The sequence below is a fragment of the Nocardioides pakistanensis genome (genome assembly GCF_054781215.1).
The window spans coordinates 1-56,549 of sequence record NZ_BAAGUV010000004.1; the positions used below are offsets into that span (position 1 = coordinate 1).

A 56,549-nucleotide genomic window follows, 5' to 3' on the forward strand; every position below is an offset into this window, starting at 1 on the left:
CGGATGGGGCCATGGGGTGGGGAAATTCAGTGAGCAGAACTGGGGAGATTCACCTGAGCGTCATCAGCACATCGAAACCCTCGCCGGCCAGATCAACCAACTCTTGGATGACCTGGCGGCCCTGCAGCGGACCTCCAAGCCGCTCGGCGAGGCCGCCCCCAAGATCGCGGCCCTCTCCGGGCAGCTCGAGGGCCTCCAGACCTCGCTACGTCGGCTCGATCGCGACCTCGTCGAGCCACTGACGGAGGTGAGGAGGCCGATGCGGAGGCTCGCAGACACCGCGGGGCCACTCCCCGAGAGCCTGGAACGTCTCAACCGGAGCACCGCCGTGCTCGAGCAGCTACCCGGGTACTTCGACCGACTGCAGCGAATCCTCATACGTGTCGCGCGGCATGTGCGAAATCTCGATGAGAAGACAGGCCCGAACCTCTGGTGATCCGGGTGGCCGAGCGCTACCCACTCGTGACGGACTTACGTGCATGCACGACGGCATGTAGCGTGCTGCCATCCGGACGCTTCTCTCTTCCCGTTCGCGTCCGTTGGGGGTGACCCAATGAACCGCGGGCCTGTCTGGCAGCCAATGGCGGACCTGCTCTCCGACGTGGTGTGGCATGCGGCGTGGTGGCTCTATGGCGGAATGGTGGCCTTCGGGAGTTGCTGGTGGTTCGGATGTGGCGGCTACCGCGAGTGGCAGCAATGGGAGCGTGACTGGCTTGAGCGGCGCGAGCAGCGACGAAGGAGCCGTATCGACAGAGACATCGCGCGCGGCCTGCGCGAGATCGAGGAATTCCTCCGGCTTCGGTGCTCCCCGCCGGTGAATGAGCCTCACGGCGGGACGCGGCCAAGGGTACGCCGCGGCCACGGCCGACCGAGGCCGCTTCGATAGTCGCGCGAGCGGGCGGATCCCTTCATCCCGTACGGGCCGAGCCAGGCTCGCTACATGTGCCGGTGACGCAGACCAGCACGCGCCCCGGCCACACCGCCCCCTCCTTCGCACGCGGCCGTGAGGGCGGGCCACTACTTGCCGATGACCTCAGGACGACGCGCCACCTCCGTGTCCTGACGTTCCGTGAGCATGCGCAGGAGCCTGTCGCCCTCGACATCGAGGTCGGGCAGCATCCGGTCCAGCCAACGCGGCAACCACCAGGCCTTGTCGCCGAACAGCGACATCAGCGCCGGAGTCAAGGTCATGCGGACCAAGAAGGCGTCGATGAGGATGCCGATCGCAAGCGCGAAGCCGATCTGCTTGATCATCACGTCATGGCTGAAGATGAAGCCGGCGAACACCGAGACCATGATCACCGCGGCGGCGACCACGACACGGCTGGCCTGATCGAAACCGTGAACCACGCCGGCCTCGCCGTGGTGGCCGTGGACGTGGGACTCGCGCATCGAGGAGACCAGGAAGACCTGGTAGTCCATCGCTAGCCCATAGAGGATTCCGGTGACGATGACCGGGATGAAGCTGAACAATGGCCCGCCGGTGTCGACCCCCACCATCCAGCCAAGCCATCCCCAAGAGAACACCGCAGTGGTCACCCCGAAGGTCGCCAAGATGCTGAGCAGGAACCCGAGCGTGGCCTGGATCGGTACGACGAGTGACCGGAACACCACCAGCAGAATCAGGAGCGACAGCCCCACAATGATGATCAGGTACAGCGGGACGATCTCGGCGAGCCGGTCGGACATGTCGATGCCGATAGCGGTGAAGCCAGTGACGCCGATCACGACGTCATGATCCTGGGCGACAGCCGAGCTGGGTGAACGGAGCGCCTGAACGAGGTCGGCCGTGGCATCGTCGTCTGGGCCCGAGGTGGGGATGACACTGAGGACTGCCATCTCCCCGTCCTGACTGGTGCCCACTGGCACCGCAGCGACGATCTCCTTGCGCTGCTGGAGCTGTTGGGTCACCGCGCCGAGGGTCCGAGGCGTGACGGCGGCGCCATCGGCGGACTCCACGGTCACCAGCAACGGACCGTTGTACCCCTCACCGAACCCGCGGGTGACCGCCTCGTAGCTCTGCCGCGCGGCGGTGTCGGTGTTTGCGCTGGCACCCGTCGGCAAGCCGAGGTCCATGCTCGCCGCGGGAACGGCACCCACCCCCAAGACCGCCACTACACCGAGGATCACCGGCCAACGGAACCGCACCACCGCCTTGACCCAGTGGTCGGCCACGCTGTGGCTGTCCTCCTCCCGGCGGGTATGCCCCTTCTTGCGGGCTTTGGCCGACACGATCCGCTCCCCGATCAGTCCGAGCAGAGCCGGCAGCAGGGTCAGCGCGATGAGGACAGCGAGCAGCACCGTGGCCGCGGCGACCAGAGCCATGGTGGTGAGCATGGAGATGCCAATGACGGTGAGCGCGACCAAGGCCACGATCACGGTGAGACCGGCGAAGAGCACGGCGCTGCCTGCCGTTCCAACCGCCCGGCCAGCCGCCTCGCGGGCGTCGAGGTCGCGATCGATGATCAGTCGCCGCTGCCGGTTGACCACGAACAACGCGTAGTCGATTCCCACCGCGAGGCCGATCATCAACGCCAGGACAGGGGTTGCGGTGTTCATCTCCACCGTCGTCGACAGGGCAAACGCCGTTCCCACGCCCACCCCGACCCCGACGAGGGCGGTGATCAATGGAAGGCCAGCGGCGACGAGCGAGCCAAGCGTAAGAACGAGGACCACGGCCGCGACCGCGAGACCGACCACCTCGGCGGCGCCGACCGGGATCTCGATCGCCTTCAGCGAGTCACTCGGCAGGACCCGCAGACCGGTGCCCCGCTCCGCATCCTCGACGACCGACAAGACCGCGGAGACCTGATCGTCGGTCAGCGACGTGGACGGCACGGTGAACTGGAACTGGAACAGCGCCACTGGCGCCTGAGTCGAGACCAGCACCCCCGGCACCGGGGTCCCGTCGAGGACCAGCGGCTGGTACGGCGGCGCCGTCCCCGGCCCGCTTTCCGGCTGGTCAGCCCCAGGCCCTCCCGGCGGCTGCCCCTGACCCTGGCTCAAGTCAGCCGGGTTGATGACCTGGTCCAGCTCGTAGACGTCCTGGACCGTCTCAGCGATCGCGGCCATCCGCGCGGGGGTATCCAGCCGGTCGCCGTCTGGAACGGTGAACACCACACTGGCCTGGCCTCCCGATGCCTCCGGCAGCTCCCGAGAGACCCGATCGAGAACCTGCTGGGCCTCGGTGTTGTCGATCTTCATCTCCGAGGTCACCTTCACCCCGTTGACCACCAGTGCAGCCACGACGGCAGCCAGCACCAACACCCACCCGACGATGATGGGCCAGGGCTTGCCGAAGCAACCGCGCCCGAGGCGGTACAAGAACGTGGACATGGGCTGCTCCTCAGCGAGTGATGTGCGGGTCAGAACCCGGTACGGAGGTGATTGAAGACCTCAGTCAGGAACTCGTCGAACTCCACGGCGTCGCGACTCGGCGGATCGCCAGGAAGGCGGACGTCGACGAGCCCCTCCAGCGCGGTGGAGACCATGCCGTAGACGGCGCCGACCAACAGGGTGAGGTAGGAAGCCGGATAGCGTCCGGCCGCCACGGCGGCCACCCGCTCCTCGACCTCCAACCGCATCCGGTGCTGGACGTGATAGACGTGAGGCTCCAACGATGGATGCGCGCGCGCCAACGCCAGGACCTCCCGCATCCGGGAAAGCCCCGCTGTCGCCAACTGCAGCCGCAGCACGACCTCGACCGCGTCCAGTAACGGGCGCCCATCCGACACGTCCTCGAGTGCGTCGGCGGCAGCCTCAATACCGGCGTAGGCGACCGATGCCACCGCCGCTTCCTTGCAGGGGTAGTGGTTCGCGAACGTACGACGCGAGTAGCCGGCCAACTCTGCGACCTCGTCGATCACGAACCCGTCCAGGCCGCGCTCCTTCGCCAGGCCAAAGGCAGCCTCGGCAAGCGCCTGTGCCGTCGCCGCACGCTTCCTCTCCCTCAGGCCTTGGGTCACGGCCATAGCCTCCCAGGCACTTGCCCAACAGGCAAAATTGCCTGATCTGCACATCACATTCTGGTCGCGGCCCCCCGGACCGGCCGCTGCGCAGTCGCCGGCCGCGCGACCCCTCCTCGGAGCGGCTGGTCACCGGCGCGGCACTGCTGCCGATCGCCCTGCTGGGCGGCGCCGTTCAACCTGACCCGGTTCATACCCGGCAGCTCGCCCTACGACCAGCACAGCATCCCCCAGCGGATCCTCGGAATGCCGACCGCCCTGCTGAGCCAAGACCTGATCGTCATCACCGCTGCTCTGGGCCTCGCCATGAGGCGAGCGGCGCGGCGTGGGTGAGTCCTCCGTCTGGGGTGCGCTGAGTCGGCACCGGACGACACTTTGGCGCCGCCAGGAGTCTCGACTTGAGTGACGGGGTGTGCTGTACTCAGAGTACAAACTCATTGTTGAAACTGAGAGGGTTGTCTGATAGTCCACGGCCCCAGGCCGATCGCCGCCTCCTGCCGTTGCGCCCCTCGCGGCACTGCACAGGCGAACCACACGCCACACCAGATCCGGCCGTTCGAAGGTGGAGCGGCGTCGAGGGCGCCTGGGAACGAAGCAGACGATGAAGCCACCTGGAGATACCGATGAGCAACCAGCAGCTGACCTACAGCCCGTTCGATCCCGACATCATCGCTGACCCTTACCCGGTCTACCGGCAGCTGCGCAGTGAAGTCCCCGCCTACTGGTCGGAGCAGGCAAACACCTGGGTGCTCAGCCGATACGTCGACGTCTGCGCGGCCCTCGCCGACCCGGCGACCTACTCCTCGGCGTCCGGGATCTTCCCGACCCCTCCCGGGGTGGACATGACCCAGTTGTTCTTGCCCATGCTCATCATGACCGACCCACCGCGGCATACCGCGCTGCGCAAGATCGTCAGCAAGGCGTTCACCCCCCGGCGAATCGCCGCACTCGAACCCCACATCCACTCCATCGTGAACGGCCTTCTCGATGATTCACCAAAGTCGGGCGGGTGGGACTTCGTCTCCGGGTTCTCCGGACCCCTGCCGGCCATCGTGATCGCCGACATGCTGGGCGTGCCGCGGGCAGACCGTGACCGTTTCCGCACCTGGTCCACCACCCTCATCCAGTCCAACCCCACCCGTGGCGAGTTCGGCCCCGGTCTGGAGGCCGCCACATCCCTCTACGACTACTTCTCAGAGTTTCTTGCTGAACGACGCGCGCACCCTCAGGACGACCTCATGAGCGCGCTGGTCCAGGCCGACGCCGACGGCGAACGCCTCAGCGAGGATGAGCTCCTCGGCTTCTGTCTGCTGCTGCTCGTGGCCGGACACGAGACCACCACGAACCTGCTCTCCAACAGCGCGGTCGTGCTCGCTCAGCAGCCCGATAGCCGCCGGCAACTGGCGGACCGCCCAGAACTCGTTCCCGGCGCCGTCGAAGAGCTGCTCCGCTACGACTCCCCCGTCCAGGGCCTGTCGCGCACCCTTACCCGGCCGGTCGACGTGCACGGACAACACATGGCGACTGGCGAAACCGTGCTGCTGCTCTTCGGCTCCGCCAACCGAGACGACCAGGCATTCTCAGACGCCGACCACTTCGACCTCCATCGCGCTCCCGAACGGCAGGTCGCGTTTGGACGTGGGATCCACTTCTGTCTCGGCGCGGCGCTGGCGCGGCTCGAAGCGCGCATCGCGCTGCAGGCACTCCTCGCCCGCCAACCGGACTGGGAAGTCGACCTGGATTCGGCCGTTCGACTCCGCTCTGGCCCCATCCGCGGCTACCTGTCCCTGCCCCTGGAGTAGCGCAGGTCGGAGGAAGGTCCGGCGCGGGCGACAGCCACACGCAGTTCCTCTTCAGCTGCCGACCGAGGCTCGGCGTGCCACTGCTCGTGCCCGTCGCTCCATCACCGCTGAACCGCGCTTGTGCAGCAGCCACCCACTGATGACCAGTGGCACGCCGAACGCTAGGAACCCGAGATCCCACGACAGTGGGGCGCCGATGTCGTCGCGCACATAGTGAACACCGAGCAGGTGATGATTGACGATGCCCTCCACCAGGTTGAAGATCCCCCACCCCGCGAGAACCAGGCCGAAATGGAAGGACCAACTCGGAGCGAAACGGCCTCCACGCCAAGCCTTGATTGCGGTGACGGACCCAGCCAGAGATCGCCGCGCTCCCGAGCCCATCCATCTCGCGGTCACGACCGGGTTCGCCGAGGCGCTGCAGACCACGATCCTCGCCGCTGTACCGTTCGCGATCCTCGGCTTCGTCATCCCGCTGTTCCTGCGCGAGACCCCGTTGCGACAGCCCCGGGGACACACCTCGGGCGAGGACCTCGCCGCCGCGTTCGAGACCTCCGTCGACCCCGACGCACATCTCACCGACGACGAAGACGCCCCACGGCCCGAGAACCCCCCGCCCCGGGGGGCCACCCCACCGTCGCTGCTAGCCAAGCCATCCCCCCCAGGACGCCCGCTGACCGTCGAGCGCGACCACACCGCCCCCGAGAGCGATCATCCGGTCAACAACCATCTAGAGGACACCAGAAGAAGCTCCCTGTTCTTGCCAGCGCGTAGTTGGCGGGAAGCCGAGATGCGCACCGCGGCAAGGACGTCGTCACGCTGACCGTCGTCGGGCATCGTCGACGCCGAGAATCTCGTCCACAAACCTTCGTCGCAGCCGCGTTTCGACGACCTCACCACAGTCGGCACGCATGCTACGAACGACGTAGATGGGTCGCCCGGGTTCGGGCGGCCCACGATCCGTTTCAGGGCCGATCGTTGGTTGTGGTTGGGCATGCAGGGTGGCGTCAAGGTCTACCGCGGAGCGGCTTCCGCGGCGCGCGCCTACGTCGAGGCCGACCGGTCCCGGGTCGACGACTACTACCTGGCCGAGGGCACCGGGCTAGCTCGCCGCTTCTCCGCCAGGTCAGAGGGGAGCGGCCCTCACGGGTCAGTGGTCGATCTCGGAGACCTGGACGGTGACGCCTACGAGCGCTGGGTCGCCGGCCACGACCCGGTCACCGGTACGCCGCGGGGTCGGCTGCGGGCGGACGCGAAGGCGGTGCGGTTCGTGGAGGTGACCGTGAACGGACCGAAGACGTGGTCGCTGGCGGCGGCGCTGCACCCGGAGGTCGCCGCGGCGTACGACGCGGCGCAGGACCGTGCGGCGGAGCAGATCATCGGTTGGGTCGCCGCCCACGCGACCACCCGGGTCGGGCCACGCGGCCGCCAGGTGCAGGTCCCGGTCGAGCGAATCGAGGCGGTCACTGTCCGGCACTACACGTCGCGTGCCGGCGACCCGCACCGACACCTGCATCTGCAGTTCAACGCCCGGGTGTTCGCCGCCGGGCAGTGGCGTGGTCTGCACACGGTCGGGTTCCGGGACTCGATCGAGGCGCTGAACGGCATCGGCCACGCAGCCATGGCCACCGACCCCGAGCTCCGGGCGACTCTCGCCCGGGTCGGCCTCAGCTTGGACCCGGTGTCCGGGGAGGTCGCGGAGCTGGCGCCGTACACCGGGCGGTTCAGTGCCCGGGCGGCGCAGATCAGCCGTCACATCGACCGCTACGAGGCCGACTGGCGGGCGGCGCATCCCGGTGAGGAGCCCGGCCCGACGCTCCGGCAGGCCTGGGACCGCCGCGCCTGGAAGCAGGCCCGTCCCGACAAGGTGGTCCCCGCCGACGGCGCGGAGCTCGTCGCACGGTGGACCGAGGAACTGCACGCACTCGGCTACCGACCTTCTGAGCGCCCAGCGGATACGCCAGCTGCTGGCCTCCGACCGGGGACGCTGGATCGCGACCAGGCGGTCGCCACGGTCCTGACCCGGCTCGCCGCTCGCCGCTCGGCGTGGAACCATGCCGATGTGCGGGGTGAGGTGGAGCGGTGGGTGGCCGCCACTGGTCTGGTCGCCGCTGCGGAGGTGCGGTTCGACCTCACCGAGGACCTCACCCACCGCGCGCTGGAGAGGTCCCAGCCGTTGCTGCCGGGCGATGACGTGCCCGAGCACGTCCGGGCGTGGACCTCGCCTCGGGTGCTCGAGGTCGAGGCCGACCTGGTGTCCAGGATGAGCGCCAGGACGAATCGCCCGTCCGGTCTCGCCGCCCTTCGCCGCGAGGACGCTCCGGGGTTGGACGAGGCCCAGCGGACCGCGGTCGCCGCCCTCGCCGGATACGCCGAGCTGCTCGTGCTCGAGGGACCGGCCGGCGCCGGCAAGACCACCACTCTCCGTGCCGCCGCACAGGCGGTGTCAGAGCGCGGACATCGGCTGTGTGTGGTGGCACCCAGCTTGAAGGCGGCCGAGGTCGCCGGTCGTGAGCTCGGCGCGTTCGCGACCACCGCGGCGTGGTTGGTGCACCAGCACGGGTTCCGTTGGGACGACCGCGGCCACTGGAGCCGCGTCGACGCACCCGAACCGGTGCCTGAGGCGAGGTTGCGGCGGGGTGACCTGCTGCTGGTCGACGAGGCTGGGATGCTCGACCAGGACATCGCCCATGCCCTGTTCACGGTTGCGGACGAGGCTGGCGCCAGGGTCGCCCTGGTCGGGGACCGGCACCAGCTCCCTGCCGTCGGCCGCGGTGGCGTCCTCGACCTCGCCGTGCGCTGGTCCGACCCACGGTGGGTGCTGCGGCTGGAGACCGTGCACCGGTTCGCCGACCCCGAGTACGCCGAGCTCAGCCTCGCGATGCGCACCGGCAATCCCGTGCGTAGCACTGCCTCAGGCGGCTCTGGTGAGGTGCGTGGTGAGGGTCCTGGTGAGGTGTTCGACGTGCTCCTCGCCCGTGGCCAGATCCGTCTGCACGCAAGCGAGGCCGAACGCTGCCAGGCACTCGCCGAGGCGGCCGCCGCCGCCGTGCTCTCCGGCCGCACCGGTGTTCTGGTGATGGCCGACACCCACGACCAGGTCGCCGCTCTGAACGGCGCCGTCCGGGACCGTCTCGTCGCGGCCGGGCGGGTCGACGACCAGCGCGTGGTGGTCACCGATGCTGGGGAGCGGATCGGGGTGGGAGACCGGGTGGCCACCCGCCGCAACGACCGCGACCTCGGCGTGGCCAACCGCGACACCTGGACCGTCACCGCCGTCGCCGACGACGGCGCCCTGACCCTGCGCCGAGGCCACCGCGAATCCCGCGTCGTGCCGGCCGCATATGCGTGGGAGCAGGTCGAGCTCGCCTACGCCACCACCGTGTACGGCGCCCAGGGCGAGACCAGCCACACCGGCCACGTCGTCCTGGGTGAGCACACCAGCGCCGCCTCGGCGTACGTCGGGATGACCCGCGGCCGCCACGACAACGTCGCCCACCTGGTCGCCGACGACGTCGACGACGCTCGCCGTCAGTGGCAGGAGGTCTTCTCCCGCGACCGAACCGACCTCGGCCCCGCGCACGCCGCCCGGCTCGCCGCCGACGACATCGCCCGGTACGGCCCCAACCGGCGCCTCCACCCCACTCTGGCGCGGCTGCGTGACGCCTGGACCGAAGAGGCCGATGTGCTCGACTCGCTCGACCGCTGGAACCGCTATCGCGACCTGTACAGCCGTCCAGAGATGGCCGCTCCCGACCGTGTCGCGGCGATCGAGGCCTCCATCGCCCGAGAGCGCGCGCGGCTCGAGGTGACCAGGACGCGGGTGCAGGATCTGCTTCAGGATCCCGCCCTCCACGGCTTCCCGCCCGAGCGGATCCACCGGCACCGCGAAGCCTGGCAGCGGCAGCGTGAGGACACCCAGCGAGCGCGGCGCGAGGCCCGCCTCCGAGCGCAGCAGACGCCTCGCCGTCCCGAGGCGCACCTTCAGCCGCGGAGCAGGAGCGACCCGGGCGTCGGGTTGTGACCGGCGTTGCGCACCAGGTTGAGCGTCTTGGATGGCAGCGGGTTGTCCACGAGCGCGGTCGTAGTTCGCCTATGGACGGTGTAACCGTTCATCGAGGAGACCGCCATGGACCGACCCAACCCGACCGCCCCGAACCCCAACGACGAGCTGCTCTCGATCGACGAGGTCTCGCAGATGCTCCGCGTGCCCGTGGGCACCCTGCGCTACTGGCGCCACCTGGGAGCCGGCCCACACAGCTTCAAGGTCGGTCGCTGGGTCCGCTACCGCCGAGGCGACGTCCGCGCCTGGCTCAACGCCAAGCACCGCGGCGCCGCCTCGAGCTGACAGGAACCACGACAGAAGGCAGCCATGTCCGACCCCGTGCCCTACAGGCCGCTACTGAACATCGACGAAGCGGCCGAGTACCTCAACGTCCCCTCCCGCTGGATCGCCGACGCGGTCCGTCAGCGCAAGGTCCGCTGCACCCGCATCGGCAAGCACGTCCGCTTCCGCCTCGAGCACCTCGACGAGCTCATCAACGCCGGCGAGCAGCCCGTCACCGCGACCTGCATCCCCACGCAGCGCGACCGGCGCCGCTCGAAGCTCTGAGCGAGCGTCCTTGGATGACCCGTCTGCCACGCTGGGGGCGTGGAGTCCTACAGCGGGTCGTTCGATGTCGTGCCTTCGAGCGAGAGCCCCCCTGATGACGCGCCTGACCGGTGCGCCTTGTGCACCGACGGTCCCCCTGCCTGGTGGTACGTCGTGGAGCCGGACGGTGACTCGGGTCGGCTCGTGGAGTCCACGGCCCCGGCTCGGTGGTGGGCGCTGTGCGCTGAGTGTGACGGACTGATCGCCCTCGGCGCTGTGGACAAGGTTCGTGATCGAGCCGCCGCTCCCGATACAACATCAGCGCTGTTGGGTCGAGGGGTCCGGAGCGGCCACACCATCTCCTGATGCACGGGTGAGCTGCGTTAGGCGACCTCCGTCTCCGAGTCCGCACCGCGCGTGCCGTGACCGAGTTGTCGTGCTCGATTTAATAGTTCGAAGGCGCGACAAATTCCTGTACCGTCGTACCCGAGAAGTTGTCTTGTTCCATTTAGTTCAGTCAAACCTCGACAACTCCAGTCGTCGATGTTCGGGAAAGGCATCACATGCCCCGCGGACGCCCCTCACGCCAGAGCATCTATGACCGCATGGAAGAGGCCATCGACGACCTCCGTACGCGCATGGGCGGGCTTCCCAGCCCCACCGAGGCCGAGGAGATCTGGGCAGAGCTGTGGCACCAGGAGGCCCACCATTCCACCGCGCTCGAGGGCAACACGCTGATCCTCAACGAGGTCCGCAAGCTTCTCGACGAGGGCCGCGCCGTCGGCTCCAAGGAACTCAAGGAGTACATGGAGGTCGTCGGCTACGGCAATGCGGCCAAGTGGGTCTACGGCCAGGCGTTGGAACCGGGCGACTGGACCACCGGGGATCTCCTCAGCATCCAGGAGGTCCGCACAGTTCATTTCGAGGCCATGGAGCCGGTCTGGGGAGTCGCGCCCCATCCCCACGCGACTTCGGCAGAGACTCCCGGCAACTGGCGACAGCACGACATCCAACCCTTTCCCGAGGGCATGACCCCACCGCCCTTTCCTGAAGTCGACCACCGGATGACCGACTGGGTCGAGCAGGTCAACCATCTGCGCCACGAGAGCGACGTCCCGTTTCCCGAGCGGCTGGCGAGGCTGCACAACGAGTTCGAGAGGATCCACCCGTTCCTCGACGGCAACGGCCGCGCGGGACGACTGCTGCTCAACCTTCTCCTGGTCCGGCTCGGCTACCCGCCGGCGATCGTCTTCAAGAACGAGCGCGCCAAGTACCTCGCCGCGATGCGCAAGGCAGACGCAGGAGACTACGGACCCTTGGGTGAGCTCATCGCCCGCGCGGTGACCAACAACCTCTACCGGTTCGTCGTACCAGCCGTTGCCGGCCCCGCACGCCTCGTGCCGCTGGCCAGTCTGGCCGACGAGAAGGCCGGCACTACCGTCGGCGCGCTTCGAGCCGCCGCCGAGCGAGGTCGCCTTCGAGCTCAGAAGTCGCCCAACGGCACCTGGCTCAGCTCGAGGAACTGGCTCGAGGACTACCAGGCGAACAAGCACAAGCGCCTACCGAAGCCCGAGAAGCGGAGCTGACGAACACGAGCCGTCGCCGCCGGGCGCTGCCCGATGCATGCGCACTCATTCCACCACCACGGTGACCCTCCCGAGGTCGACCACGTCGCCGTCGGCCTCGATGCTCAGCGCGATGACCGCTCGTCCCGGTGTGGTGGCGATCCAGGCGTGGGGGTAGTTGGGGCCGTCGGTCCAGTCGTCGACCGTCAGTGCCTGGCCCTGTAGGTCTCCGGCGAGGGTGTTGGCGCGCTTGCCGTGGGCGTAGGCCCAGATGCGTTCGCCCACCCGTAGGTGCAGCGTGGTGTCGCCGGCGCGGATCTGCTCGTCGGTGGCGAACTGTTCGCGGTCGTCGTCGCTGTCGGTGCCGACCCCGACGGACACCTCGTCGGCCGGACCAGCCGGTTCGGCGATGACGGTGATGGTGACCGTCGACCCCGGGGGGAGCATGGTGCCCGGGGCGGGAGAGGCGTCCAGCACGTAGCCCGGCTTACCTGCCGAGATCGTGCGCGTCTGCACCTCGACATCGAACCCCTGCTCGGTCAGCCGCGCGACGTACCGCTCACCCGAGCGGCCTTGCGCGTTGACGGCGAGCGGCTGGAAGGCCGGGACGCCGACCTCGTCGGGGACCAGCCGAATCTGATCGAGGGTGCGGTCGACCTCGCCGGGCCCGGTGGAGGACTCGGCGCGGAACCACGTCTCGTGATCCGGGAAGTACACGGTTCCCGAGCAGACCCGGACCTCCCCGATGGTCTCGCGGGTGCAGGTGGTGCGCTGGCGCTGTGCTTCCTCACCGTCGACCGTGATCGTGCTGTCGACCTCGAAGTCGAAGCGGGGCTCGCCCTGGACGAGCTCGACGCTCTCCACACCTGCCGGGCGCGCGATCGCGCACGACTCGACGACGCCGACGTTGATCACGACAGTGTCCTTCATCGGCGTGCCGCACCGAGTCCGGTTGGTGCCCCACTCCTCGGGCACTGCGATCGCGAGGTTGCCCAGACCGACCAGGCGGGTGCCGTCCGGGATCGGCGCGGGGCCATCGGTGGTGGCTGGAGGTCGAGGGGACTGCGGTGCCACCGCCGGTGTCAGGACCGCAGTCGCGCCGATGACGGCGACCACGGCGGCGGCGCTCGCCCCCGCCACCGCCAGCGCCCGACGCCGACGTCGCCGAGCCACTCCGGCCCGGATCGACGCGAGCGGTGCGGGTCCGACGGCGGTTCGGTCCGCCGTTCGCTCGAGCAGCTCTCCCCAGTTCGGTTCGCTCATCGGGTGCCTCGCAGTTCGGTCAGGCTAGGATCCTCGGCGAGCGACCTCAGCGCCCGAGACAGGCGGCTCTTGACGGTCCCGGGAGCGACGCCGAGCACGGCTGCTGTCTGCAGTTCACTCAGGTGGGCGTAGTAGCGAAGGACCACCACGCTGCGTTGGTCGGCCGTGAGCCGCTGGAGGGCCCGGCCGATCGCGTCCGCGTCGTCGACGCGGACCGTTCCATCTTCGTGGAGACGGTCGGGCAGCTGCGCTGTCGGCCGCTCACCCGTCCACCGGCGCCGGCGCGACGAGGTGAGGGTGTTGATGAGGATCCGGTGGACGTAGGCGTCTCGGTCCTCAGCCCGCTGCACCCTCGCCCAGCTCAGCAAGCAGCGCTCCAGGGTGGTCTGGGCGATGTCCTCTGCCTCGACCCGGTTGCATCCCAGGAGCACGGCGGACCTGACCAGGCGTGGCCACCGTGCCGCCACGTACTGGCTGAAGTCGTCGTCCTCGCTCACGCCCCACCGGTCCTGTCGTTGCCTTCACTCGGTAGACGCGCTGAGCAGTGGATCCGGTTCCCAGGGCCGCGTCACGAGCCGTCATTCCTGGCGGCTCGGCGGTCGGATCGTGCCGCCGGTCAACGCGAGCTCGATGATCTCCGAGATCAGCTCGTCGCCGGCGGGCAGCAGGTGGCCGTAGGTGTCGATGGTGGTGGTGATCGACTCGTGGCCGAGCCGGGCCTGGATGTGCGGCAGCGGCGCCCCGCCGGCGATCAGCCAGGCCACGTGGGTGTGGCGCAGGTCGTGGAACCGGAACGGCGCGATCCCCTCGGCCGCCAGCGCCTTCATCAGCTTGCGCCAGATGTGGGTGTAGAAGTCACCGTTGTGCACAGGCAGCCCCGAGCGGGTCAGGAACACGAAGTCGTCCGGAGCCTTGCCCTCGACCTTCCGGGCCAGCACCTCGGCCACCACCGGGGCGACCCTGATCGTCCGCCGCGACTTCGGCGTCTTCGGGTAGCCGAGGTGGTGGTCGCGCATCCGGTGCTTGGGCCGCAGCTGCCTGGCCAGCCAGCCCGGGGTCTCGGTCTGGTCGTCCTCACCGTTGCGCTTCCACGCCTTGTTCACCCGGATCGTCCGCCGGTCCAGGTCCACGTCACCGACCCACAAGGCGCTCACCTCGCCGAAGCGCAGACCCGTACCGACGCTGACCCTGATCAGGTCGCCATGCACCCCGGCGAGCTCGACCGCCCGGTCCACGTCCCGCTCGGAGAGGAACCGCAGCTCGGGCCGGGACTGCTTCACCCGCGACTGCTTCGGCGCCGTCCCCACCGCGGGATTGGTGCTCAGGTAGCCCCGCTTCACGGCGTAGGTGAAGACCCCGTGGATCAGGCCGTGGTAGTTCGCCTTGGTCTTCAGCGACCGGTCCCAGTCGATCAGCCACTCCTTGAGGTCGGCCTCGGTGAGAGCGGTGACCGGCTTGGTGAACACCAGCGAGCCGCGCACCCGGGTCCCGGCGAGCACCCTGAGCTGGCCCAGGTAGCGCTTGCGCTGCCCCGGGGAGAGGTCGACGATCTGGCGCACGTACTCCTCACCGAGGTCGACGAACCGCGGCGGCGCCTTCAGCGGGTCCGCCTCACCCGGCGGACGGACGAATCCCTCGCCCTTGACCCAACCGTCAGGCCACCGCTGGCCGGCGGCGTCGACCATCTTCTTGAAGCCGTCCGCGCGGGCCAGGTTCTGCGCGTCCGTCCCGGCGCTGAACGTCTCCGCCTGGTAGGCCCCGTCCCGAGCGCCGCCCAGCCGCCACACCACCCGTGCCGACACGCCTCCGTCGCTGCGCCGACGCTTGTCGATCCACGCCATCTCCACACCTCCGCCAGGGCGCCGGTGCTACCACCGTGCTACCCCGTAGGCGATCGAGAGGCCCACTCATGGACAAAGCCCCAGGTCAGAAGACCTGGGGCTGTTGTGCGCGAGGGGGGAGTTGAACCCCCACGCCCTTTCGGGCACACGGACCTGAACCGTGCGCGTCTGCCTATTCCGCCACTCGCGCTTGAAGCCCGCCAAGGGTATCCCACCAGCCATGCACCGCCCAAACCGGGGCGCCGGTGCCGCACCGGGCGCCCGCTACGATGCCGGGGCGCCGGCGTCGTGACGCGGGGGGTATGGCAACGTCACGGGTTATCCCGGCGCCTGCTGGGCATAACGAGTGGGCGACACGTGGAGGCATAACGACACGGTGGGCTCGTCGTTGGCGTCGATGAGCCTGCTGTTGGTGCCTGCGCGCAAGACTGGGTCGAGACGGAATACTGCACAACGGCTGCGAGTGGCAGGAGAGGAGGCGGGAATGGGAGTCCTTCAGCGCTTCGAGAACAGACTGGAGCAGTTCGTCTCCGGCACGTTCGCCCGCGCCTTCCGCAGTGCCGTGCAGCCGGTGGAGGTGGCCGCGGCCCTGCAGCGCGAGGTCGACAACTCCGCACAGATCCTCTCCCGCGACCGCCGGCTGGTGCCCAACGACTTCCACATCGAGCTCTCCCCGGCCGACCACGCGCGGCTGGCGCCGTACGGCTCGACGCTGGCCCAGGAGCTCACCGAGATGCTGCGCGAGCACGCCGAGGAGCAGTCCTACGTCTTCACCGGGCCGATCTCGATCAGCTTCGAGCAGGACGAGGAGCTCGGCACCGGCCGGTTCCGGGTGCGCAGCGCCGCGCTGGCCCGGGTCACCCCGGTGTCGGGCAGCGTCACCGACACGGCGGTACGACGAGCGGCGATCGTGCTCGAGGTGAACGGCGTCCGCCACCCGCTCGAGCCGCCCGGCCTGGTGCTCGGGCGCGGCACCGACGCCGACCTGCGGATCAACGACCCCGGTGTCTCGCGCCGCCACGCCGAGATCCGGGTGATGCCCGGCGTCGGCGCACCCACGGTGAGCGTCATCGACCTCGGCTCGACCAACGGCACGGTCGTCAACGGCGAGCGGGTGCAGCAGGCGGTCCTCGGCGACGGCGCGGTCGTGAAGATCGGCAACACGAGCATGACCGTGCATCTCGTGGGAGAGCGGGAGGAAGGGCCGGATGTCTGAGCTCACCTTGATGCTGATCCGGTTCGCCTACCTGGCGATCCTGTGGATCTTCGTGCTCTCCGCGCTCTCGGTGATCCGCTCGGACATGTTCGGCGCCCGCATCGACCAGACCCCGCGTGCCGAACGCCGCGAGCAGCGCCGGGCCGCCAAGAGCCGGCCCAAGCCCGCCAAGCGGCCCCGCGGCGCACCGACCCACGTGCTGGTCGTGGACGGCGCCAACGCCGGTGAGACTGCCTCCCTCGACGACGCCCCGCTGCTGATCGGGCGCGGCAGCGATGCCGCGATCCTCCTCGACGACGACTACGTCTCCACGCGCCACGCCCGGATCGCGGCCTCCGGGGACCAGTGGTTCATCGAGGACCTCGGCTCCACCAACGGGACCTACCTGGGCTCGCAGCGGCTCACCCAGCCCACGACGCTCACCCTCGGCTCCCAGGTGCGGATCGGCAAGACCACCCTCGAGCTCAGGAAGTAGCCCGCGGTGACCTCGACTGAGCCCACCTTGCGCCTGCGCTATGCCGCCCTGTCCGACGTCGGACGGGTCCGCAAGGACAACCAGGACTCCGGCTTCGCCAGCGAGAACCTCCTCGTCGTCGCCGACGGCGTGGGCGGCGCGGCGCGGGGTGACGTGGCCTCGTCGACCGCCGTACAGATCATGCGCCGGCTCGACGCACCCGCGCCACCGGACCTGCTCGAGGCGCTCGCCGGCGCGATCCACCGCGCGCACGACCGGATCGCCGAGCTCGTCGACGAGGACCCCGCCCTCGAGGGCACGAGTACGACGGTCACCGCGGCGCTGTTCGACGGCCGCAAGGTCGGCATCGGCCACGTCGGCGACAGCCGCGGCTACCTGCTGCGCAGCGGCGAGCTCTCCCAGCTGACCAAGGACCACACGTTCGTCCAGGGCCTGATCGACGAGGGCCGGATCACCGAGGACGAGGCGCGCACGCACCCGCACCGCAACCTGATCCTCCGCGCGGTGGACGGCGTGCACGAGACCGACCCGGACCTGTTCACCCTCGACGTCGCCCCCGGCGACCGGCTGCTGCTGTGCAGCGACGGCTGCTCCGGCGTGCTCGACGACGCCCGGATCGCCGACATCCTCGGCACCGGCACCGTCGACTACGCAGCTGTGGAACTGGTCCGTGCCTCGCTCGAGGCCGGCAGCTCCGACAACGTGACCTGCGTGGTCGCCGACGTGGTCGACGCCGACGCGCCGATGGACGCCGAGTCGATGGCCTCGAGCAGCACCGGCCCGATGCTGGTCGGCGCCGCGGCCGAGCAGCCGCGGAAGCCCGGCGCGGTCGCGAAGAGCTTCTTCCGGGGGCACCGCAGCGGCGACACCGGCGAGCTCGAGCCGGTGCCCGGCGAGGACGAGCCGGTCGACCCGGAGGAGCTGCGCTACGCCCCGCGACCGCCCCGCCGGTTCCTGTGGCTGCGCCGCGCCGCGCTGGTGCTCGCGCTGGTCGTGCTGCTCGCGCTCGCCGCGGCCGGTGCCTACTCCTGGAGCCAGGACCAGTACTACGTCGCCGCCCGCGGGGAGAACGTCGCGATCTACCAGGGCGTCCAGGCCGACCTGCCCGGGCTCAGCCTCTCGGAGCTGCACGAGACCTCCGACGTCACCTTGTCCTCGCTGCCGGACTACCACGCGGAGAAGGTCAAGGCCGGGATCAGCGCCAGCAGCCTGGCCGACGCCCGCAAGATCGTGGAGAACATCGGCGAGATGGCCCGGCCCTGCCCGACCCCCGAGCCGACCCCCACCCCGTCGCCGTCGCCGACGACGAAGGGCGGCAAGCGCACCCCGTCACCCACGCCCACCCCGACGCCGAGCCCCTCTCCGACCCTGGCTCCTCCGGACTGTGTCGAGGTGAGCCCCTGATGCCGAGCAACCCCCTCACCGGGTTCACCCATCGCCGTCGCCGCGGCGCGGAGCTGTTCCTGATCGTGCTGGCCCTGATCGTCGGGGTCGGCGCGTACGCCGCGGTGGGGCTCGGCGTGGAGGGCACGGTCCCGGCCGACATCATCGGCTACGGCGGCTGGCTGGCCCTGCTGATCGTCGCCAGCCACGTCGTGGTGCGGGTGGCGGCGCCGTACGCCGACCCGGTGCTGCTGCCGGTCGTCGCCGCGCTCAACGGGATCGGCCTGGCGATGATCTACCGGATCGACCTGGCCAAGCTCGCCGAGAACGAGGACGCCAACACCCTCGCCCGGACCCAGCTGGTGTGGATGACGATCGGTGTCCTCCTGTTCGTCGCGGTGCTCCTGCTGCTCCGCGACCACCGCCGGCTGCAGGCGTTCACCTACACCTCCGGCTTCGGCGCGATCGTGCTGCTGGTGATGCCGCTGCTTCCGGTGCTCGGCACCGAGATCCGCGGCGCCCGGATCTGGATCAACCTCGGCCCGCTGAGCTTCCAGCCCGGCGAGATCGCCAAGGTGCTCCTGGTCGTCTTCTTCGCCGGCTACCTCGTGCTGCACCGCGACGCCCTGGCTCTGGCCGGCCGCCGGGTGGTCGGCATCGACCTGCCGCGCGGCCGCGACCTCGGCCCGATCCTCACCATGTGGCTGGTCAGCCTGGGGATCCTGGTCCTCCAGCGCGACCTCGGCTCCTCGCTGCTGTTCTTCGGGCTGTTCCTGGTGATGCTCTACATCGCCACAGAGCGGCCGGGCTGGCTGGTCGTCGGCGGCTCGCTGTTCGCCGCCGGTGCCTACATGGCCTTCCTGCTGTTCCCGCACGTGCAGTCGCGGGTGAACTCCTGGCTCGACCCGTTCGACCCCGACCACAACGGCTACCAGATCGTCGAGGGGATGTACGGCATGGCCTGGGGCGGCCTGGTGGGGCGCGGTCTGGGCCAGGGCAACCCGATCCAGATCCCGATCGCGGAGTCGGACTTCATCTTCGCCGCGCTCGGCGAGGAGCTCGGGCTCACCGGCACGATGGCGATCATCCTGCTGTACGGCCTGATCGTGGAGCGCGGCCTGCGCACCGCGCTGGTGTGCCGCGACGGCTTCGGCAAGCTGATCGCCGCCGGGCTCGCGGTGGTGTTCGCGCTGCAGGTCTTCGTCGTGATCGGCGGCGTCACCAAGCTGATCCCGCTGACCGGACTCACGACGCCGTTCCTGTCCTACGGCGGCTCCTCGCTGGTCGCCAACTGGGCGATCATCGCGCTGCTGCTCCGGATCTCCGACCAGGCCAGGCGCCCGCTGCCGAGCCTGTCCGCGCCGATGGACGACGACGCGACCCAGGTGGTGCCGCTTCGATGAACAAGCCGATCCGGACCATGGCCATCTTCTGCATGGCGCTGTTCATGGCGCTGCTGGTGAACAGCACCTACCTGCAGTACCTCCAGGCCGACGAGCTGAACTCCCGCAACGGCAACAAGCGGGTCCGCGACGCGGAGTTCTCCCGGGAGCGCGGGGCGATCCTGGTCCGGGGAGCCTCGGTCGCGCAGAGCGTCCCCGTCGACGACGAGTTCGAGTTCCAGCGGCGCTATCCGCACCCGCTGAAGTACGCCCACCTGACCGGCTTCTACTCCTACATCTACGGCCGTAGCGGCGTCGAGCTCACCCAGAACGACATCCTCTCCGGCAACGACCCCCGGCTGTTCGTGAAGCGCGTGGTCGACATGTTCGGCAACACCCAGCCCAAGGGCGGCGACGTCAGCCTCACGATCAACCCCGACGCGCAGACGGCGGCGTACGACGGCCTCCGGGCGCTCGGCGGTGCCGACATCAAGGGCAGCGTCGTGGCGCTCGACCCCTCCACGGGGGCGATCCTGGCGATGGTGTCCTCGCCGACGTACGACCCCAACGAGCTCGCCTCCCACCGGCTCTCGGCCGTGCAGCAGGCCTACAAGCGGCTCGACGGCGCCGGCGACCGGCCGATGCTCAACCGCGGCATCCAGGAGGTGTTCCCACCGGGCTCGACCTTCAAGCTGGTCACCGCGGCTGCGGCCCTGTCCAGCGGGCAGTACACCCCCGAGTCGATGGTCCCCGGCGGCGCCACCCTCGACCTGCCGCAGACGACGACGAACCTGCCCAACGACAGCGGCACCGACTGCGGCGGCAACCGGGTCACCCTGACCCAGGCGCTCAACGTCTCCTGCAACGTCGCCTTCGGCTGGCTCGGCATGGAGCTCGGCGACGACGCGCTGCGGGAGCAGGCGGAGAAGTTCGGCTTCGGCGACACCTACCTCACCGACCTGCCGGGGCAGGCCGAGAGCCGGTTCCCCGCGGACCCGGACAAGCCGCAGACCGCCCTGTCGGCGATCGGCCAGTTCGACGTCGCGGCGACCCCGCTGCAGATGGCGATGGTGACCGCCGGGATCGCCAACGGCGGCACCGTGATGAAGCCCTACCTCGTCGACGAGGTCCGCTCCCCGGACCTCGACGTCCTCGACAAGGCCAGCCCCGAGCCGTACCGCAGCGCGGTGAGCTCCTCGGTGGCCCGCGACCTGACCCAGATGATGATCTCGGTGGTCGACACCGGCACCGGCACCACCGCGCAGATCCCGGGGATCAAGGTGGCCGGCAAGACCGGCACCGCGCAGACCTCGGCGGACCGCAACCCCTACGCCTGGTTCGTCTCGTTCGCACCGGCCGACGACCCGCAGGTCGCGGTGGCCGTGCTGATCGAGGACGCCGGCGTCGCCCGGGACGCGATCTCCGGCAGCGGACTGGCCGCCCCGATCGCCAAGCGGGTGATGGAGGCGGTGATCAAGCGGTGACCTCGCAGCCGAACGGCGAGCGCTACCAGCTGGTCCGCCGGATCGCCACGGGCGGCATGGGGGAGGTCTGGCTCGCCGAGGACACCGTCCTCGACCGCGAGGTCGCGGTGAAGGTCCTCAAGCAGGAGTTCGCCGACGACCCGGTCTTCCGGGCCCGGTTCGAGGCGGAGGCCCGACACGCCGCGTCGCTGCATCACCCCAACGTCGCCTCGGTCTTCGACTTCGGGCAGCTCGCCGACCGGGACGGCTCCGGGGTGACCCGGCCGTTCCTGGTGATGGAGCTGGTCCCCGGGGAGCCGCTCTCGGCGCTGCTCCGCGACGGCGCCCCGATGCCCACCGACAGAGCGGTCGCCGTGGTGACGCAGGCGGCCGACGCGATCGCGGCCGCGCACGCTCTCGGCATCGTTCACCGCGATGTGAAGCCGGGCAACCTGCTGGTCACGCCGGACGGCACGGTGAAGATCACCGACTTCGGGATCGCCCGGGCCGCGGACGGCGCCTCGGTGACCCAGACCGGGCAGATCCTGGGCACCCCGCACTACATCTCTCCCGAGCAGGCCGAGGGCCACAGCGCCACCGAGGCCAGCGACGTCTACGCGCTCGGGGTCGTGCTCTACGAGTGCCTCGCCGGGCGGCGGCCCTTCGAGCGCGACACCCCGATCCAGATCGCGCTCGCCCACGTTCGCGACGAGGTCCCACCGCTGGACGAAGACGTTCCCGTCTGGTTGCGGGCGGTGGTGGCCCGGGCACTCGCGAAGGACCCGGCGGACCGGTTCGCCGGCGCCGGTGCGTTCGCAGCCGCCTTGCGCGACGGTCAGGCAGTGCCCGACCCCGACGCCACCCAGCTGATCACCCCGGTGGGGATGTCCGTGCCCGGCGGCCGGGACGAGCCCCGGTCCCGGCGTACGGCGCCGCCCTGGTGGCCCTGGGCCGCCGCCGCGGCCGCGGTGCTCATGGTCGTGCTGACCACCGCCTCCTTCGCGGGCGGCGACGCGCCGGCCACGTCGGCCAGCGCCACCGAGGAGAGCGCCGGCCCCGAGCCGGTCGCCGACGAGCGGGTCCGGGTGCGGGAGGCTGCCTACCTCGGGCAGCACTTCAAGGACGTCAGGCAAGACCTCGAGGGCCTGGGTCTGAAGGTCCGCGAGGAGAAGGTCGCCGCGACCTCGCCCGAGCAGGCCAAGGACACCGTCGCGCGGGTGCGCCCCCGCGGCCTGGTCGACCCCGGTACGACGGTCACGGTCTCGGTGTTCGAGGAGTACGTCCCGCCGCCGTCCGACGACGAGGACGACGAGGACGACGAGGACGACCACGCGAAACCTGACCGGGGGAAGCCGGAGAAGCCGGACAAGCCGGCGAAGAAGGCGAAGAAACCCAAGGGCAAGGCGAAGGGCAAGGACTGATGAGCACCGGAGCAGAACCCCACCGGATCGGTGGCCGCTACGAGCTCGGTGAGATGCTCGGCCGCGGCGGGATGGCCGAGGTCCGCAAGGGCAACGACGTCCGCCTCGGCCGGATCGTGGCGGTCAAGCGGCTGCGCACCGATCTCGCCGCCGACCCCACCTTCCAGGCCCGCTTCCGCCGCGAGGCACAGTCCGCGGCGTCGCTGAACCATCCGGCAATCGTCGCGGTCTACGACACCGGCGAGGAGATGTCGACCGACGGCACCGACGTGCCGCAGCCCTACATCGTGATGGAGTACGTCGCCGGCCGCACCCTGCGCGAGATCCTGCGCGAAGGCCGCAAGATCCTCCCCGAGCGCGCGCTCGAGATCACCTCGGGCGTGCTGTCGGCCCTCGACTACAGCCACCGCGCGGGGATCGTGCACCGCGACATCAAGCCCGCCAACGTCATGCTCACCCCGTCGGGCGACGTGAAGGTGATGGACTTCGGGATCGCCCGGGCCGTCGCCGACGCCTCGTCGGCGATGACGCAGACCGCGGCCGTCGTGGGAACCGCGCAGTACCTCTCGCCCGAGCAGGCCCGCGGCGAGACCGTCGACTCCCGCAGCGACGTCTACTCCGCGGGCTGCCTGCTCTACGAGCTGCTCACCGGCCGGCCGCCCTTCGTGGGCGAGAGCCCGGTGTCGGTGGCCTACCAGCACGTCCGCGAGCCTGCCGCGCCGCCGTCGTCGATCGACCCCGACCTCCCGCCGGAGATCGACGCGATCGTGATGAAGGCGCTCGCCAAGCCGGTCGAGGACCGCTACCAGAGCGCCGCGGCGATGCGCGCGGACATCGAGCGGTACCTGGCCGGCAAGCCCGTGGTGGCGCCCGTCGTACCCGCGGCCGCCGCGGCGACAGGGGTGCTCCCGCAGGACCAGGCCACCGAGTCCACCTCGATCTTCGCGGGCGGCACGCTGCCCGAGGCCGAGGAGAAGAAGAAGCGCTGGCCGTTGGTCGCGCTCGTGGTCGGCGTGCTCGCGCTGCTGGTGGGCGGGGCGATCCTCGGCTCGTCGCTGTTCAGCTCCGCGCCCGACGAGAAGTCCGTCCCGCGGCTGCTGAACATGACCCCGGCCCAGGCCGAGCGTGCGCTCGAGGAGGCCGGGCTGGTGCTCGGCGACGTCGAGGAGCAGGCCTCGGAAGACGTCCCGCGGAACCGGGTGATCTCCCAGGACCCCGAGCCCGGCGACTTCCTGGAGGAGGGCGGCGCGGTCGACATCATGGTCTCCAGCGGCAAGCCCGAGGTGGTCGTCCCCGACGTGCTCGACGCGGACAAGGAGGATGCCCGGGCCGAGCTCGAGGATGCCGGGCTCCGGGTGAAGATGGTGCGCCGCGACTCCGACGAGGAGGAGGGCACGGTCATCGACCAGGACCCGCGGCCGGCGGCCACCGTGCCGGTCGACACGCTGGTCACCGTCTACTGGTCCGACGGGCCCGAGGAGGTGCCCAGCGTCGTCGGCATGCAAGAGGACCGGGCGGTGAAGACGCTGGAGGACGCAGGCTTCACCGTCGACGTGGAGCTCGACTCCGAGACCCGCGCCGAGAAGGGGATCGTGCTGGAGCAGGACCCGCCCGCCGGCAGCGAGCTCGAGAACGGCGCGACGGTCACGATCGTGGTCTCCGACTACGAGGAGCCGACCCCCACGCCGACCCCGACCCCGACCCCGACCGAGACACCCACGCCGACCGAGACACCGTCGGCCACGGAGTCGCCGACGGTGGGGATCGGTCCGTCCGACGAGAGCAACCCCTGACCCGGGGTCACAGGTCGCTGTCGGTGTCGGCCTCGACCTCGCCCGCGGGCCGGGCGTAGTCGAGGTCGAGCGGGCCGTCGTAGGCCGGCACCGTCACGTCGCTGTGCGGCAGCACGTCCCAGCCGAGCCCGTAGGCCTCGACGTAGTCGAGGTAGATGTCGATGTAGGGGCTCTCGTTGATCGAGGTGAGCATCGCCGCCGGGTCACCGATCGCCGTGATCACGTACGGCGGGGCGTACGGCACGCCGTGCAGCACGACCGTGCTGCCCACGCACTTGATGCCGGTGGTGGACACCACCCGCTGTCCCTGGACGGTCATCGCCTCGGCGCCGCCGGCCCACATCGCGTTGACCACGGCCTGGATGTCCTGCTGGTGCACGATCAGCAGGTTCGGGTCGAGCCCGGAGCCGACGATGCTGTCGCTCGAGGCGTCGTCGAGCGTGACGGTCAGACCGGGCCCGGACATCGCGGCCAGCCCGGCGGGCACCTCGAACTCGGCGGCCCGCTTGTGCGCCGCGCTGACCCCGGTGTCGGCGCGCCGCGCGCTGAGCCGCTCCACCTCGGCCTCGATGGCGTTGCGCTCCGCGCGCAGCTCGTCGACCTCCTCGGTCGCCTGGGCGACGACGCTGGACAGGTCGCCGTAGCGGCCGGCGCGCAGGTCGGTGCCGTCGGAGCTCACCGCACTGGTCACGAACAGCACACCGGCGACGCCGAACACGCCCGGCACCAGGAGCCGCCAGCCCAGCCCGCGGTTGCGATAGGTGCTCAGCCGGATGGCCCGGGCCGCGGCGATCCGGCGGCTCCACGTGTCGCGGACCAGCCGGGCGGGGCCGCGCGAACGCGGGGCTTCGGTCATCGCAGGCTCTTCGAGGGTCGGGGCGCGTCGAGTGCGCTTTCGTGGAGCGGACTGTGCCCGACTACGCTATCGGACGTCCCAAGCAGCCAGCCCTCGTGAGTACCAAGGAGTTCCAGGTGACCGACTCGAACCGCAACAAGGCCCGCCGCGGCGCAGGCACCGCCGGTTCCACCGCTCCCCGGTCGCTCGCTGCGGACCAGGGCGCCTCGATCTCCGTCGTGCGCACGGTCCTCGCGGCGCTGGTCACCGCGCTGGGGATCGCCTGGATGGCGGTCTACATCAACGTCGCCCAGGACGGCGAGCAGCTGACCTGGATGGGCGACCTGGCCCGGTGGAACTTCGTGATCGGCTTCGGCCTGCTCTTCATCGGACTGGCGCTGTTCGCCAACCCCGGCACCCCGCTGGGTCGCGGCCGCGGCGTCGTGGTCGGGATGCTCGGCTGCTTCCTGATCGGCCTGGTGTGGATCGTCGTCTACTACATGGCCGGCACGCCCACCAGCATCCCGGTGATCCGCAACCTCGAGGCCTACAACCTCGTGGTCGGGATCGGCTTCATGGCGGTCGGGTTCGTGTACGCGACCCGCTGGGAGTGAGCGTCGTACGACGCGCACAGCACGGCTAATCACACCGATGTGATTCATCCACAGGGGTTATCCCCAGTGTGGAAAAGCAGTGCCCCAGGGTGCTCGGACACAGGCGTGCACCCCGAGTTCTACCCGGCGCGTGAACGCGTGAAACCCCCCGAACAGGGGAGATGGGGCAAGCGCTCGGGCTCAGGTGAGGACGAGGGTCCGCGCCACGACCGCGGCCAGCACGGCCACGGCGAGCAGGGCGAGCCCGAGGCCCTGCCACGAGGAGCGGCGGCGCGGGCTGTAGACGAGCACGAGCGCGACCAGCACGCCGCCGACGAAACCGCCGAGGTGGCCCTGCCAGGAGATCAGCCCGCGGCCGAAGACGGTGATCATCACGTTGAGACCCAGCCACAGCAGGATCTGGCTGTAGTCGGCCCGGACCTTGACCGCGACGACGAGCAGCGCACCCATCAGGCCGAAGATTGCTCCGGAGGCCCCGACGGTGGGGGTGTACTCCGGGGAGAGCCAGTAGACGAACGCGCTTCCGGTGAGCCCGGAGAGGAAGTAGAGCACGAGGAAGCGGAGCCGCCCCACGGCCGCCTCCAGCTGCGGCCCGAGGAACCACAGCGCCAGCATGTTGAAGCCGACGTGCATGAGGTCGACGTGGGTGAACATCGTGGTGACCAGCTGCCACCAGGCCCCGTCGGCGACGCCCTCGACGAACCGGACGGTGCCGTCGGGGTAGAGGACCGGCCGGCCCAGGGCAAGCAGCGCGAGCCGGTCCACCCAGACGCTGGTCGCGCCGCCGGTGGCGGTGATCAGCAGCCAGACGGCGAGGTTGATCCCGATCAGGACCTGCGAGGTGAGCGCGGGGTTCTCCGAGCGGCGACCGCCGTACGGCCCCCGCCCGGCCCGCGTCGCCCGGGCACCCTCCTGCACGCACGTGGGGCACTGGAAACCCACCGCCGCCGGGTGCATGCAGTCCGGGCAGATCGGACGCTCGCACCGCTGGCAGCGGATGTGGGTCTCCCGGTCGGGGTGCCGGTAGCAGTACGGGGTGGTCCCCGTGCTCATCGCAGGTTCGTCGATCACAGGACTGGTGCCGGTCGGGGCAGGGTCAGCGACGCTCGACCTGAACCGACTCGATGACCACCGGGTCGGCCGGACGGTCGCCGGGGCCGGTCTTGGTGGTGGCGATCGCGTCGACGACGGCCTGGCTCTCGGCGTCCTCGACCTCACCGAAGATCGTGTGGCGGTTGTTCAGCCACGGGGTCTCGCCGACGGTGATGAAGAACTGCGAGCCGTTGGTGCCCGGCCCGGCGTTGGCCATCGCCAGCAGGTAGGGCTTGTTGAACGACAGCTCGGGGTGGAACTCGTCCTTGAAGGTGTAGCCCGGGCCACCGGTGCCGGTGCCGAGCGGACAGCCGCCCTGGATCATGAAGCCGTCGATCACCCGGTGGAAGCCGAGGCCGTCGTAGAAGCGGCCGGTCTTCTTCTCACCGGTCTCGGGGTCGGTGTACTCCTGGGTGCCCTCGGCGAGGCCGACGAAGTTGGCGACCGTCTTCGGTGCGTGGTTGGGGAACAGGTGGACGACGATGTCGCCCTTGTTGGTCTTCAGGGTCGCCCAGAGGTCCTCGGCCATCGAAGTCGCCTTTCGTCGGTGGTCGGACCGGGGTGCCGGCCCGTGTGCGCATCGATCCTCCCACGGTGGCCAAGGCGCGTCGTACGGCGGTCCGACGGTGCCTGGCCCAGGGTTTGATTCACATCACCTACACGGCATGATCGGGGCAGTAGCGGGCATCAACTCGTTCGAAGACCACGAAGAGAGGACACCTCGACGATGCGGAAGTCGAAGTCGAAGACGCACACGATGCGTGACCAGGCCGAGGAGGTCATGGAACGTCTCGCCCCCCACGTGGAGAGCGCCCGCGAGAAGGCCGCCCCCGTGCTCGCCGACGCGAAGCTCCGCGCCGCCGAGGCGCGGGAGAAGGCGGCGCCCTACGTCGCCGAGGCGAAGGAGCGCACGACCCCCGTGGTCGAGGGTGCCCGCACCAAGTTCACCACCGAGGTGCTCCCGGTGATCACCGCTGCCGTCGCCGCGGCGTCGGAGGCCACCGAGGAGGCCCGTGAGGAGGCGAAGAAGCGCGGTGCCGCGACCGCTGCCGCCCTCAAGGGTGAGGTCGAGGCGCCGAAGAAGTCGCACAAGCTGCGCACCTTCTTCCTGCTGCTCGGCCTGAGCGGTGTCGTCGCGTTCATCGCCAAGAAGCTGTCGGACCGCGAGGCGACCACCGCCTGGCAGTCGTCGTACACCCCGTCCCCCTCGAGCGAGCGCAGCTCGTCCGGCACCACGGGCAGCCCGCACGCCACCCCGTCGTACTCCGCCCCGGGCGTCGCCGCGACGGCGGACATGGACGACACCCCGATGGGCACCGCCGCGGCCGCTGCCGCCGCCGCGGCCCGCGACGAGGCCGGCGCCGGTCCCGACGAGGCGGCCGCCGACGCCGAAGAGCACCCGCACGCCGCGACCACGCCGGACAACCCGGCCGAGGAGATCAAGGTCGACGACGACAAGGCCTGACGCCGCGCCGCTGGTCGAGCTTGTCGAGACCCCGTCGAGATCCCCGCCCCGGTCACCGTCCTCGGTGACCGGGGCGGAGTCGTCTCGGGGCAGGGAGATCGACCGGCCGGTGCTCGTCGACCCAGTCGTCGATCTCCTCCCACCGGGAGAACAGCCAGTCGATCCGCTCCTGGCGCCCGGCCGGGATCTCACTGCGCGGCACCCGCCACCACCGCATGATGATCTGCTTGTCCATCGGGAGCTCGCGCCAGACGTCGGTGATGGTGAGCATGTGGTCCAGCCCGGTGTGCGCGACCAGCACCACGTCGGCGTCCGGGGCAGCGTCGAGTGCGGCCAGGAAGCCGCCCGGCCGTGGAGCGAGCACGTTCTGCATCCCCTCGGCCCGCTGGGCCATCGCGTCGAGCCCGAGCTTGCGCAGCTTCTCGATCGCCCGCTGCCGCCGCTGGGGGGTGAAGTTCCCGCCCTCGGGGAAGATCACGAACGCGTCGTTGTCGTCGAGGCCGCGAGCGAGCTCGCCGACCTCACGCTCCTGCTTGTCCGGCGGGTCGCCCTTCCGTGGCGGGGAGACGAACCGGGTGGGCACCCGTCCCAGCAGGATCCCGACCGCGGGGTCCCAGGCCAGGGTGTCCTTGAGCACCACCCGCGGCTCGCGGTGGTACCAGTGCATCAGCGCGTACATCAGCGTGAACGAGTCGCCCGGACCCGCGTGCCGGGAGCACACCAGCAGCGGGTGCCCGGGGAAGGCGTCGGGACTCGGGCCCTCGGTGACGATCTTCAGCCGCAGCACCCGGCGGGCCTCGCGGAAGAAGATGACCAGGTAGGTGCGCGCGAGGTCGTAGTGGATCCGCTCGAAGAACGGCCGCCGGAGGTACAGCCCGAACCCGGAGGCGATCCACAGCCCGAACAGCTCGACCAGGATCAGGCTCTCCAGGACCAGGTGCAGCAGGGCGACCCACAGCAGGCGCAGCGGCCGGAGCCGGCCGGGCACGACGGGGGAGAGCAGGGCGGCGCCGAGCACCCACAGCGGGATCGTGGTCAGGAGTACGACGGTCAGCACGATCACCAGCGGAGCGACCACCAGCCGCTGCACCAGACCGGTCACGACGGGGGCTCCTCGAGGTAGGCCAGGTAGGTCGACGTCGCGTCGTACGCGGCCTCGATCCGCTCGAGCACACCGGAGAAGTCGCGGTAGGCCAGCAGCGAGTCGTCCCGGGCCGAGCCGCCGCCGGTGGGCAGCACGTGAGCCGTCACGCCCTCGGGCAGGCCGGCCATCTCGCGGTTGAACCGATGCCGCCGGGCGATCTCGAAGGACACCCGGGCCACCTCCCACGGCCGGCGCGGCGGCTTCAGCGGGCGGTCGACCCGGCCGACCTGGAGCACGAAGATCCGGTCGGCGCCGACCTCGACGGCCCGTCCGACCGGGATCGAGTTCACGATCCCGCCGTCGAGGTAGTGCTCGTCACCGACCTTCGCGGGCCGCAGCAGGCCGGGGACGGCCGCCGACGCGACGACGGCGTCGACGACCCGGCCTTGCGTGAACCAGTGCTCGGCGGCCCGCTCGATGCTCGCCGCGCAGCACTGGAACTCGATCGCGAGCTCGTCGAAGGTCAGGTCGCCGAGCTCGGCCTCCAGCCGCCTGCGCAGGGGCCGCGAGGAGTGCAGGTGGGTGCCGGTGCGCACAGCGCGGGTCACCTGGCGCACGGCGCCGTCGCCGTACACCTCCTTGCCCGACACCGCGGTCTCCCAGAGCCCGACCAGCCGGTCGATCACGCCGGGTCCCGGGTCGGCCGCGACGAGCGCGCCGTTGAGCGCGCCGACCGAGGTGCCGAGGATGACGTCGGGCTCGATGCCGGCCTCGGCCAGTGCCCGGAGCATGCCGACCTCGACCGCGCCGAGCAGGCCACCGCCCCCGAGGACGAAGGCGGTCCGGGTCACCGGGTCAGGCCCCGGTGCCCGCGTCGGTGGTCGAGCCCCCGGTGGTCGAGCCCGTCGAGACCCCCGTGGCCGAGCCCCCGGTGGTCGAGCCCGTCGAGACCCCCGTGGCCGAGCCCCCGGTGGTCGAGCCCGTCGAGACCCCGGCAGCCTCCGCGGCGAGCCGGCGCTTCACGTCCTTCGTCGCCCGGTGCTCGGCCCAGAACGACAGCACCGGCACGGTGCCGGCGAGCAGGGTGACGACGGTGAACCCCAGGCTCCACTCCGCCCGGCGCGAGAGCATGAACGCGAACAGCAGGAAGATCATGTACAGCCAACCGTGCGCGACGCCGAGCGTGTGCGTGATCCACTCCCCGAGGTCGTGCGCGCCGCTGCCGGGGGTGGTCAGCTCCGGAGTCGAGGGGAAGATGCCCCACATCGAGGACCCGTCGAAGTTGGCCAGCGGGACGCCGACCAGGATCAGCACGATCAGCAGGACACCGACGACCGTGGCCATGATGCGGTAGGGGGTGAGCAGGGCTTTCACGGACCCGACGGTACCTCAGCGGCGGTGACGCGAGCCCGGCGCGACCGCTCGATCTCGTCCCTGGCCCAGCGCCACCACACGAAGACCACGAACCCGGCGAACACCCACCACTGCACGCCGTAGAGCAGGTTGCGCAAGCCCGTGTCGGAGCTCGGCTCGGGCATCGAGTCCGGGGTGACCGGCACGAGCCCGTCGGTGGCCGCGGTGGGCTCGGCCGACTCCGCGACGAGGAAGGCGCTGTACAGGTCCTGGTCCACCCGCTGGATCGCGTCGGCGATCCGGACCTCCGGGAGCAGGTCGTCGCGCGGGTCGTCGTCGGGCCGGCCGGTGCCCTCGGGCGGCTGCAGCCAACCGGTCAGCTCGACGCCGCCCTGCGGTGCGGCCGGTGCGGTCCGCGGGTCCGCGGTCCAGCCGCGTACGACGAGCAGGGCCGAGCTCGTGGCGCAGGCCGCCTCCTGCTCGCACACCGCGACCGGGGTCACCGCCCAGTAGCCGTCCCGGTCGTCGTGCTCGCGCCCGGTCACGTAGAAGGTCGACTCGGGCAGCCACCGGCCGCTGAGCTCCACGGGCCGGCCGACGGCCGAGCCGGGGAACGGGTCGTCGCCGTCGATCACCTCGCCGATCGGCACGGGTGCGAGGTCGGAGAGGTCCCGTGCGGCGGCTTCGCGCTCGGCCTGCCAGACGTCGAGCTGCCAGAGCCCGAGGCCCACCGCCGCGCCCGTGGCGACCAGCCCGACCAGGTGCAGGAGGAGAAGACGAGGAGCGACCAGCTCCCTCAGCACCCTCCACACGCCGCCCAGCCTAGAAGCCCCACCCCAACTCCAAGTAATGCGGGGTTATGGACACTCCACACGCGGCACACCGCTCGCGATCCGTCCACAGCACCGCAGAAGTGCGGTCATGCCTCCGGTCGGCCCATTCCAGATACTGGTCAGACCACTTGACCACAGACCAACCCCGGCAGCACGGTGTCGGACATGGCACTTCGACCCGTGGCCCGTCGGCTCGTCCCCGACGAGGTGTTCGACCAGATCCTGACCGAGGTCGTCGACGGCGGCCTCGCGCCCGGCGACAGCCTGCCCAGCGAGCGGCGGCTCGCGGAGGTCCTCGGCGTCTCACGTCCCGCGGTGCGCGAGGCGCTGCAGCGGATGGCGCAGGCGCGCCTCGTCGAGGTGCGACACGGCGGTGCGACCACGGTCCGCGAGTTCCGCCGCGCGGCGGGCCTCGACCTGCTCCCACGGCTGCTCGTGCGCAACGACGAGCTCGACGTCCGGGTCGCCCGCAGCATCCTGGAGGCCCGGCTCGCGATCGCCCCCGAGGTCGCCGCGCTCGCCGCGGAGCGGGGCAGCGCCGAGCTGCACGACGCGCTGGAGGGTGCGATCGAGACCCTCGCCGCGGACGACGACCCGGTGGCCCGCCAGTGTGCGGCGCTCGCGTTCTGGGACCACGTCGTCGACGGGGCGGACTCGGTCGTGTTCCGGCTGATGTTCAACAGCCTGCGTGCGGCGTACGAACCGGCGATCCACGCGCTCGCCGTACTCATGCAGGCCGAGGTCAGCCAGATCGACGCCTACCGCGAGGTCCGGGCGGCGATCGTCGCCCACGACCCGGTCGCCGCCCGGGCCGCGACCGAGCGCCTGCTCCGCCCGGCCACGACCGACCTGATCTCTGCCATCCACGACCTGGAGGAAGCCTGATGACCCGGACGTCACCCGAGATCGAGAAGCTCGCCCGCCAGCAGGTGGCCGCCGATGAGGCGCGGATCACCGGATCGCGCCGCACCAGCGTAAGCCTGGCGGAGGCCTGGCGTGCCTTCCTGCGCCACCCTTCCCCGTGGATGATCGGCGGCACGGTGGCGTTCGCGGTCACAGGCCGCGCCGTGGTCGGTGACCTGCGCTGGACCGATGCGCTGGTGCCGGTGGCGCTGCTCGCCGCGATGCCGTTCGTGGAGTGGGTGATCCACGTGTTCATCCTGCACTGGAAGCCGCGACGGCTCGGCCCGGTCGCGGTCGACCCGTTGCTGGCCCGCAAGCACCGCGAGCACCACGCGGACCCACGCGCCATCCCGTTGGTGTTCATCCCCTGGCAGGCACTGCTCTGGCTGCTGCCCACGCTGGTGGCGATCGCGTTCCTCGTCTTCCCGCGCACCGGCCTGGGGCTCACCTTCCTGGTCACGGTCACCACGTTGCTGTCGGTCTACGAGTGGACGCACTACCTGCTGCACTCCGACTACCGGCCGCGATCGAAGGCGTACCGCGCGATCTGGCGCAACCACCGGCTGCACCACTACAAGAGCGAGCACTACTGGTTCACCGTGACCACGGCCGGCATCGCCGACCGGGTGTTCGGCACCTATCCGGACCCGAGCACGGTGCAGACCTCCCCGACCGTCCGCGCCCTGCACGCCACCGAGGCGGGCTGAGGGTCGGGACTCAGCGGCTCGAGACGGCGACCCGCAGGCCGAGGGCCACCAGCACCGTGCCGCTCGCCGCCTCCAGCCGAGCCCTGACCCGAGGCGTCCGGAACCAGCCGCCGGCGCGGGCCACCGCCGCGGCGAGGCCGAGGTAGAGCCCGGTCTCCAGGGCCACCTGGAGCACGGCGAGCATCGCCGTGGTGGTGAACAGGGGCCGGTCCGCGGGCACGAACTGCGGGTAGAAGGCGAGCATGAACACCGCCGCCTTCGGGTTGGCCAGCTGCACGGCGACCGCCTCGGCGAAGGCCCGCCGGCCCCGACCAGGCGAGCGAGGAGCCGACCGGATCGCGTCCGGGGCGTCAGGCGGTCCCGCAGCAGGGTCGAGCTCCGGACCTGCAACCCGGCCGAGTGCGCGTGCCGCTCGGGACTCGGCTCGGGCCGCACCCCAGGCGCGGACGCCGAGGTAGACCAGGACCCCGGCGCCCACCACCCGGAGCACGAGGTAGGCCACCTCCGAGGCGGCGACCAAAGCGGCCAGTCCACCGGCGGCGGCCAACGCCCACAGGTACAGCCCGACCTCGAGCCCGAGCACGGTCGGGACCGTGGCGCGGAACCCGTCGAGTGCCGCCCGGCGCAGGATCAGCGCCACCGCCGGTCCCGGCGACGCCGAGATCAGTACGACGGCCACCACGAACGCGGGGAGCGAGCCGACCAGGTCCATCCCGCGAGTGTGACACCGGCTCGCCCACACGAGCACCGGGTTTCCACCGTCGGAGGACCACCCGGGCGGCCACCTGGAACTGGGCGATCAGCTCTCGCCGTTGCGCATCCACGACGGCGGCGGTGGGGGCGGCGCGCTGGGCGTGATCGGCGCGGACCGCTCCTCGGCCACCGGCGCGGCCGGCGGTCCGGGCGGTGTTGCGGCCGGCGGCCCGGCCGGCGGAGGAGTGGCGGCGCCCGGAGGCGGCGGCACGGTCCCAGCGGCTGCCACGGCGGTGTGCAGGGCGAAGCTGCGGATCTCTCCGCGTGCCTCCATCGCGCGCAGGGCCTCCATCACCCGCTCGCGGTCGTCCGGGGATACCGCCCTGCCGTTCGCCTCGAGATAGGTGAGCACCCCGAGGTCGCGCAAGTACTTGTCTGCCTCGGCGCCCGGGCCGCCGAGCCCGGAGCTCGCCAGTGCAGTGTCCGCCTTCGCCGCCAGCTCGGACGCCGTGGCCCGTGCCTTGTCCAAGAAGCCCATGTCGACACCTCCAGACCGGGTGCGCCTCGCACACCGTTCACCTCGAAGCCTACGCACGCGCGCCCTCGGCTCACTAATGTTTCGAGAGGACCGGTCCGCGCGCGACGCGGGCCCCACGACGCACAAGGGAGCACCGCATGGCCATCCACGGATCGCTGTTCACCGACTTCAAGGAGAACGCCTCCCAGGACCCGTTCTCGCTGCAGAACAAGAAGCTGCTGAAGATCCAGATGGGTTACGGACCGGTCTGGGCCCGGACCGGGTCGATGGTCGCCTACCAGGGAGACATCCGCTTCGAGAACAAGGGTTCCGGCGGCCTGGGGAAGATGTTCAAGGCGGCCGTCACCGGCGAAGGCGTGGACATGATGCAGTGCACCGGCCAGGGTGAGCTGTTCGTCGCCGACCAGGCGTCGGAGATCCAGGTGATGTACCTCGAGAACGACGCGATCTCGGTCAACGGCAACAACGTGCTCGCCTTCTCCTCCTCGATCGAGTGGGACATCCACCGGATCCAGGCGCGCGGCGCGGCGATGACCGGCGGCCTCTACAACGTGTCGCTGCGCGGCACCGGGTACGTCGCGATCACCACCAAGGGTGAGCCGGTCGCGCTCGACGTTGCCAGCGCCCCGACGTTCGGCGACGCGCAGGCCGTGGTGCTGTGGACGTCTGGGGTCAGCATGGACGTCCGGGTCGACACCGGTGGCCTGAAGTCGATGATCCGCGGCGGCACGGGGGAGACCTTCCAGATGGCCTTCGGCGGCCAGGGCTACGTGCTGGTCCAGCCGAGCGAGTCCGTGGTCCAGGGCGGTGCCCAGGCCGCCGGCGAGAAGGGCGGCGGCCTCGGCGGCCTGCTCGGCGGCTGAGCATGCCGGTGCCCGTCGTACCTCTGGACTCAGGGGTACGACGGGCACCGGGTCGAACTAGTACTGGAAGCGGGCGACCAGCTGCTGCATCTCAGCGGCCATCCGCGCCAGCTCTTCAGCGGCCTGGCTCGTCGACCCGGCCGCGGCCGTGGTGTCGGCAGCGGCGCGGGCCACACCGGTCACGTTCTGCGCGATGTCGCTGGACCCGGTTGCCGCCTCGGCGACGTTGCGGCTCATCTCGTTCGTGGTCGCGGTCTGCTCCTCGACCGCCGAGGCGATCGTCTGCTGGGCGTCGCTGATCCGGGCGATGATCCCGCTGATCTGCGCGATCGCCGACACGGCGGCGTCGGTGTCGGTCTGGATCGCCTCGATCCGACGCGAGATGTCCTCGGTCGCCTTGCTGGTCTCCTGTGCCAGCTCCTTGACCTCGTTGGCCACGACCGCGAACCCCTTGCCGGCCTCACCGGCCCGAGCCGCCTCGATGGTGGCGTTGAGTGCCAGCAGGTTGGTCTGTTCGGCGATCGAGTTGATCACCTTGATCACGTTGCCGACCTCGGTGGAGGACTCACCCAGCTTCGCCACCGTGCTCGTCGTCGTCTCGGCAACCTGGACGGCCTGTGCCGCAACCCCGGCGGCCGAGGACGCGTTCTGCGCGATCTCCCGGATCGAGGCCGACATCTCCTCGGTGCCGGTGGCCACCGTCTGCACGTTGCGGGAGACCTGCTCGGCCGCGGCCGAGACCAGACCTGCCTGCTGCGCCGACTCCTGTGCCGAGCCAGACATCTGGCCCGACACCGAGGACAGCTCCTCCGACGCCGACGCCAACGCCTGCGAGTTCCCGTCGATGCGCGACATCGAGTCCGACAGCGTCTCGAGCGCCGCGTTCAGGGCGACCGCCATCTGACCGACCTCGTCGCGTGAGTCCACCTCGAGGCGCTCGGTCAGCCGCCCGGCCGCCAGGCCCTGCAGCACCTCGACGGCTCGGCCCAGCGGCTTGGCGACCAGCCGGGCGATGAAGAGCCCGAGCACCACGGACAGCGCGGCTGCGCCGATGATCAGGCCGATGATGAGGGCATGCGCCATGGCGGTGGAGTCGGTGGACTCGGCGAGCGAGTCGGCGGCATCGGCGCGCTCGTCCTCGAGGATCTTGTCCACGGTCGCCGCGATCTCGGTCGTGATCGGGGCCATCTCCACCTCGCGGACCTTCCGGAAGTTCTCCAGATCGTTGGCCTCTGCCAGCGGGACCGCCTTGCTGTCCCGCACCTCGCGGTAGTCGCTCAGCAGACCCTCCAGCTGGTCCGCCAGCGCCATCTCCTCGGCGGTCCGGTCGAGGTTGCGGTAGTCGGTGAGGGCGTCCTCGATCAGACCGTCCAGCTCCGCGATCCGCTGCTTGACCGCCTGCACACTCGCCTTGTCGGTGCTGACGGCGACGTCGAGGACCCGGAAGCGCATCGCCTCGACGTTGGTCTCGATCGAACCGACGTGATCGAGGCCGGTCAGGCTCTCGTCGTACATCACCTTCAGCCGCTGCTCGGCGTCGCCCAGCCGGACCACCCCGACCCAGCCGACCATGACCATCAGCAGCACCACGATCAGGAATCCGCTGAGCATCTTCGTCGAGGTGCGCAGGTCGCGGATCCTCGCCAGTCGGCCACGCTGGTCGGTCGTGTTGTTCTCGTCGCCGCTCATCCGGCTTCCCCGTTCATCCAGGCAGGGTCTCCTACGGCCCTGCTCCCGGTGACCACCCGGTGCAGCCACCTCGGGGGTGTCATCGACGGGGCCCGGAGTCACCCGAGCAAATGGTCTAGACATGGGACCAAAGTCCCGATCGCCCCGGATCCGAAGGAAGAAGGGTGACGCCCGCCGAACCGGAACGGGGGAACCGGTTGCGGCGGGCGCCACGTCTGGAGAGCCGTTGCGGTGAGCTAGTACTGGAAGCGGGCGACCAGCTGCTGCATCTCAGCCGCCATCCGCGCCAGCTCCTCGGCCGCCTGCGACGTGGACGCCGCAGCAGCAGTGGTGTCGTTCGCGGTCCGCGCCACACCGGTCACGTTCTGCGCGATATCACTGGACCCGGTCGCCGCCTCAGCCACATTGCGACTCATCTCGTTCGTCGTCGCCGTCTGCTCCTCCACCGCCGACGCAATCGTGTTCTGCGTGTCATTGATCCGCGCGATGATCGCCGAGATCTCCCCGATCGCCTCCACCGCAGCAGAGGTATCGGACTGGATCGCCTCGATCCGACGAGAAATGTCCTCCGTCGCCTTCGACGTCTCCTGCGCCAACTCCTTCACCTCGTTCGCCACCACCGCGAACCCCTTACCGGCCTCACCAGCACGAGCCGCCTCGATCGTCGCGTTCAACGCCAACAGGTTCGTCTGCTCCGCGATCGAGTTGATCACCTTGATCACATTCCCGACCTCCGACGAGGACTCACCCAGCTTCGCCACCGTGCTCGTCGTCGTCTCCGCCACCTGCACCGCCTGCGCCGCAACCCCCGCAGCAGACGACGCGTTCTGCGCGATCTCCCGAATCGACGCCGACATCTCCTCCGTCCCCGTCGCCACCGTCTGCACGTTGCGCGACACCTGCTCCGCAGCCGCCGACACCAAACCCGCCTGCGACGCCGACTCAGCAGCCGAACCAGACATCTGACCCGACACGCTCGAGAGCTCCTCCGACGCCGACGCCAACGCCTGCGAGTTGTGATCGATCTGGCTCATCGAATCCCGCAGCTGATCCATCGCCGCGTTCAACGCCACCGCCATCTGACCCACCTCATCCGCCGAGTCCACCTCCAACCGCTGGTCGAGCCGACCCGCAGCCAGGTGCTCCAGGACGGTGACGGTGCGCCCGAGCCGCCCGGCGATCCCGCGGCTCACGGCGACGGCGAAGGCCATCGCGAGCAGCAGGGACAGCACGAACACCACCAGCATCTCCATGACGACCGTCGTTCTGACCCCCTCCTCGGCCGCGGTGGCTTCGGCGACCGCCTTATCGGCGTCGGCACGCAGCTCCTCGAGGATCCCGTCCAGCTCGCTGTTGCGCTCCTTGACCTCGGCCTGCCGCGCCGTCGCCGCCCGGGGGTCGGTGCCCGCGAGAGCGACGAAGTCGGCGACGAAGTCGTCGTAGCCCTCCAAGGCGGTCTCCATCGCGCCGTACTCGGCCTCCATCTCAGCCGTGGCCTCGAACGTCTTCAGCTCCGCCACCACGTCCTTGGTGCTGGCGATGTCGTCAGCCGCGTCCGCGGCGACCACGTCGAGGTCGGGCTCGGTGAGGGCGCGCAAGGCGTCGACCTTGACCTCGCTGATCCGGTTGTCGAGGTGGTAGAGCTTCCCCGACGCCGACTGCAGGTCCGAGGCGATGTTGGACTGGTGCTCGATGTCGTTCAAGCCGTTGTAGGCCAGGGCACCCATGATCACCGCCGGCGCGAGCGCCACGGCAGTGAGCGTCATCAGCTTCTTGAGTGTGCTCAGGTTTCGGAAGAAGCCGAGCGCGGACCGCTGGCCCTGCGGCTTTCCGGGAGGGGTCGCCGGTCCTTCTGCGGGCGCGACGGCGGTCGCGTCGAGGGTGCTGCTCATGATGTTTCCTTCGTCTATGGCCAGCCAGCCCCTCCCCAGGGGCAGTCGGCGAGCGGGGTTCGAGAACTCTCGAACCGCGCATCCTGCCTACGTCAGACAAGATGTTCGGGACGAGGGACAGATCGGACTGTGAGCCGGCCCACTTGAGCCCACTAGTTGAATCTTGACTCTCTGGGCTAGGCCAGAGCGCGTGGGGCCTCTGCTGCGGCTGATCTGCCTCAGGTCACGGCAACGAAGGCCGATAAGGCACAGAAAACCCCTCCTCCGTCTGGAGAAGGGGTGCAGCTGGTGGAGCCAAGGGGACTCGAACCCCTAACCCCCTGCTTGCAAAGCAGGTGCGCTACCAATTGCGCCATGGCCCCGCGTGATGCGGCTGAGGAAGAAGGTCAGGCCTTCTTCACGCTGTCGGTGGCCTCGGCCCACAGTGCCTGCTCCTGCTGGCCGGCCTTGACCTTCTTGCTCGCGAACACCGCCGCGGCGGCGGCCAGGGCGAGAAGAACGAGCTTCTTCATTCCGGTTCCCTTCGTGGTTCGCGATGGGGATGGTGGGCCTAACTGGACTTGAACCAGTGACCTCTTCCTTATCAGGGAAGCGCTCTAACCGTCTGAGCTATAGGCCCGTGCGCGCCCGCTGGCGCCGCCGGGGAAGATTACCCCATCGGTGAGTCGGCGCCCAAACCGGGCCTCGACCCCTCGACCGGCTCTGGGCACCGCGACCGGTTGGATCAGTGCTCGTCCTCGGCGAGGGTCACCTCGAGGCCGCCGAGCAAGGTGGCCGAGAGGTTGTAGAGGAACGCACCGAGCGTGGCGATCGCGGTGATGAGTACGACGTCCACGACCGCGATGATCATCGTGAAGCCCATCACCCGGCTCGTCCCGACGTAGTTCTCCACGTCGAAGGCCTCCCCGGACTCACCACCGAGGACGTCCTGCACGGTGGCGTTGATGGAGTCCCACACGCCGGCCGCGCCGAGCACCGACCAGACGACCGCCACCGAGATCACGGTGACGATGCCGAAGGCCACCGAGAGCAGGAACGAGGTCTTCATCACCGACCACGGGTCCAGGTGGGTCATCCGGAGCCGGGCCTTGCGGGTCCGGGGCGGCCTGCCCGAGGACGTGGCCGCCGTACGCGACGCCGGCTCGGGGCGGCGACTGTCCGCGGCGCCGCGCACGGTCTCCGTGGCAGAGCTCACCGCTCCGGACACGCGTTCCCCGATCCGCTCGGTCACCGGGCGGCGGGCGCTCTGCGGTCCCGCCTGCCCGGCCCCGCCCAGGCTTCGCCGGGGCGCGAGCGGAGAGTCGTCGGTACGACGGTCGGCCATCAGGACTCCTCGGTCGGCGGATTGCCGGTCGGATCTGCTTCGGTGTGCTCATCGGACGGTACCGAGGCACCGTTCTCCTCGATTGTGGCACTGACCTGGTCAGCAGCGTCAGCGACCGCCTCGGCCTCGGCGTCGGCTGCCGCCTCGTCGATCTCGGCAGCCCGCTCCACCGAGCGAGCCACCACGCTCACCGAGTCGCCCGCCTTGAGCTTGACGAAGGTCACGCCCATCGTCGAGCGGCCCTTGGGCCGCAGCTCGTCGTTGATCGGGCTGCGGACCACCTGGCCGGAGGAGGTGACCGACAGGACCTCGTCGCCCTCCTCGACGATGAAGGCACCCACGAGGTTGCCGCGGTCGTCGTTCTGCTGCATGGCCTTGATGCCGAGGCCACCGCGCGACTGCAGGCGGTACTCCGAGATCCTGGTGCGCTTGGCGTAGCCGCCGTCGGTCATCGTGAAGACGTACTGCTCCTTGACCTCCGGCGACGCCTCGGCGCCACCGGCCGTGCCCTCGGCGGCCTCCTCGGCCGCGACCTGCTCGGCGCGGATCACCGACATCGACAGCAGCTCGTCACCCTCGCGGAACTTCATCCCGGTCACACCTGAGGTGGCGCGCCCCATCGGGCGGAGCTGGCTGTCGTCGGCGCGGAACCGGATCGACTGGCCCTTCTTCGACACGAGCAGGATGTCGTCGTCGGAGCTGACCAGCTCGGCGCCGATCAGCTCGTCGCCGTCCTCACGGAAGTTGATCGCGATCACGCCGGCCTGGCGCGGGCTGTTGTAGTCGGCCAGCGGGGTCTTCTTCACCAGGCCGTTGCGGGTCGCGAGCACCAGGTACGGCGCCTGGTCGTAGTCGCGGATCGCCAGCACCTGCGCGATCTTCTCGTCGGGCTGGAACGACAGCAGGCCGGCGACGTGGCCGCCCTTCGCGTCGCGGTTCGCCTCGGGAAGGTTGTAGGCCTTGGTGCGGTAGACCCGGCCTGCGGTGGTGAAGAACAGCAGCCAGTTGTGGTTGCTGGTCGCCATGAAGTGCTCGACGACGTCGTCGCCCTTCAGCGCCGCGCCACGCACGCCCTTGCCGCCCCGCTTCTGGGTCCGGTACAGGTCGGCGCGCGTGCGCTTGGCGTAGCCACCCCGGGTGATGGTCACGACGAGGTCCTCGTCGGGGATCAGGTCCTCCATCGACAGGTCGCCGTCGGCCGGGATGATCTGGCTGCGCCGCTCGTTGCCGAACTTCTCCACGATCGCGGTGAGCTCGTCGGAGACGATCTGCCGCTGGCGAGGCTCGTTGGCGAGGATGTCCTGGAGATCGGCGATGGTGCGCTCGAGCTCGGCGAGCTTGTCGATGATCGCCTGCCGCTCGAGTGCGGCCAGCTTCCGCAACTGCATGTCGAGGATCGCGCGGGCCTGCGTGTCGTCGATGTCGAGCAGCTGCATCAGCCCGGTGCGGGCCTCCTCCACCGTCTGGGAGGAGCGGATCAGCGCGATCACCTCGTCGAGCGCGTCGAGCGCCTTCACCAGCGCGCGCTGGATGTGCGCCTCCTCCTCGGCCTTGCGGAGGCGGTACCTCGTCCGGCGCTGGATGACCTCGATCTGGTGGGTGATCCAGTGCGAGATGAACTGGTCCAGGGTCAGCGTCCGCGGCACTCCGTCGACGAGCGCGAGCATGTTCGCGCCGAAGTTGGTCTGCAGCTCGGTGTGCTTGTAGAGGTTGTTGAGTACGACGCGCGCCACGGCGTCGCGCTTGAGCACGACCACCAGCCGCTGACCGGTGCGCGAGGAGGAGTCGTCGCGGACGTCCGCGATGCCCTGCACCTTGCCGGAGTCGGCGAGCTCGGCGATCTTCAGCGCCAGGTTGTCGGGGTTGACCTGGTAGGGCAGCTCGGTGATCGACAGGATCGTGCGGCCCTTGGCGTCCTCGTCGATGTCGACGACCGCACGCATCGTGACCGAGCCCCGGCCGGTGCGGTACATCTGCTCGATGCCCTGCTTGCCGACGATCAACGCGCCCATCGGGAAGTCAGGGCCGTGGACCCGCTCGAGCAGCGCGTCGAGCAGCTCCTCGCGCGTGGCGTCGGGGTGCTGGAGCGCCCACTGGACCCCGTCGTTGATCTCGCGCAGGTTGTGCGGCGGGATGTTCGTGGCCATGCCGACCGCGATGCCGGCCGACCCGTTGACCAACAGGTTGGGGAACCTCGCCGGCAGGATCACCGGCTCCTGGGAGCGCCCGTCGTAGTTCGGAGTGAAGTCGACGGTGTCCTCGTCGATGTCGCGGACCATCTCCATGGCCAGCGGCGCCATCTTGCACTCGGTGTAGCGCATCGCCGCGGCCGGGTCGTTGCCCGGCGAGCCGAAGTTGCCCTGGCTGTCGACCAGCGGGGCGCGCATCACCCACGGCTGGGCGAGGCGGACCAGGGTGTCGTAGATCGCGGTGTCACCGTGCGGGTGGTACTGACCCATCACCTCGCCGACCACGCGAGCACACTTCGAGAAGCCGCGGTCGGGGCGGTAGCCGCCGTCGTACATCGCGTAGAGCACCCGGCGGTGCACCGGCTTGAGGCCGTCGCGGACGTCGGGCAGCGCGCGACCCACGATCACCGTCATCGCGTAGTCGATGTAGGAGCGCTGCATCTCGACCTGCAGCTCGACGGGCTCGATCCGCCCGCCGGGGCCGTGCCCGCCCGGTCCTTCGATCGTGTTGTCAGTCACTGGTCATCTCTCTCATCGTGGTGCGGCCGGCTGGTGGTCACCAGGGCCGGCTCTCCCGCACGGCGTCCCCGGTCGCTTGGGCGGCGCGTCGGAGCGCTGAAGGCCCGCGAGGACGTCGTGGTGGTGCCGCGGTCGGATGACCGGCGTGCCCGGGGAGCGTCAGAGGGCTTGGCCGCGGCGGCCGCAGCAGTGGCGACCACAGCGTGAGCGTCCGGCCGACGCGCCGCCCCAGCGACCCGGGTACGCCGGGCAGGAGACCGCCCGGCGAAACAGCGTCTAGATGTCAAGGAACCGGACGTCCTTGGCGTTGCGCTGGATGAACGAGCGGCGCTGCTCGACGTCCTCGCCCATGAGCACCGAGAACATCTCGTCGGCCTGCGCGGCGTCCTCGAGCGTGACCTGGAGGAGCAGCCGGTTCTCCGGGTCGAGCGTGGTGTCCCACAGCTCGTCGGGGTTCATCTCGCCCAGACCCTTGTAGCGCTGGATCGAGTTGTCCTTCGGCAGCTTCTTGCCCTCCGCGAGCCCGGCCTTGATCAGGGCGTCTCGCTCGGCGTCGGAGTACACGAACTCGTGCTCGTGGGGCTTGTTCCACTTGATCCGGTACAGCGGCGGCTGGGCGAGGTACACGTAGCCGTGCTCGATGAGGGGCTTCATGAACCGGAAGAGCAGGGTGAGCAGCAGCGTGCGGATGTGGTGACCGTCGACGTCGGCGTCGGCCATCATCACGATCTTGTGGTAGCGCAGCTTCTCGATGTCGAACTCTTCATGGATGCCGGTGCCGAGCGCGGAGATGATCGCCTGCACCTCGTTGTTGGCCAGCACCTTGTCGAGGCGGGCCTTCTCCACGTTGAGGATCTTGCCGCGGATCGGCAGGATCGCCTGGGTGCGCGGGTCGCGGCCGCCCTTGGCCGAACCACCCGCGGAGTCACCCTCGACGACGAAGATCTCGCACTCCTCGGGGTTGGTCGACTGGCAGTCGGCGAGCTTGCCGGGCAGGCCGCCGCCACCGAGGAGACCCTTGCGGCTGCGGGCCAGGTCGCGCGCCTTGCGGGCCGCGATCCGCGCCGACGCCGCGGCCTGCGCCTTGCGGACGATGTCCTTGCCCTCGCCGGGGTTCTTCTCGAACCACTCGCCGAGCTGGTCGTTGACCACCCGCTGCACGAACCCCTTGGCCTCGGTGTTGCCGAGCTTGGTCTTCGTCTGACCCTCGAACTGCGGCTCGCCGAGCTTGATCGAGATGATCGCGGTCAGGCCCTCGCGGACGTCGTCGCCGGAGACCCGGTCCTCCTTCTTCTTGATCAGGCCCCACTCCTCGCCCCAGTTGTTGACGAGCGTGGTCAGCGCGGCGCGGAAGCCCTCCTCGTGGGTGCCGCCCTCGTGCGTGTTGATCGTGTTGGCGAAGGTGTGCACCGACTCGGTGAAGGTGGTGTTCCACTGCATGGCGATCTCGACGCTCATGCCGTTCTCGTTGGTCTGCGCCTCGAAGTCGATGATGCTCGGGTGCGCGGCCTGCTTGGTGCGGTTGAGGTGCTCGACGTAGTCGACGAGGCCGCGTTCGAACTTGAACCGCTGCTCGAGCACGCCACCGTCGACCTGGCGGATCGCGTCGCCGGTCGCCTGGTCGATCTCGGGGGCCACCGTGCCGTCCTCCACGGCCTCGGCGATCGCGCCGGAAGTCGCGCGCTCATCGCGTACGACGATCTCCAGGCCGCGGTTGAGGAAGGCCATCTCGCGGATGCGGTGGGTGATGGTCTCCAGCGAGTAGGTCGTGGTCTCGAAGATGTCGGGGCTGGCCCAGAAGGTGACCGTCGTGCCGGTCTCCTCGGTGGCCTCGAGCTGCTCGAGCGGGCCGTCGGGCACGCCGAGGCTGAACGTCTGCCGCCAGTGGTGACCGCGGTTGCGGACGTCGACCTGGAGCTTGCTGCTCAGCGCGTTGACCACCGAGACGCCGACGCCGTGCAGACCGCCGGAGACCTTGTAGCCACCGCCGCCGAACTTGCCGCCGGCGTGCAGCATGGTCAGCGCCATCGTCACCGCCGGCATCTCCTGCCCGGGCGCGGTGTCGGTGGGGATGCCGCGACCGTTGTCCTGGACGCGGATCCCGCCGTCGTCGAGCAGGGTCACCACGATCCGGTCGCAGTAGCCGGCCAGCGCCTCGTCGACCGAGTTGTCCACGATCTCCCACACGAGGTGGTGCAGACCGCGCTCACCGGTCGAGCCGATGTACATGCCCGGCCGCTTGCGAACCGCCTCGAGGCCTTCGAGGACCTGGATCGCCGAGGCGTCGTACTTGCCCTCCTCGACGGCGTGACCCGACCCTTCCGGGGCGAGCGCGGCGGCGGTCTCGGCGACCGCGTCAGCAGACGGCGTGGAGCTGTCTTCAGGAGCCACGGAGTTCTGTCCTCTTCGATCCACAGGGCCGCGGCGCGACCTGTCGGCCGGGGCACGGCGCGGCTGGTCACGGACGGCGATGACATGACGAAGGTCGGCCCAGACCAGGCTTCGACCCGACCGCCAGTCTACCCCGTGACGCGCCGATTTCGACGTGTCGGTCCACAGGAAACCGGGGTCGGTGGACGCAGGAGTGCTGTTTTGCGGCACGGAAGGGCAGTCGAGAGCGCCGCGGAGGGGTGGCGCCGGGTCCCCATACCGGCCCGACCGCCCTCGAGGCGTCCTGTGCGGCCTCAGGATCGGCGTTGTCCTCGGGCTCAGCCGTAGGTGTCGCGGGGTCCCCTGCCGTCGCGCACCGACCGCGGCCCCTTGCGCCAGGTGGGCCCGTGCGGCCCGAGCACGTCGATCACGGTGACCGTGCCGTCGCCGAGCTCCTCGTTGAGGCGCTTGACCACCGTGGCCGCCAGCAGGCGCATCTGGGTTGCCCATGCCGTGGAGTCGGTCCGGACCACGAGCTTGCCGTCGGCGTACGACTCCGGGCGGCAGTGCAGCCCCACCTCGCGACCGACCAGGGCCTCCCACCGCGAGAACACCCCGTGCACGCGCACATCGGTGCCCCAGCCCTGCTCCGCGATCAGCCGGCCGATGGTGCTGTCGAGCAGCTGCGGGTCGCGGTCGTCGGGAAAGGCGCCCGACGCCGCCGCGTCCGTGCGGCGTGGACGGCTGCCGGGCCGGGGAGGGGTACGACGGGCGGGGCGCTTGCTCCCGGCCAGCGACCGCGCGATGCTCCGGGCCAGGTCCAGGCCGGTCTCGTCGTGGTCCACCTCCGGCCGTGGGACGTCGTCCGCCGGATCGGGTACCCGGGCCGAGCGCGGGCTCGTGGGGTCCGGCTGAGCCGGCGGCGCGGTCTCCTCGGAGCCCTCGGGGCGGTCCGGAACCTCCGGGTCGCTACTCGTCACGGGTCACCGCCCCGTCCCCGACCGAGATCCGGGCGCCGGCCAGTGCCTCGGGGACGTCGGCGGGGACCGCCGCGGTGACCAGCACCTGCTCCGCGTCTGCGACCATCTCCGCGAGTCGCTGCCGCCGCTCGGTGTCGAGCTCGGCGAAGACGTCGTCGAGGATCAGGATCGGGTCGTCGCCGCCGGCCCGCAGCAGGTCGTAGGAGGCCAGCCGCAACGCCAGCGCGAACGACCACGACTCGCCGTGGCTGGCATACCCCTTGACCGGCAGCGGGCCCAGGGACAGCACGAGCTCGTCGCGGTGGGGTCCCACCAGCGAGATCCCGCGGTCGAGCTCGTCGGCCCGGCGACGCTCGAGCTCGGCGAGGATCACGTCGGCGAGCAGCTGGCGGTCGGGCAGCCGGCCGTCGTAGTCCCCGAGCTCGGCGGGCAGCTCGAACGACGAGCGGTAGGCCATCGTCGCGTCGTCCCGGGTGGCGCCGCGGGCCACCGCCTCGTAGGCCTTGGCCACCAGCGGCCGGAGGTCCTCGACCAGGGCCAACCGGGCGGCGAGCAGCTCGGCTCCGGTGCGTGCCAGGTGGGTGTCCCACACCGCGAGCGTCGACAGGGCGGACTCGCCGCGGCTGCTCGCCGACCCGCCGCGGCGACCGGCGCCGGCCGTCTTGAGCAGTGAGTTGCGCTGTCGCAGCACCCGGTCGTAGTCCGCACGCACGCCGGCGTAGCGGGGAGCGCGGAGGACCAGCAGGTCGTCGAGGAACCGGCGCCGGTCCGACGGGTCGCCCTTGACCAGGGCCAGGTCCTCCGGGGAGAACAGCACGGTGCGCACCATCCCCAGCAGCTCGCGGCTGCGGGGGAGCGGCGACCGGTTGATCCGCGCCCGGTTGGACCGGCCCGGGTTGATCTCGACCTCGAGCAGCGCCTGCCGCTCGTCGCGGACGACCAGGGCGCGCACGACGGCCTGGTCGGCACCGTGGCGGACCAGCGGCGCGTCGCTCGAGACGCGGTGTGAGCCCAGCCGGGCGAGGTAGTCGATCGCCTCGACCAGGTTGGTCTTGCCCTGCCCGTTGCGGCCGATGAACGCCGTGACCCCCGGCCCGAGCGGGACGTCGACCTCGGGGTAGGACCGGAAGTCGTGCAGGGAGAGGTGAGCGACGTGCACCGGGGGCTAGCTCTCCGACGGTTCGGTGCCCGAGCCGGCGCCGGCGGCACGGGACTCGGCGGACTGGTCCGGCGCATGGGTGGGCTCGGCCGCCCGGTCCACTCGCTCGTCGGAGGTCGGCGGCGCCTCGGTGTGCATGGCGTGGCCACCGAACTGGTTGCGCATCGCGGCCACCGCCTTCATCGCCGGGCTGTCGTCCTGGCGGGAGGAGAAGCGGGCGAACAACGCGGCCGCGATCGCCGGCATCGGTACGGCGTTCTCGATCGCCGCCTCGACGGTCCAGCGGCCCTCACCTGAGTCCTCGGCGTAACCGCGGATGCCAGCCAGGTCGGTGTCCTCGTCGAGGGCGGCGACCAACAGGTCGAGCAGCCAGGACCGGATCACCGTGCCCTCGCGCCAGGAGCGGAACACCTCCGTGACGTTGTCGACCATGTCGACCTTGTTCAGCAGCTCCCAGCCCTCGGCATAGGACTGCATGATGGCGTACTCGATCCCGTTGTGGACCATCTTCGAGAAGTGCCCGGCGCCGACCTTGCCGGCGTGCACCCAGCCGAACTCACCCTCGGGCTTGAGCGCGTCGAAGGCGGGCTGCACCTTCGCCACGTCCGCGGCGTCACCGCCCGCCATCAGCGCGTAGCCGTTCTCCAGGCCCCAGACGCCGCCGGAGACCCCGCAGTCGACGAAGCCGATTCCCCTGGCGGCGAGCAGCTCGGCGTGGACGAGGTCGTCGGTCCACCGGGAGTTGCCGCCGTCGACGACCACGTCACCGTGACCGAGGAGGTCGGCCAGGCTGCGGACGGTGTCTCGGGTCGGCTCTCCTGCCGGGACCATGACCCAGACCACCTTGGGGGAGGGCAACGCCTTGACGAGCTCCTCGAGGCTCTCGACGTCGCTGACGTCGGGGTTGCGGTCGTAGCCGACGACGGTGTGCCCCGCACGCCGCAGTCGCTCCCGCATGTTGCCGCCCATCTTGCCGAGGCCGATGAGTCCGAGCTCCATGTGCGTCCCTTCGCAGACCTGTGCTGACCGTCCCCGCCAGGCTACCCAGCGGGGGCGGGCCTACCCTGCCGGCCGAGTCCGGAGGGCGTGCCCGGCCGGCTCCGACTCAGGAGAGCAGGCGCCGCGGCATCAACAGGTAGCGGAAGTCGAGGTCGGCGTCGGCGTCCATCGAACCTGCACCGGCCATCACCGCAGGCTTCGAGGCCTGGGTGAACGCGAGCTCCACGATCGGCGCCTCGATCGCGCCGAGACCGTCGAGCAGGAACTGCGGGTTGAAGCCGGTGGTGATGTCCTCGCCCTCGACCGAAGCCTCGATCGACTCCGAGGCCTGCGCCTCGTCGCCGCTGCCCGCGTCGAGGGTGAGCACGCCGTCGCTGAACGCGAGCTGCACCGCGGTGTTGCGCTCGGCGACCAGCGAGACCCGCTTGACCGACTCGATCAGTGAGGCCTTGTCGACGCGGGCGATCGTGAGGTGCTCGCTGGGGAACAGCGTGCGGACCTTCGGGAACTCGCCGTCGAGCAGCCGCGTCGTCGTACGCCGCACCCCGCCACCGGCCGCGCCCTCGAAGCCGATGATGCCCTCGCCGCTGCCGCCACTGGACAGCGCGATGGTGACCTGGTTGCCGGCGGTCAGCGACTTGGCCGTGTCGGCCAGGACCTTGGCCGGCACCAGGGCGGCCGCGGAGGTGTCCGGGGTCGCCGGGTCCCAGGAGAGCTCGCGGTGGGAGAGCCGGAACCGGTCGGTGGCCAGCAGCGAGATGCTGTCGCCCTCGATCTCGATCCGGACGCCGGTCAGCACCGGGAGCATGTCGTCGCGGCCGGCGGCCACCACGGCCTGGCTGACTGCGGCCGCGAACACGTCGCTGGCGACGGTGCCGGCTGCAGCCGGCATGTCGGGCAGGCTGGGGTACTCCTCGACCGGCATCGTCTGCAGGCTGAACCGGGCCGAGCCGCAGATCAGCGAGACCTTGGCGCCGTCGATGCTCATCTCGACGGGCTTGTTGGGGAGGCTGCGGCAGATGTCGGCGAGCAGGCGGCCGGACACCAGCGCCCGTCCCTCGTCGGAGACGTCCGCCGGGACCGTGGCGCGTGCCGAGGTCTCGTAGTCGAACGTGGAGAGCACCAGGCCGTCACCGTCCGGCGCGGTCTCGATCAGCAGGCCGGCGAGGACCGGGACGCTCGGGCGGACCGGCAGGCTTCGAGCTGCCCAGGCGACGGCGTCGGCCAGGACGTCGCGCTCGACGCGGAACTTCACGTGTGTTCGCCTCCATGGGTCCAAGGGGTAGGGCCGCCGTGCGGGAGTGAATCCTGCCATGACCAGGCCCCACCCGGCAGGTGTAGTCGCTATCTCATCAAGGTGCACCGACACCCGGGCAGGCAGGGTCGAATGACAGAGAACTTGTGGTTCGTCCCCAGGCATCGGGCCGCATGGGTTTCCCGGGTCGAGGAGATGTCATGGGACTCATCGTGTTCGTAGCATCCGTGGAAACTGTGGAGAACCCGGATCTGCCCAGGTCGGAGCCGGTTTCGTCGTCCTCAACCCCTGTGGACCGCCCCTGGGCAAACTACACGTCCGATGTGGGCGGCGTTCTGTGGTTCGCAGCGGATCACATCTTCTCCACAGCCGATCCGCATGCGGAGCTTGTCGTTCCACACGGTCCTCCCCAGCTGTGGGGTACGCCGGTCAGGGCTGACGGGCCTGCTGCTTGATCCGGTTGGTGAGCTCGGTGACCTGGTTGTAGACGCTGCGTCGCTCGGCGAGGAGCTGGCGGATCTTCTTGTCCGCGTGCATCACCGTGGTGTGGTCACGGCCGCCGAACTGCTGGCCGATCTTCGGCAGCGAGAGGTCGGTGAGCTCACGGCACAGGTACATCGCGATCTGCCGGGCGGTGACCAGGACCCGGCTGCGGCTGGAGCCGCACAGGTCGTCGATCGAGAGCCCGAAGTAGGCAGCGGTCTGGGCGATGATCAGCGCCGCGGTGATCTCCGGCTCGCCGCCCTCGGGGATCAGGTCCTTGAGCACGATCTCGGCGAGCGTCAGGTCGACCGGCTGGCGGTTGAGGCTGGCGAAGGCGGTGACCCGGATCAGGGCGCCCTCGAGCTCGCGGATGTTGGTCTGGATCTTGCTGGCGATGAACTCGAGCACGTCCGGCGGGGCGGTCATCCGCTCCAGGGCCGCCTTCTTGCGCAGGATCGCGATCCGGGTCTCGAGGTCCGGCGGCTGCACGTCGGTGATCAGGCCCCACTCGAACCGGTTGCGCAGCCGGTCCTCGAGGGCGACCAGGCGCTTGGGTGCCCGGTCGGAGGTGATCACGATCTGCTTGTTGGCGTTGTGCAGCGTGTTGAACGTGTGGAAGAACTCCTCCTGGGTCTGGATCTTGCCCTCGAGGAACTGGATGTCGTCGATCAGGAGGACGTCGACGTCGCGGTAGCGGCGCTGGAAGGTGGCTGCCTTGTCGTCGCGGATCGCGTTGATGAACTCGTTGGTGAACTCCTCGGTGGAGACGTACCGCACCCGGGCGCCGTTGAAGAGGCTGCGCACGTAGTGGCCGATGGCGTGCAGCAGGTGGGTCTTGCCCAGACCGGAGTCGCCGTAGATCAGCAGCGGGTTGTAGGCCTTGCCCGGCGCCTCGGCCACCGCGACCGCCGCGGCGTGGGCGAACCGGTTGGACGAGCCGATCACGAAGCTCTCGAAGATGTACTTGGGGTTGAGCCGGGTCTCGAGGACGTTGCCCGGCGCGCTGGAGCGTGGTGCAGGGCCGGCCATGGGGCTCGGGGCATCAAGTGGATTTGTCGACAAAGCGATCTGTTGATTCGTCGAGGTACCTGCAGGAGTCGGCTCCTCGCGCTCGTAGCCCGGAGAGAACGGCGTCTGGGCGTCGCCCTCGTCGGCGTCGGGCTCGCTGCGGGTGAACCGCCCGGTGGGGGTGGGCTCGAGCTCGGGGTCGACGGTGACCGCGATGCGCACGTGCTGGCCGAGGGCCTCGGTGAGCGAGTCCTCCAGGCGGGTCCGCAGCCGCCCCTCGAGCTGGTTGCGGGTGAACTCGTCGGAGACGGCGATGATCGCGGTGTTCTCGTGGACGGTGACCGGTCGGCTCGCGGTCAGCCAGGCCCGCTGGTTGGGCGGCAGGTCCTCGATCAGGGCGGCCCACACCGTCGCCAGGTCCGACGCACCACGAGGGGGGTCAGGGGTCGTGCTCACCATGTCGTCCACGTGGTCTCCCACTCCAATCACACCGTTCACATCCGGCCCGAAACGGGCGGGTACCGCCTGGCCCGGGCGCCTGGGCCAAGGATGATGCAGCGCCCGCGGACAGCCGACCGTTTTCGGGCAAACGGCTCGGCGTGGATCTGGTCACCCCCGGGTTCCACACCTTTGTCCACAGGATGTGTATGCGGGATGTCCCGGTCCGGAATGGCATCCGGTCCGGCCCGGGATCGATCCTCCCCGACACCGTCTGCGCAGGTCAGAGCCGGTTTCCGATGTCGGACCCGAAGGCCGTGGGCACCGGGGACTGTCTCGGGGAAGCTGACCGCAGGGAGTCGCGAACGGCCATGACGCTAACAAGGCGGGCTCCTGTGGATCAACTGGTTGTCCACAGGCCCGGGGAGGGCTGGTGACCGAGGTCGACGGTGGGCGCAGCGTGGGCGGCGGGCCGCGGGTCACCGGGTGGTGACCGAGGGGCCGGTCCTCCGCCGCGCTCGGTTTGACCCTGTCCTGCGCCACCGCGTACCGTTGGGAGGTCGAACCGGAGTCGACCGGTGCCGCATGTCCATGGACGCTCAGCAGCAGCCGAGGTGCCCGTGGACGGGCGGTGCCAGCCGACCAGGCAATGCATCCCACCGCCGTCAGACCCGGTTCGAGATCGATCTCGTTCCATTTCCCCGACACCGGAGAGCACACCCGTGAGCAAGCGTACGTTCCAGCCGAACAACCGCCGCCGTCACAAGACGCACGGTTTCCGTCTGCGGATGCGGACCCGCGCCGGCCGCGCCATCTTGGCGTCGCGTCGTCGCAAGGGCCGCACCCGTCTGGCCGCCTGAGCGCTCTTCGCGTGCGTTGACTCCTCGGCCGCCCGTTTCGGGGGCCCGGTGCTGACCCGGGAGAACCGGCTCGCTGCGAGCGGGATGTTCTCCGAGGCGGTGCGCCGGGGTCGTCGGGCCGGGACCCGGACCCTCGTCGTCCACCTGCACCTCCTCGAGGGTGCGCAAGGACCGAAGGCTGGCTTCGTGGTGAGCAAGGCCGTGGGCCCCGCCGTGACGCGAAACCGCGTGAAGCGGCAACTTCGACACCTGACCCGGGAGCGGATCGGTTCGCTCCCGGGCTCTGCTGTGCTCGTGGTTCGTGCGCTCCCCCCGGCCGCCGCTGCGTCGTACGCCGAGCTCGGAGCGGACCTCGACGCCGCGCTCGATCGCGCGCTGAGCCGGATGCAGTCCCGCGCGGACGACACCCGGCGGGGGACGTTGCGCGTCCCCGCGAGTCGGGCGTGATGGCGTGAAGCACATCCTGATCGCTCTGCTGCGGGCCTACCGCTTCTTGATCAGCCCGCTCTACGGGCAGGTGTGCAGGTACCACCCGACGTGCTCCGCCTACGCGCTCGAAGCGGTCACCGTGCACGGCAGCGTGCGCGGGAGCTGGCTGGCGGCGCGCCGGTTGGCGAGCTGCCACCCGTGGGCCGCGGGTGGCTACGATCCGGTGCCCGGCACGGGCAAGGACTCCCCCGACTCCCACCAGAACAGACTCTAGGAGCCTGAGTGTTCGACTTCTTCGGCGACATCGGCAGCTTCATCATGGCGCCGCTGTACTGGATCACCTCGGTGATCCTGACCGGTTTCCACAGCCTGTTCGGCAACGTCTTCGGGGATGACTCGGGCTGGGCCTGGGTGTTGTCCATCGTCGGTCTGACCCTGGTGATCAGGGCGGCGCTGATCCCGCTGTTCGTCAAGCAGATCAAGTCGAGCCGCAACATGCAGCTGCTCCAGCCGAAGGTGAAGGAGCTGCAGAAGAAGTACGGCCACGACCGGGAGCGGCTCGCCCAGGAGACGATGGCGCTCTACAAGGAGACGGGCACCAACCCGTTCGCCTCGTGCCTGCCGATCCTGCTGCAGATGCCGATCTTCCTCGCGCTGTTCCGGTTGCTCGACCGCGCCGCGCACGGAGACACCCGCGGCGTGCTCACCACGGAGCAGGCCACCTCGTTCGGCAACTCGGAGATCTTCGGGGCCAAGATCTCCAACACGTTCCTGGCCGCCGAGGGCGACATGACCGTCCGGGTGCTGGCGCTCTCGCTGGTGCTGGCGATGACCGCGACCACCTTCCTCACCCAGCGGCAGCTGATGAGCAAGAACATGCCGGCCGACGCGATGAGCGGTCCTTACGCGCAGCAGCAGAAGATGCTGCTCTACGTGCTGCCGGTGGTCTTCGCGGTCGGCGGCATCGCGTTCCCGATCGGTGTGCTGATCTACTGGACCACGTCGAACCTGTGGACCATGGGCCAGCAGTTCTACGTGATCCGGAACAACCCGGCGCCCGGCACCCCGGCGGCCGAGGCGAAGCTGGCGCGCGACGCCCACAAGGCCGCCAGGAAGGGCCTGCTGCCCGAGGCCTCCCCGGAGCAGCCCGCGGTGGAAGAGGCGCCGGGGGGCGAGCACAGGCCGGCCGCGAGACAGCAGCCGAAGAAGCAGCCGCGAAGCCAGCGCAAGAAGAAGTCCGGCGGGCAGCCGCGGCGCGACACCGGCTCCGGCCCCGATCAGAAGGGTCCCGGCTCGGCTGAGCCGGACGCCAACTGATCGCTCACCGAGCCACCGAGACTTTCCCAGAGCAAGGAGTAACCGTGACCGACCAGACGCCTCAGCAGGATGCGGCCGACGACGAAGGCCGCAAGAGCCGGATCGAACTGCTCGAGCAGGAGGGTGAGATCGCCGCTGACTACCTCGAGGAGCTGCTCGACATCGCAGACCTCGACGGTGACCTGGACATGGACGTGGAGGGCGACCGCGCGGTCGTGTCGATCGTCGGCGCCGACCTCAGCCAGCTGGTGGGTCGCAACGGCGAGGTCCTCGAGGCTCTGCAGGAGCTCACCCGTCTCGCGGTGTACCGGGAGACCGGCGAGCGCTCGCGACTGATGCTGGACATCAGCGGCTACCGTGCTCGGAAGCGGGCCGAGCTCGAGCAGCTTGCTGCGGAGACCGCGGCTGAGGTGAAGGAGACCGGCGAGGCCATCGAGCTTGACCCGATGACCCCGTTCGAGCGCAAGGTGGTGCACGACGCCGTGGCCGCCGCCGGGCTCAAGTCGGAGTCGGAGGGCGTCGAGCCTCGTCGCTACGTGGTCGTGCTGCCCGCGTGAGCCGGCGCGGCGGAGCTTGTCGTGGGTGACGAAGACACCTCTGTTTCACGTGAAACACCCCCACCGCCCTCGGCGGTGGGGGTGTTCGCGCAAACCCTTCCGACTGCCGCCCGCTACGCGTCGCTGCTCGCGGACCAGGGCGTCCTCCGTGGTCTGATCGGGCCGCGGGAGGTGCCACGCCTGTGGGAGCGCCACCTGGTCAACTGTGCCCTCCTCGGTCGGGCGATCGAGCAGGGTGTGGACGTGTGCGACGTCGGGTCCGGGGCCGGGCTGCCGGGTCTGGTCCTCGCGCTAAGCAGGCCCGACCTGCAGGTGACGTTGGTCGAGCCGCTGCTGAGGCGGACCACGTTCCTCCAGGAGGCCGTCGAGCTCCTGGAGCTGGGCAACGTCGAGGTGGTCCGCGGTCGAGCGGAGGAGCTGCACGGCCGGCGCGAGTTCACCGTGGTGACGGCTCGCGCGGTGGCACCGCTCGACAGGTTGCTGGGCTGGTGCATGCCCCTCGTCCGCGAAGGGGGCGAGCTGGTGGCGATGAAGGGGTCCACGATCGACGCCGAGATCGCGGAGGCGGAGAAGGTTCTCAAGCGGGTCGGTGGCAGCGACGTTCGCGTGGAGAAGTACGGTGAGGAGATCGTGGACCCACCCACGGTGGTTGTCCGGGTCAGGGCCGGGAAGCCGTCCACTCTCGGGACCGGAGTGCGGAGCTCGACGGACGGCAGCCGACGTAGGCCGACACGAAGCCGTAAGGGGAGAGGATTTTGATGACTCCCGAGGCAGTGCCGTTCCGAAGAGAACGCGGCTCGGTGGCCGGGAGTGGCGGGTGCGCGTCGGGCCTGGGCTGGCCCATTCTCGATCGTCGTCGATCCGCGGCCGGGCTGGGCTGGCCTGTGGACGAGCATGACCCGGATTTCACGCTCAGCAGGCCTAGTTACCCACACAATCCACAGCCTCGTCCACACCCAGATCTGTCCGATTCGCGACGTCCCGTTTCACGTGAAACCATGTCGCACGAAGCTGAGGGCGACTCTGCACCTGGGCGCTCCGTTTCACGTGAAACAGGACTGGCCGATGAGCAGAGCATGCGTCGCACGACCGAGGAGAGCAGCGTGACCGAGCCGCCGATGGACGCCAGCCGTTTCGGCCCCTATCCGGCTCCCGGCACTCCGGGGGTCCGAACCGCCGCCGAGGTTGCGGAGGGAGTCGTCTCCCTTGCGGACGACTCCACCCCCATGGCGAAGGCCGTTGCGCACCAGCTTCTGGTGAAGCAGGGTCGCCGGCTGAGCGACCCGCTTCCACGTCCCGAGAGTCCGAGGATCATGGTGGTGGCGAACCAGAAGGGCGGCGTGGGCAAGACGACCTCGACGGTCAACATGGCCGCAGCCCTCGCCCAGCACGGGCTGCGCGTCCTGGTGATCGACCTCGACCCTCAGGGCAACGCGTCCACCGCGCTGTCGATCGAGCACCACCGCGGCACACCGTCGACCTACGACGCGCTGGTCGACGGCGTCCCCCTCGCGGAGATCGTCCAGCCCAGCCCGGAGGTCGCGGGTCTCTTCGTGGTCCCGGCGACGATCGACCTGGCCGGCGCGGAGATCGACCTGGTCTCGATGGTGGCCCGGGAGAGCCGGCTGCGGAAGGCGATCCACGCCTACCCCCTGGTGAACACCGATGGCGAGGACCGACTGGACTACGTGTTGATCGACTGTCCACCGTCACTCGGACTGCTCACGCTGAATGCACTCGTGGCCGGCGACGAGATGCTGATCCCGATCCAGGCGGAGTACTACGCGCTGGAGGGTCTGGGTCAGCTCCTGGAGACGGTGGAGATGGTCAAGGCGCATCTCAACCCCGAGCTCGTGGTGAGCACGATCTTGCTGACCATGTACGACGCGCGGACCCGGCTTGCCGCCGGCGTCGCCGACGAGGTGCGCAGCCACTTCGGAG

Annotated in this window: 51 protein-coding genes, 3 tRNA genes and 1 pseudogene (1 of these 55 running past the window's edge); 26 read left to right on the forward strand and 29 right to left on the reverse strand. The window is 70.1% G+C overall.

The window, feature by feature from the left end:
• Positions 1–436 (forward strand): hypothetical protein (locus ACYVIH_RS01430; RefSeq protein ID WP_460865138.1); only part of this gene is annotated, 436 nt, incomplete at its 5' end.
• A 581-nt stretch (positions 437–1,017) separates the two neighbouring features.
• Here the strand turns inward: ACYVIH_RS01430 and ACYVIH_RS01435 are convergent.
• Together ACYVIH_RS01435 and ACYVIH_RS01440 are read right to left on the reverse strand one after the other, a co-directional pair.
• Positions 1,018–3,336, reverse strand: coding sequence for an MMPL family transporter (locus ACYVIH_RS01435; RefSeq protein ID WP_277500433.1), 2,319 nt, complete (start codon positions 3,334–3,336; stop codon positions 1,018–1,020).
• A gap of 29 nt (positions 3,337–3,365) precedes the next feature.
• Positions 3,366–3,965, reverse strand: a complete 600-nt coding sequence (locus ACYVIH_RS01440) for a TetR/AcrR family transcriptional regulator (RefSeq protein ID WP_460865142.1) — start codon at positions 3,963–3,965, stop codon at positions 3,366–3,368.
• A gap of 623 nt (positions 3,966–4,588) precedes the next feature.
• Between ACYVIH_RS01440 and ACYVIH_RS01445 the strand changes: the two genes are divergently transcribed.
• The gene (locus ACYVIH_RS01445) at positions 4,589–5,767 is read left to right on the forward strand and encodes a cytochrome P450 (RefSeq protein WP_460865144.1); all 1,179 of its coding nucleotides are present in this window, start codon (positions 4,589–4,591) and stop codon (positions 5,765–5,767) included.
• 51 nt (positions 5,768–5,818) lie between these two features.
• Here the strand turns inward: ACYVIH_RS01445 and ACYVIH_RS01450 are convergent, their stop codons facing one another.
• The gene (locus ACYVIH_RS01450; RefSeq protein WP_460865721.1) at positions 5,819–6,151 is read right to left on the reverse strand and encodes a DUF2243 domain-containing protein; all 333 of its coding nucleotides are present in this window, start codon (positions 6,149–6,151) and stop codon (positions 5,819–5,821) included.
• On the opposite strand from ACYVIH_RS01450, the gene ACYVIH_RS01455 reads away from it, so the two are divergent.
• The 5 genes from ACYVIH_RS01455 to ACYVIH_RS01475 all read left to right on the forward strand — a co-directional run bounded on the left by ACYVIH_RS01455 (position 6,111) and on the right by ACYVIH_RS01475 (position 11,944).
• Positions 6,111–6,590, forward strand: a complete 480-nt coding sequence (locus ACYVIH_RS01455; RefSeq protein WP_460865748.1) for a hypothetical protein — start codon at positions 6,111–6,113, stop codon at positions 6,588–6,590. The genes ACYVIH_RS01450 and ACYVIH_RS01455 overlap by 41 nt on opposite strands.
• Positions 6,591–6,761: 171 nt before the next feature.
• Complete coding sequence (gene mobF, locus ACYVIH_RS01460; protein WP_460865146.1) at positions 6,762–9,791, forward strand: MobF family relaxase; 3,030 nt, start codon at positions 6,762–6,764, stop codon at positions 9,789–9,791.
• Between the two features lie 105 nt (positions 9,792–9,896).
• On the forward strand, positions 9,897–10,115 hold the full coding sequence (locus tag ACYVIH_RS01465) for a helix-turn-helix transcriptional regulator (RefSeq protein ID WP_460865148.1): 219 nt from the start codon (positions 9,897–9,899) through the stop codon (positions 10,113–10,115).
• Positions 10,116–10,139: 24 nt separating this feature from the next.
• Entirely contained in the window at positions 10,140–10,379 is a 240-nt protein-coding gene (locus tag ACYVIH_RS01470) for a helix-turn-helix domain-containing protein (protein WP_460865151.1), read from the forward strand.
• A gap of 584 nt (positions 10,380–10,963) precedes the next feature.
• On the forward strand, positions 10,964–11,944 hold the full coding sequence (locus ACYVIH_RS01475) for a Fic family protein (protein ID WP_460865155.1): 981 nt from the start codon (positions 10,964–10,966) through the stop codon (positions 11,942–11,944).
• A gap of 45 nt (positions 11,945–11,989) precedes the next feature.
• Here ACYVIH_RS01475 and ACYVIH_RS01480 read toward each other — a convergent pair whose 3' ends face one another.
• The 4 genes from ACYVIH_RS01480 to ACYVIH_RS01495 form a co-directional block, all read right to left on the reverse strand.
• The gene (locus ACYVIH_RS01480) at positions 11,990–13,186 is read right to left on the reverse strand and encodes a PASTA domain-containing protein (RefSeq protein ID WP_460865158.1); all 1,197 of its coding nucleotides are present in this window, start codon (positions 13,184–13,186) and stop codon (positions 11,990–11,992) included.
• Entirely contained in the window at positions 13,183–13,683 is a 501-nt protein-coding gene (locus ACYVIH_RS01485; RefSeq protein ID WP_460865160.1) for a SigE family RNA polymerase sigma factor, read from the reverse strand. The genes ACYVIH_RS01480 and ACYVIH_RS01485 overlap by 4 nt, the downstream gene beginning before the upstream one ends.
• An 81-nt stretch (positions 13,684–13,764) precedes the next feature.
• Positions 13,765–15,027, reverse strand: a complete 1,263-nt coding sequence (locus ACYVIH_RS01490; protein ID WP_460865162.1) for a tyrosine-type recombinase/integrase — start codon at positions 15,025–15,027, stop codon at positions 13,765–13,767.
• Between the two features lie 106 nt (positions 15,028–15,133).
• Positions 15,134–15,217 (reverse strand) — tRNA-Leu (locus ACYVIH_RS01495).
• Positions 15,218–15,511: 294 nt separating this feature from the next.
• On the opposite strand from ACYVIH_RS01495, the gene ACYVIH_RS01500 reads away from it, so the two are divergent.
• From ACYVIH_RS01500 to pknB, 7 genes are read left to right on the forward strand one after another with little or no spacing between them, the layout of a single operon-like run.
• A complete protein-coding gene (locus ACYVIH_RS01500; protein WP_460865165.1) occupies positions 15,512–16,243 on the forward strand; it encodes an FhaA domain-containing protein in 732 nt (243 codons plus the stop codon).
• A complete protein-coding gene (locus ACYVIH_RS01505; RefSeq protein ID WP_460865167.1) occupies positions 16,236–16,718 on the forward strand; it encodes an FHA domain-containing protein FhaB/FipA in 483 nt (160 codons plus the stop codon). The genes ACYVIH_RS01500 and ACYVIH_RS01505 overlap by 8 nt, the downstream gene beginning before the upstream one ends.
• A gap of 6 nt (positions 16,719–16,724) precedes the next feature.
• Positions 16,725–18,122, forward strand: a complete 1,398-nt coding sequence (locus ACYVIH_RS01510) for a PP2C family protein-serine/threonine phosphatase (RefSeq protein ID WP_460865169.1) — start codon at positions 16,725–16,727, stop codon at positions 18,120–18,122.
• The gene (locus ACYVIH_RS01515; RefSeq protein WP_460865171.1) at positions 18,122–19,504 is read left to right on the forward strand and encodes an FtsW/RodA/SpoVE family cell cycle protein; all 1,383 of its coding nucleotides are present in this window, start codon (positions 18,122–18,124) and stop codon (positions 19,502–19,504) included. The genes ACYVIH_RS01510 and ACYVIH_RS01515 overlap by 1 nt, the downstream gene beginning before the upstream one ends.
• Complete coding sequence (locus ACYVIH_RS01520; protein ID WP_460865173.1) at positions 19,501–20,967, forward strand: peptidoglycan D,D-transpeptidase FtsI family protein; 1,467 nt, start codon at positions 19,501–19,503, stop codon at positions 20,965–20,967. The genes ACYVIH_RS01515 and ACYVIH_RS01520 overlap by 4 nt, the downstream gene beginning before the upstream one ends.
• Positions 20,964–22,367 (forward strand): protein kinase domain-containing protein, encoded by a 1,404-nt coding sequence (locus tag ACYVIH_RS01525; protein ID WP_460865176.1) that lies wholly within the window; start codon positions 20,964–20,966, stop codon positions 22,365–22,367. The genes ACYVIH_RS01520 and ACYVIH_RS01525 overlap by 4 nt, the downstream gene beginning before the upstream one ends.
• On the forward strand, positions 22,367–24,160 hold the full coding sequence (gene pknB, locus ACYVIH_RS01530; protein ID WP_460865179.1) for a Stk1 family PASTA domain-containing Ser/Thr kinase: 1,794 nt from the start codon (positions 22,367–22,369) through the stop codon (positions 24,158–24,160). Before ACYVIH_RS01525 ends, pknB begins: the two co-directional genes overlap by 1 nt.
• A 7-nt stretch (positions 24,161–24,167) precedes the next feature.
• Here pknB and ACYVIH_RS01535 read toward each other — a convergent pair whose 3' ends face one another.
• The gene (locus ACYVIH_RS01535; protein WP_460865181.1) at positions 24,168–25,016 is read right to left on the reverse strand and encodes a DUF881 domain-containing protein; all 849 of its coding nucleotides are present in this window, start codon (positions 25,014–25,016) and stop codon (positions 24,168–24,170) included.
• 116 nt (positions 25,017–25,132) lie between these two features.
• On the opposite strand from ACYVIH_RS01535, the gene ACYVIH_RS01540 reads away from it, so the two are divergent.
• Positions 25,133–25,609 (forward strand): cell division protein CrgA, encoded by a 477-nt coding sequence (locus ACYVIH_RS01540; protein ID WP_460865186.1) that lies wholly within the window; start codon positions 25,133–25,135, stop codon positions 25,607–25,609.
• Between the two features lie 180 nt (positions 25,610–25,789).
• On the opposite strand, the gene ACYVIH_RS01545 is transcribed toward ACYVIH_RS01540, so the two are convergent.
• Together ACYVIH_RS01545 and ACYVIH_RS01550 are read right to left on the reverse strand one after the other, a co-directional pair.
• Complete coding sequence (locus ACYVIH_RS01545; RefSeq protein ID WP_460865187.1) at positions 25,790–26,662, reverse strand: rhomboid family intramembrane serine protease; 873 nt, start codon at positions 26,660–26,662, stop codon at positions 25,790–25,792.
• Positions 26,663–26,705: 43 nt separating this feature from the next.
• Positions 26,706–27,230: a peptidylprolyl isomerase gene (locus ACYVIH_RS01550; RefSeq protein ID WP_460865190.1), complete on the reverse strand. Its 525-nt coding sequence runs from the start codon at positions 27,228–27,230 to the stop codon at positions 26,706–26,708.
• Positions 27,231–27,428: 198 nt separating this feature from the next.
• Here ACYVIH_RS01550 and ACYVIH_RS01555 point away from each other — a divergent pair, with 198 nt between their 5' ends.
• Positions 27,429–28,166: a hypothetical protein gene (locus ACYVIH_RS01555; RefSeq protein WP_460865192.1), complete on the forward strand. Its 738-nt coding sequence runs from the start codon at positions 27,429–27,431 to the stop codon at positions 28,164–28,166.
• A gap of 52 nt (positions 28,167–28,218) precedes the next feature.
• Here the strand turns inward: ACYVIH_RS01555 and ACYVIH_RS01560 are convergent, their stop codons facing one another.
• Genes ACYVIH_RS01560 through ACYVIH_RS01575 form a run of 4 tightly spaced genes read right to left on the reverse strand, consistent with a single transcriptional unit; the run spans position 28,219 to position 31,415 of the window.
• Positions 28,219–29,268, reverse strand: coding sequence for a 1-acyl-sn-glycerol-3-phosphate acyltransferase (locus ACYVIH_RS01560; protein ID WP_460865194.1), 1,050 nt, complete (start codon positions 29,266–29,268; stop codon positions 28,219–28,221).
• On the reverse strand, positions 29,265–30,101 hold the full coding sequence (locus ACYVIH_RS01565) for a patatin-like phospholipase family protein (protein ID WP_460865197.1): 837 nt from the start codon (positions 30,099–30,101) through the stop codon (positions 29,265–29,267). The genes ACYVIH_RS01560 and ACYVIH_RS01565 overlap by 4 nt, the downstream gene beginning before the upstream one ends.
• A 4-nt stretch (positions 30,102–30,105) precedes the next feature.
• Positions 30,106–30,624 (reverse strand): DUF3817 domain-containing protein, encoded by a 519-nt coding sequence (locus tag ACYVIH_RS01570; RefSeq protein WP_460865199.1) that lies wholly within the window; start codon positions 30,622–30,624, stop codon positions 30,106–30,108.
• Positions 30,621–31,415 (reverse strand): SURF1 family protein, encoded by a 795-nt coding sequence (locus ACYVIH_RS01575; protein ID WP_460865202.1) that lies wholly within the window; start codon positions 31,413–31,415, stop codon positions 30,621–30,623. Before ACYVIH_RS01575 ends, ACYVIH_RS01570 begins: the two co-directional genes overlap by 4 nt.
• Positions 31,416–31,601: 186 nt before the next feature.
• Between ACYVIH_RS01575 and ACYVIH_RS01580 the strand changes: the two genes are divergently transcribed.
• Complete coding sequence (locus ACYVIH_RS01580; protein ID WP_460865204.1) at positions 31,602–32,321, forward strand: FadR/GntR family transcriptional regulator; 720 nt, start codon at positions 31,602–31,604, stop codon at positions 32,319–32,321.
• Positions 32,321–33,046, forward strand: coding sequence for a sterol desaturase family protein (locus tag ACYVIH_RS01585; RefSeq protein ID WP_460865207.1), 726 nt, complete (start codon positions 32,321–32,323; stop codon positions 33,044–33,046). The genes ACYVIH_RS01580 and ACYVIH_RS01585 overlap by 1 nt, the downstream gene beginning before the upstream one ends.
• A 10-nt stretch (positions 33,047–33,056) precedes the next feature.
• Here the strand turns inward: ACYVIH_RS01585 and ACYVIH_RS01590 are convergent, their stop codons facing one another.
• A complete protein-coding gene (locus ACYVIH_RS01590; protein WP_460865210.1) occupies positions 33,057–33,758 on the reverse strand; it encodes a LysE family translocator in 702 nt (233 codons plus the stop codon).
• Positions 33,759–33,845: 87 nt separating this feature from the next.
• Positions 33,846–34,277, reverse strand: coding sequence for a hypothetical protein (locus ACYVIH_RS01595; protein ID WP_460865214.1), 432 nt, complete (start codon positions 34,275–34,277; stop codon positions 33,846–33,848).
• A 137-nt stretch (positions 34,278–34,414) separates the two neighbouring features.
• On the opposite strand from ACYVIH_RS01595, the gene ACYVIH_RS01600 reads away from it, so the two are divergent.
• The gene (locus ACYVIH_RS01600; protein WP_460865215.1) at positions 34,415–35,140 is read left to right on the forward strand and encodes an AIM24 family protein; all 726 of its coding nucleotides are present in this window, start codon (positions 34,415–34,417) and stop codon (positions 35,138–35,140) included.
• Positions 35,141–35,197: 57 nt separating this feature from the next.
• On the opposite strand, the gene ACYVIH_RS01605 is transcribed toward ACYVIH_RS01600, so the two are convergent.
• From ACYVIH_RS01605 to dnaA, 13 genes and pseudogenes are all read right to left on the reverse strand, one after another.
• Positions 35,198–36,829, reverse strand: a complete 1,632-nt coding sequence (locus tag ACYVIH_RS01605; RefSeq protein WP_460865217.1) for a methyl-accepting chemotaxis protein — start codon at positions 36,827–36,829, stop codon at positions 35,198–35,200.
• A gap of 236 nt (positions 36,830–37,065) precedes the next feature.
• The gene (locus ACYVIH_RS01610; protein WP_460865219.1) at positions 37,066–38,721 is read right to left on the reverse strand and encodes a methyl-accepting chemotaxis protein; all 1,656 of its coding nucleotides are present in this window, start codon (positions 38,719–38,721) and stop codon (positions 37,066–37,068) included.
• Between the two features lie 286 nt (positions 38,722–39,007).
• Positions 39,008–39,083 (reverse strand) — tRNA-Ala (locus tag ACYVIH_RS01615).
• A gap of 24 nt (positions 39,084–39,107) precedes the next feature.
• Complete coding sequence (locus ACYVIH_RS01620) at positions 39,108–39,233, reverse strand: DLW-39 family protein (RefSeq protein WP_460865221.1); 126 nt, start codon at positions 39,231–39,233, stop codon at positions 39,108–39,110.
• A gap of 30 nt (positions 39,234–39,263) precedes the next feature.
• Positions 39,264–39,340, reverse strand: a tRNA-Ile gene (locus ACYVIH_RS01625).
• Between the two features lie 105 nt (positions 39,341–39,445).
• On the reverse strand, positions 39,446–40,045 hold the full coding sequence (locus ACYVIH_RS01630; RefSeq protein ID WP_460865224.1) for a DUF3566 domain-containing protein: 600 nt from the start codon (positions 40,043–40,045) through the stop codon (positions 39,446–39,448).
• Entirely contained in the window at positions 40,045–42,753 is a 2,709-nt protein-coding gene (gyrA, locus tag ACYVIH_RS01635) for a DNA gyrase subunit A (RefSeq protein WP_460865227.1), read from the reverse strand. Before gyrA ends, ACYVIH_RS01630 begins: the two co-directional genes overlap by 1 nt.
• Positions 42,754–43,029: 276 nt before the next feature.
• Positions 43,030–45,144 (reverse strand): DNA topoisomerase (ATP-hydrolyzing) subunit B, encoded by a 2,115-nt coding sequence (gene gyrB / locus ACYVIH_RS01640; RefSeq protein WP_460865229.1) that lies wholly within the window; start codon positions 45,142–45,144, stop codon positions 43,030–43,032.
• A 317-nt stretch (positions 45,145–45,461) separates the two neighbouring features.
• Complete coding sequence (locus ACYVIH_RS01645; RefSeq protein ID WP_460865231.1) at positions 45,462–46,103, reverse strand: DciA family protein; 642 nt, start codon at positions 46,101–46,103, stop codon at positions 45,462–45,464.
• Positions 46,093–47,262 (reverse strand): DNA replication/repair protein RecF, encoded by a 1,170-nt coding sequence (recF, locus tag ACYVIH_RS01650; RefSeq protein WP_460865233.1) that lies wholly within the window; start codon positions 47,260–47,262, stop codon positions 46,093–46,095. The genes ACYVIH_RS01645 and recF overlap by 11 nt, the downstream gene beginning before the upstream one ends.
• Positions 47,263–47,268: 6 nt before the next feature.
• Positions 47,269–48,288 (reverse strand): annotated as a pseudogene (gene gnd / locus ACYVIH_RS01655) (phosphogluconate dehydrogenase (NAD(+)-dependent, decarboxylating)); the annotation flags it as partial.
• 79 nt (positions 48,289–48,367) lie between these two features.
• Positions 48,368–49,516: a DNA polymerase III subunit beta gene (gene dnaN, locus ACYVIH_RS01660; protein ID WP_460865235.1), complete on the reverse strand. Its 1,149-nt coding sequence runs from the start codon at positions 49,514–49,516 to the stop codon at positions 48,368–48,370.
• 429 nt (positions 49,517–49,945) lie between these two features.
• Positions 49,946–51,466, reverse strand: coding sequence for a chromosomal replication initiator protein DnaA (dnaA, locus tag ACYVIH_RS01665; RefSeq protein ID WP_460865724.1), 1,521 nt, complete (start codon positions 51,464–51,466; stop codon positions 49,946–49,948).
• A 701-nt stretch (positions 51,467–52,167) separates the two neighbouring features.
• Between dnaA and rpmH the strand changes: the two genes are divergently transcribed.
• The 7 genes from rpmH to ACYVIH_RS01700 all read left to right on the forward strand — a co-directional run.
• The gene (gene rpmH / locus ACYVIH_RS01670; RefSeq protein WP_460865236.1) at positions 52,168–52,305 is read left to right on the forward strand and encodes a 50S ribosomal protein L34; all 138 of its coding nucleotides are present in this window, start codon (positions 52,168–52,170) and stop codon (positions 52,303–52,305) included.
• Positions 52,306–52,353: 48 nt separating this feature from the next.
• A complete protein-coding gene (gene rnpA / locus ACYVIH_RS01675; protein WP_460865238.1) occupies positions 52,354–52,752 on the forward strand; it encodes a ribonuclease P protein component in 399 nt (132 codons plus the stop codon).
• Between the two features lie 4 nt (positions 52,753–52,756).
• Entirely contained in the window at positions 52,757–53,008 is a 252-nt protein-coding gene (gene yidD / locus ACYVIH_RS01680) for a membrane protein insertion efficiency factor YidD (protein WP_460865240.1), read from the forward strand.
• 8 nt (positions 53,009–53,016) lie between these two features.
• The gene (gene yidC / locus ACYVIH_RS01685) at positions 53,017–54,051 is read left to right on the forward strand and encodes a membrane protein insertase YidC (RefSeq protein WP_460865243.1); all 1,035 of its coding nucleotides are present in this window, start codon (positions 53,017–53,019) and stop codon (positions 54,049–54,051) included.
• A gap of 101 nt (positions 54,052–54,152) precedes the next feature.
• Positions 54,153–54,608 (forward strand): Jag family protein, encoded by a 456-nt coding sequence (locus tag ACYVIH_RS01690; RefSeq protein WP_460865726.1) that lies wholly within the window; start codon positions 54,153–54,155, stop codon positions 54,606–54,608.
• An 81-nt stretch (positions 54,609–54,689) separates the two neighbouring features.
• Positions 54,690–55,367 carry a 16S rRNA (guanine(527)-N(7))-methyltransferase RsmG gene (rsmG, locus tag ACYVIH_RS01695; protein WP_460865245.1) on the forward strand — a complete coding sequence of 226 codons (678 nt, stop codon included), beginning with the start codon at positions 54,690–54,692 and terminating at the stop codon, positions 55,365–55,367.
• A gap of 467 nt (positions 55,368–55,834) precedes the next feature.
• Positions 55,835–56,549: the 5' portion of a ParA family protein gene (locus ACYVIH_RS01700; RefSeq protein WP_460865729.1), read on the forward strand. Its footprint extends 155 nt past the window's final position; only the first 715 of its 870 coding nucleotides appear in the window; it begins with the start codon at positions 55,835–55,837; its stop codon lies beyond the right edge, outside the window.

Excerpts from the sequence above, each read along its gene's own strand:
- ACYVIH_RS01590 (WP_460865210.1), bottom strand. The coding sequence starts at position 33,758 with ATGGACCTGGTCGGCTCGCTCCCCGCGTTCGTGGTGGCCGTCGTACTG.
- ACYVIH_RS01445 (WP_460865144.1), top strand. The coding sequence starts at position 4,589 with ATGAGCAACCAGCAGCTGACCTACAGCCCGTTCGATCCCGACATCATC.
- ACYVIH_RS01505 (WP_460865167.1), top strand. The coding sequence starts at position 16,236 with ATGTCTGAGCTCACCTTGATGCTGATCCGGTTCGCCTACCTGGCGATC.
- ACYVIH_RS01435 (WP_277500433.1), bottom strand. The coding sequence starts at position 3,336 with ATGTCCACGTTCTTGTACCGCCTCGGGCGCGGTTGCTTCGGCAAGCCC.
- mobF (WP_460865146.1), top strand. The coding sequence starts at position 6,762 with ATGCAGGGTGGCGTCAAGGTCTACCGCGGAGCGGCTTCCGCGGCGCGC.
- ACYVIH_RS01515 (WP_460865171.1), top strand. The coding sequence starts at position 18,122 with ATGCCGAGCAACCCCCTCACCGGGTTCACCCATCGCCGTCGCCGCGGC.
- dnaA (WP_460865724.1), bottom strand. The coding sequence starts at position 51,466 with ATGGTGAGCACGACCCCTGACCCCCCTCGTGGTGCGTCGGACCTGGCG.
- ACYVIH_RS01465 (WP_460865148.1), top strand. The coding sequence starts at position 9,897 with ATGGACCGACCCAACCCGACCGCCCCGAACCCCAACGACGAGCTGCTC.
- ACYVIH_RS01480 (WP_460865158.1), bottom strand. The coding sequence starts at position 13,186 with ATGAGCGAACCGAACTGGGGAGAGCTGCTCGAGCGAACGGCGGACCGA.
- ACYVIH_RS01550 (WP_460865190.1), bottom strand. The coding sequence starts at position 27,230 with ATGGCCGAGGACCTCTGGGCGACCCTGAAGACCAACAAGGGCGACATC.
- ACYVIH_RS01475 (WP_460865155.1), top strand. The coding sequence starts at position 10,964 with ATGGAAGAGGCCATCGACGACCTCCGTACGCGCATGGGCGGGCTTCCC.
- ACYVIH_RS01605 (WP_460865217.1), bottom strand. The coding sequence starts at position 36,829 with ATGAGCGGCGACGAGAACAACACGACCGACCAGCGTGGCCGACTGGCG.
- ACYVIH_RS01450 (WP_460865721.1), bottom strand. The coding sequence starts at position 6,151 with ATGGGCTCGGGAGCGCGGCGATCTCTGGCTGGGTCCGTCACCGCAATC.
- ACYVIH_RS01600 (WP_460865215.1), top strand. The coding sequence starts at position 34,415 with ATGGCCATCCACGGATCGCTGTTCACCGACTTCAAGGAGAACGCCTCC.
- ACYVIH_RS01535 (WP_460865181.1), bottom strand. The coding sequence starts at position 25,016 with ATGACCGAAGCCCCGCGTTCGCGCGGCCCCGCCCGGCTGGTCCGCGAC.
- ACYVIH_RS01555 (WP_460865192.1), top strand. The coding sequence starts at position 27,429 with ATGCGGAAGTCGAAGTCGAAGACGCACACGATGCGTGACCAGGCCGAG.
- ACYVIH_RS01585 (WP_460865207.1), top strand. The coding sequence starts at position 32,321 with ATGACCCGGACGTCACCCGAGATCGAGAAGCTCGCCCGCCAGCAGGTG.
- pknB (WP_460865179.1), top strand. The coding sequence starts at position 22,367 with ATGAGCACCGGAGCAGAACCCCACCGGATCGGTGGCCGCTACGAGCTC.
- ACYVIH_RS01610 (WP_460865219.1), bottom strand. The coding sequence starts at position 38,721 with ATGAGCAGCACCCTCGACGCGACCGCCGTCGCGCCCGCAGAAGGACCG.
- ACYVIH_RS01580 (WP_460865204.1), top strand. The coding sequence starts at position 31,602 with ATGGCACTTCGACCCGTGGCCCGTCGGCTCGTCCCCGACGAGGTGTTC.
- ACYVIH_RS01630 (WP_460865224.1), bottom strand. The coding sequence starts at position 40,045 with ATGGCCGACCGTCGTACCGACGACTCTCCGCTCGCGCCCCGGCGAAGC.
- ACYVIH_RS01470 (WP_460865151.1), top strand. The coding sequence starts at position 10,140 with ATGTCCGACCCCGTGCCCTACAGGCCGCTACTGAACATCGACGAAGCG.
- ACYVIH_RS01545 (WP_460865187.1), bottom strand. The coding sequence starts at position 26,662 with ATGAGCACGGGGACCACCCCGTACTGCTACCGGCACCCCGACCGGGAG.
- ACYVIH_RS01520 (WP_460865173.1), top strand. The coding sequence starts at position 19,501 with ATGAACAAGCCGATCCGGACCATGGCCATCTTCTGCATGGCGCTGTTC.
- ACYVIH_RS01620 (WP_460865221.1), bottom strand. The coding sequence starts at position 39,233 with ATGAAGAAGCTCGTTCTTCTCGCCCTGGCCGCCGCCGCGGCGGTGTTC.
- ACYVIH_RS01500 (WP_460865165.1), top strand. The coding sequence starts at position 15,512 with ATGGGAGTCCTTCAGCGCTTCGAGAACAGACTGGAGCAGTTCGTCTCC.
- ACYVIH_RS01490 (WP_460865162.1), bottom strand. The coding sequence starts at position 15,027 with ATGGCGTGGATCGACAAGCGTCGGCGCAGCGACGGAGGCGTGTCGGCA.
- ACYVIH_RS01595 (WP_460865214.1), bottom strand. The coding sequence starts at position 34,277 with ATGGGCTTCTTGGACAAGGCACGGGCCACGGCGTCCGAGCTGGCGGCG.